Below are 56,310 nucleotides of genomic sequence, written 5' to 3' on the forward strand. Positions count from 1 at the left end.
GAGCGTCTCCGCAGCTTCCACCGCGTCCCAGCACCTCAGCAGCGCCGGTGAAGGGCGTTCTAAGTATATCGCCCAAAAGCCGCAAGTGGAAAAATCAAAAAAACGCAAAAAAACGCAAAAGCAGAATTTTATATTACTAAAACAAATGGTTACGAAGAGCATCCAGCCATTCAACCCGGAAGTCGCGGACACAGACCATCGCAAATCAGCGCCATGGATATGTTATTCACACTGTTACCCACAGACTCGCCTGCGAGTCAGGCTGAATCGGCTTGCCTAAACCGGATCAGGAATGATGTTACCGGCAGGCGCATGACCAGAAGGCCCAGAATAATAGCCAGGTAGACCAATGGCTCGATCTGAAACCCCTTCGCCAGCATCACATAATGAAGCGCGCCCAGAATTGCTGCTGGATAGACCAGACGATGCAATTTGCGCCAACGAGGCCCCAAACGGCGAACCGCCCAGTTGTTGGACGTGATTGCAAGCGGCAGTAACAGTACAAAGGCAGCCATGCCCACCGTGATATAGGGCCGCTTGATAATGTCCGCCCAGATTTGGCTGGGAATCTGAACATCCAGAACCAGCCAGATCAACAGGTGCAATGCGACATAGGAAAATGTCAGTACACCTATCGCGCGGCGGAACTTCATCAGATTTAGGCCAGCGAAGCGACGCAAGGGCGAAATCGCGAGACCCAAAATCAGAAGCTGTAGCGCCAGTTCGCCAAACTCGTGCTCGAGCGCCTCGATCGGCTCGACCCCGAGACCGCCGGTCATGCCCTGATAAAACAACCAGGGCGCAGGCAGCGCGCCCAGCAGATAAACAGCCCAATTGGGAAGCCGTCGCAAGAGGTCGTTGAGCCGCCGCATCATCTCAGTAGTTCTTCGCCAGATCCATGCCTTCGTAAAGGCTGGCGACCTCATCTTCATATCCGTTGAACATCAGCGTCGGGATTCGCTTGGCAAACAGACCTCCGCCGATTTGACGTTCCGAGGCCTGCGACCATCGGGGGTGATCCACATTGGGGTTCACATTGCTGTAGAACCCATATTCCCTAGGACCTGCCATGTTCCAACTTGTCGGAGGCTGGGTATCCGTCAAGGTAATCCGCACGATCGATTTGATCGATTTGAAGCCGTATTTCCACGGTACCACCAATCGCAAAGGCGCGCCGTTCTGGTTCGGGATGTCCCTGCCGTAGATCCCAGTAGCCATAATGGTCAGCGGATGCATCGCCTCATCCAAACGCAGCCCTTCGCGATATGGCCAGTCTAGTACCGGATACGCCACACCCGGCATCTCATCGGGACGATAGGCGGTCTCAAACGCCACGTATTTCGCGCCGTCCTGAACACCAGCCATGCCGAGTAGATCTGCCAGTTCAAACCCGTTCCATGGTATCACCATCGACCAGGCCTCAACACAGCGGAACCGATAGATTCGCTCCTCAATAGTCATTTCAGACATGATGTCGTTGAAATCATAATCACCAGGGCGGTCGACCAGACCGTCGATGGTGACACTCCAGGGCTCGGTCACCAGTGTGTGTGCATATTTCGCCGGATCATCCTTGCGAGTCCCGAACTCATAATAATTGTTGTAGGAAGTAATCTCTTCCCATGTATTCGGTTCAAGCGCCTCGGCCGCCGCTGGCCTCGCCAGACCCGCCAGCCCGACACCCGCCAAACCGGCCATGACCTGTCGCCGGTTCAGAAACGCCGCCCTTGGGGTGACGTCCGCATGCGTCAGTTTGTTGGTCCAGCGATGCGCCATTTGGTTCTCCGTTATCCATTAACCTCGAAACTGAGGTAAGGTCTGATAGCACAGAGCCAAGGAAACAGGCGTCACGATTGAGCGAACAGATTGTAACGAAAATTAGGTACGCTTGGGCGCGAGGATAACGGCCACCCGATGTTCAAGCCGACAACACGGTTTATTTCGCACCCAAGATTGACCGCCTGATAGGTCGGAAAGGGCAGCCGGGCCGAAGTTTCGATATCGCGCCGAACCCAGTCCTGCTCCTCTAATTGCTTGAGCGAGGATGACAATGCGCGATCAGTGATCACCTGAAGATCCGACCTGAGCCTTGAAAAGCGCCGCGGTTGGCGGGTCAGCGCCAGAATAGGAACCGTCCAGCTGCGGCGCAGTAGCTTCAATTCAGTATCATCCGGCACCAAGGCCATGATTTCTGCCGCTACTGCCGCCGCCTGAACCCCAGCTTTGGTCAAACGGAACTCAGGTCTTAAAGGGTGGCCGTGGCCCGGATTCCGTTCAAGCAAGCCAAGGCTTGCCAGATGCTCCAGACTTGCCGCAAACGCCGTCCGGCTTGCCCCCGTCGCGGCGAGCAAGGGGGCCTGCCTGCCCGGAACCCCCTGGTGCAGCTGCGCAAGAATGTTCAGCGACCAGGCCCGAGAGGTGAGCTTGACAAGTGCCTTAATGTCCATAAAGTATAGTTACTTTACTTTAGGACAAAAGGAAAGTTCCATGGCCCTCGTTTCCTTAGAAAACACCATCACTCTTGCCATTTCGGTCAAAGATCGCCACGCCAGTGCGCGCTGGTATAATGACAAGCTCGGGTTTGAGTTGATCCATCATATTGATGAGGCGGGTTGGAGCGAGATGCTCACCAAAACCGAAGGCGTGACCCTTGGTTTGGGCGAGCAGGCAGAACCCGCGCCCGGAAACACCGTTCCGGTCTTTGGTGTTGCTGATATCGCAAGCGCACGCGGTGCTCTGGAAGGGTCCGGCGTTCGGTTTGACGGCGAAACCGAGACGATCGAGGGGATGGTCAGCACCGCCACATTTTACGACCCGGACGGCAATGCAATGATGCTGGCGCAGGATCTGACCGGGCAGGTCTGAACGCTCTTAGTCGCAATACAAGCCACCAAAAAAAGACCCGCCTGGATGGCGGGTCTCTTCATTACCTGAGACTTAATGCACGACTGCATCATCCGGGCGCGGACGCTCGGACGTTCCCAGCCGGTCGCCGATGATCAAACCATCGGTTCCGGCGGTCACCGGAACGGTCTCACCATCCCTTATCTCACCGGCCAGCAGTGCTTCGGCCAACGGGTTCTGCAGGGCGCGTTGGATCACGCGTTTCAATGGGCGGGCACCGAAGACCGGATCATAGCCTTCATTGGCCAGCCATTCCTTCGCGCCATCGTCCAGTGCCAGCTCGATCTTGCGGGCAGCCAGACGTTTCTGCAGACGTGCCATCTGGATATCGACGATGCCATCCATATCGGCCCGCTTGAGGCGGTCAAAGATGATGGTTTCGTCCAGACGGTTCAGGAACTCGGGCCGGAAATGCGCCCGGACCGCATCCATCACGTCGCGCCGCGCCTGCGCGCTGTCCGCTCCTTCGGGCAACTGGCTGAGTGCCTGAGACCCAAGGTTCGACGTCAGGATGATCAGCGTCTGCTTGAAATCGACGGTACGACCCTGACCATCGGTCAGGACGCCATCGTCCAGGACCTGCAGCAGCACGTTGAACACATCCGGGTGTGCCTTTTCGACCTCGTCAAACAGCACGACCTGATAGGGTCTGCGCCGCACGGCTTCGGTCAGCACACCACCTTCGTCATAGCCGACATAGCCCGGAGGGGCACCGATCAGACGGGCGACCGCGTGTTTCTCCATGAACTCGGACATGTCGATGCGCACCATCGCGTTGTCGTCGTCGAACAGGAAGTTCGCCACGGCCTTGGTCAGCTCGGTCTTGCCCACGCCGGTCGGGCCGAGGAACAGGAACGAGCCCAATGGGCGGTTCTCGTCATTCAGACCGGCACGCGCACGGCGCACGGCGTTGGCAACAGCAGTGACCGCCGCATCCTGACCGATCACGCGGGAATGCAGATCGTCTTCCATCCGCAGCAGTTTCTCGCGCTCGCCTTCCAGCATTTTCGAGGTCGGGATACCGGTCCAGCGTTCGACCACCGAAGCGATCTGTTCCGGGCGCACCGTTTCCTCGGCCATCATGGCGTTGCTTTCGGCGTTTTCAGCCTCGGTCAGCTTTTTCTCAAGCTCAGGGATGACGCCATAGGACAGCTCACCCGCCTTGGCGAGGTTGCCCTCACGCTTGGCGATCTCCAGATCAGCGCGCGCTTTGTCGAGTTGTTCCTTCAGATCACGCGCGCCAGCAAGCTTGTCGCGTTCTGCCTGCCACTGAGCAGTCATCTCGGCGGATTTCTCCTGCAGATCAGCCAGATCCTTTTGCAAGGTTTCCAGACGATCTTTTGATGCCGCATCATCCTCAAGCTTCAGCGCCTCTTCCTCGATCTGCATCTGCAAGATCTGACGATCCAGTTGATCGAGTTCCTCGGGCTTGGAATCCACCTCCATCCGCAAACGCGAAGCCGCTTCATCGACAAGGTCGATGGCTTTGTCAGGCAGGAAGCGGTCGGTGATGTAGCGATGCGACAGGGTCGCCGCCGACACGAGCGCCGAGTCCGAGATGCGCACACCGTGGTGCAGCTCGTACTTTTCCTTGATACCGCGAAGGATGCTGATCGTGTCCTCAACTGTCGGCTCAGTGACCATCACCGGCTGGAACCGCCGCGCAAGCGCCGCGTCTTTTTCGACGTATTTGCGGTACTCATCCAGCGTCGTCGCGCCGATACAATGCAGCTCACCCCGGGCAAGCGCAGGCTTGATCAGGTTGGCGGCATCCATCGCACCGTCGGATTTACCTGCACCTACCAGCGTGTGCATCTCGTCGATGAACAGTATGATCTCACCGGCGGCTTCGGTCACTTCGGTCAGAACAGCCTTCAGTCGTTCTTCGAACTCACCGCGATATTTAGCACCGGCGATCAGCGCACCCATGTCGAGCGCGAGAAGCTTCTTGTCCTTCAATGATTCCGGCACATCACCATTGACTATGCGCAGGGCCATGCCCTCGGCAATCGCGGTCTTACCGACGCCGGGTTCACCAATCAGTACCGGATTGTTCTTGGTGCGGCGCGACAGAACCTGCATCGAACGGCGGATTTCCTCATCCCGCCCGATGATCGGGTCGATCTTGCCTTCGGCTGCAGCCTCGGTCAGGTCGCGCGCATATTTCTTAAGCGCGTCGTAGCCTTCTTCCGCCGATGCGGTGTCAGCAGTGCGGCCCTTGCGGATATCGTTGATCGCTTCGTTCAGTTTCTGGGCCGATACAGCACCGGCCTCCAAAGCCTCTTTGGCTTTGGATTTCACCATACACAGCGCCATCAGAACGCGTTCGACCGGCACAAAGCTGTCGCCCGCCTTGGTGGCGAGCTTCTCTGCCTCGTCCAAAACCTTGGCGGTCTGGCCGTCCATATAGATCTGGCTGGCGTCGCCGCTGACCTTAGGGATTTTGCCCATGGCCGCGTCCAACGCCTCAACCACGCGGTTCGGTGCGCCGCCAGCGCGTGTGATCAGGTTGCTGGCCAGCCCCTGATCGTCGTCCATCAATGCTTTCAAGATATGTGTGGGCTCCAGCCTTTGGTGCCCCTCGCGCAGCGCAATGGTCTGCGCGGCTTGCACGAAACCCCGTGCCCGCTCGGTGAACTTGTTCAAGTCCATAGCATTCTCCTTTTCTTAAGCGCCCCGTATTGATGCGCCCGCTTGGCGGCACGCGTCGGTCTGGGCCTCACATTCAATTTGGGAAATGTCTTTTCCCATTCAAGGGGCTAGAGCATATAAATCGGCGTCATCCGCGCGGAATCGAGTAGACGGAATAACCGCCAGTTTCTCCCATCAATTCAGCGTTGTACATTTCGACCAAAGACTGCTCGGCACTGCTGCCTGTGGGGCATGAAACCAGATCTGCTGTATGATCGAGGAAGTTGCCGGTATAGGCTGTTTCCCCGGTCAATTGACACCAGTCGTCTTCCGATCGGTACCCACGCACTAACAGAAGATTGTCATTGGTTGGAGCCGGCGCGACACCGGTTTCGGGCGGATCACTTTGAGGCGCGTCTTCGCATGCGGCCAACATCAGTGCCGCGCCAAGTACAATTACCTTTTTCATCGTTTCTATCCCTGTTCTGAACGTCGGCACTTTAGCACATTGCGCAAAATAGTGAGTGAACTGCGTCACCTCGGGCTTCACACATGGACAGATCGCCCTGAACCCGTTAGGACGCAAACGTTTGCCAAAAAGGAGCGCCCCATGTCCGATGACCGCCTTATCGTAGCCCTCGACGTCCCAAACGCCCTGCAGGGTCTAGCCATGGCCGAGCGGCTGGGCGACTCGGTTTCGTTCTATAAGATCGGGCTGGGTATGTTGACTGGCGGCGGTCTGGCATTGGCCAACGAGTTGAAACAGGATCACGGAAAGCGCATTTTCTTGGACATGAAGCTGTTCGATATCGGCAACACTGTAGAAAATGCAGTGCGTGGGTTGGCTCAGTTCGATCTGGACTTCTTGACGGTGCATGGTGATCCGCATGTCGTACGCGCCGCAAAGGAGGGCGCTGCAGGCAAGGACATGAAAATTCTGGCGGTAACAGTCCTAACATCACTGAACAGGGACGATCTGGATGCAAGCCTTCTGAAAGCGGGTGACCTACAGGACCTCGTTGTAGAACGCGCGGCCAAGGCTTTCGAGGCCGGAGCTGATGGCGTCATCGCCAGCCCTCAGGAAGCCGCACTAATCCGCGCCCTGCCCCAATCCGAAGGTCGTTTGATTGTAACCCCTGGGGTACGCCCTGCTGGTGCAGCTTTGGGCGACCAAAAGCGGGTCGCAACCCCGGCCAGTGCAATCGGCGATGGGGCCGATCATATCGTCGTGGGCCGCCCGATTTATCAGGCGGATGACCCCAAAGCCGCCGCACAAGCAGTTTTGAGCGAGTTAAATTCATTGACTCACCATTAGGCGAAAAGCCAAAAATTGCGGAAGGAACGGTGCTCAAGCAATTGACGTTAGGTCAATTTTTCGCGCCGCCGCGCCAAATCGTCCCTGTGCCCGAAAACACACATGAAAAACATGAGTTTTATGGCGTTCGGCTTGTGGCTATCGAAAAACGCCATTTTCGGCGATTCTACACACAAGACACTCCCCAACGGGCCATCTCTTCCTGAGGCTCGTTACCTCCCCCCGCAGGCGCGGGGGGTTTTCTTTCGAAGTCCCGTTCAAAGCTGCGCCGTTTCCGACAAATAATCCCGAAGGCGATCTGCAAAATTTGGAATGGCCAACGGATTCGACAGATAATCCTGCGGACAAATCAGCCTCCACCCCTGCCCTTCGTCCCCAAAACGGATCAGGCCAACATCTTCCGGCGGGCGCAGGGCGACGTAGAACCAGCTTTGACCATATTGCCGTGACCAGACAAGATCGGTTGCGCACAGGCGCAGTCCAACCTCTTCATCTGTTTCACGCAACGCGCATTCGATCGGTGTTTCACCTGGCTCTTTCCCGCCGCCTGGAAAATCGAGATGACCTGGAAACGGAATATCTGATCGATCATCTCTTAGAATGACCAGCAGCTTGTGCCCCAGAAACAACGCTATTTTTGCCCCGGCGAAGTCCATCGGTCCTCTTTTTATCCTTATCCATTCGCGATACTTATTAACCTATCGAATGTCTTGATCAATCCGCCGCTGGCCGGAAAGAAACTACATCATGCCCGCCATCTGTCGCGACTGCCTGAAGGAAATTAAGCAAGGGCCGCGCTGCCCAACTTGCAGCAGCCCGAGGGTCAAATCGCACCCAGAGCTGTTTGACCTGACGATCGCGCATATGGATTGCGATGCTTTTTATGCTTCGGTCGAAAAGCGCGACAATCCCGAACTTGCCGACAAGCCTGTGATCATTGGCGGCGGCAAGCGCGGGGTGGTATCAACTGCATGTTACGTGGCCCGCGTTCGCGGGGTACGTTCAGCCATGCCAATGTTCAAGGCGCTTCAACTATGCCCCGAAGCGGTGGTGATCAAACCGCGTATGTCGCTCTATGCCAGCGTCTCGCGCGAGATACGCACCATGATGGACGAGTTGACACCTGATGTTGAACCACTGTCGCTGGATGAGGCGTTCATGGACCTATCCGGCACCGAGCGGCTGCATAGTGCACCGCCAGCGGTCATGCTTGCGCGTCTGGTCAAGAGGATGAAAGATGAGCTGGGCCTGACGGGATCGATTGGCTTGAGCCATAACAAGTTTCTGGCCAAGGTGGCCTCGGATCTCGACAAGCCTCGGGGTTTTTCAGTGATCGGCAAGGCCGAGACGGCTGATTTCCTGCATGACCGGCCGGTGCGATTAATCTGGGGAATTGGTCCGGCGGCGCAGGAATCTCTGGATCGCGCGGGGATTCGCACATTTGCTGATCTTCTGCGCTGGGATCAGGAGACGCTGACCGCGCGGTTCGGATCAATGGGCTACCGTCTGTGGCATCTGGCGCGAGGGCAGGACAAACGGCGCGTATCGGCCCATGAGCCGATGAAGTCGATCAGTAATGAGACCACTTTTTTCGAGGATACCGCCAGTCTTGAAATTCTGGACGGGCATCTGTGGCGTATGTCTGAAAAGGTAGCCGACCGGGCCAAAGCCAAGGGATTGGCTGGGCGAGTGGTGACGCTGAAGCTTAAACAGGCCAACCACAAGATCATCACCCGGCGGATATCACTACGCGATGCGACTCAGATAGCGGATCGGATTTATCGCACCGCTCGTGGGCTATTTGATCAGGTTGGCGATCAGGGTCCCTATCGCCTTTTGGGATGCGGCCTGTCTGACCTATGCTCTGAGGATCAGGCCGATATCTCGGGCGACCTTCTGGATCCCGGTGCAGAACGCCGATCACAGGCCGAACGTGCGACGGACGAAATCCGGCGCCGTTTCGGCAGTGATGCAATCGTAAAAGGTCGTGCGCTGCGCTAGGTCTATTCGGCGGCAAGTGACATTGGATCGGACCCGATACTGGTGATCTGCGCGGTGACCTGCCGCAACACATCACGCAACGCCTCAAAGTTGCCGTTCGGCTGGATCGTTTCCTCGTTCATATAAAGTGAACGATCGATCTCGATTTGAACCGCATGCTGATGGCGGGCAGGTCGACCATAGGTCTGGGTGACGTAGGCCCCTGCAAAAGGCGTGTTGCGCGCCACATTCAGACCCGCGTCGGCAAAAGCGGCCTCGATCTGATCAACGATCACACCGGAAGCGGCCGCACCGAACCGATCGCCCAAAACGATTTCCGGTCGGGCCCGGCGCGAGCCGCCGGCCAGCGCCACCGCCTCGTGCGGCATCGAGTGGCAATCAATCAGAATGGCCTGCCCAAACAACTGATGCGATTCCGCCAGCAGAGATTTCAGACGAGTATGGTATGGACGCCAATAGGTATCGATCCGCAGGCGCGCCTCATCCATAGTCAGCTTGCCGCTGTAGATCGCCCTGCCGTTGGCGACCACGCGGGGAATCACCCCGAGGCCCGAGGTAACCCGCGGATTATGTCCGTGACGACGCGCACCCTGTATCAAAGCGGGGTCCAATTCATCCGAATTGCGATTCAGGTCCAGATAGGCGCGCGGCATGGCCGCGGCGAGCAGCGGTGCACCGAATTCAGCGACTGAGGAAAAAAGCTGATCGACATACGCATCCTCGGAGGACCGAATCATATTGCGGTTCAAAACAGACCGCTTCAACAAAGACTCGGGATAGGTCCGACCGCTATGGGGCGAGGCAAATACCACGCAGGACGTACGCGTTGCGGGCATATCCAGAATATAGGCTGCATTGGTGGCGGCGTCGGGCATGGGCTCTCCGTTGTTCGCACTCAACATAGACCGTAAAATAGTTCTGCCAAACCCCTTGATCCCCCCAACGACTCCTTTTATAGACCCCGCTACCGGCGCGGGGTTCCGCGCCCCATTTCGTTATGGGGCAGGTCACGCAACGGTTTCATGGGCGGTTAGCTCAGCGGTAGAGCACTTCGTTGACATCGAAGGGGTCACAAGTTCGATCCTTGTACCGCCCACCATGAATTCATTGCTCTGGTCTTTCCGGGGCACCCGATTAACCCAGGCGCTGGCCACGTCTTTGATGAAGGCGCCGCAGATTGGAGACAGACCCATGAAGGTCAAGAACTCGCTCCGCTCGCTCAAGAACCGGCACCGTGATTGCCGGGTTGTGCGTCGCAAAGGCCGCGTCTACGTGATCAACAAGACGCAGCGCAAGTTCAAAGCTCGCCAGGGCTAAGGGCTACACGAACTTAATTCAAAAACCGCGCTTTCGAGCGCGGTTTTTTTATGCCCTGCTTCTAGCGCCCTTTCGTGTCGGCGGAAGTGCCGGAAATCGCTCCGAAAGTCCGGTTCTGAGATTTAGTATTGTTATGAGACGGTCTCGTGCTACGCTTTCCCTGTTTTTTATGACGGGAGGTCGGGTTGGCCAACGATGATCTGGATACGCTATTAGGAACAACCCTGACCGAGATGGTGGCCGATATAGGCCGAAGCGTGGCCCAAGCCGCCGAACAGCTTAGCCTGGATCAGTTGAACGCGCTGAAGAACTATCCTCAGGAACTGCGCGAGATGGGCATTCCGCCAGTCTTTTACCACATGCAGGATGTCGATGTAGAATTGAAGGTCGTCATGGAGATGACCAGCACCACAGAAGAAGGCAAACGCGGGATCATTGGCGCGTTTCTGTGTGGGCCAAAACTGACGCAAACAGATACGCTCGATGCGAGCAGCGCGTCGACCATGCGGATGCGGTTCGCGCCGGGACCGGTGGATGAAGGTGGTTCCGGTGGAGGGGTCGATGGCGACTAAAAAGGACAAGACCCCCAAAAAACATCCTATAGATGTGCGCATCACCGAACTGCCCGAGGCGTTCACCACACTGCTTCAGTCATTGGAAAACCGCCTGACCGCGCTGGAGGCGCGCGAGGTCGTGTTGCTGGAGACTATCCAAGACCTGCAAGACCAGATCGACGATCTGGAAGAAGGAGGCAGTGGCATGCTGATGGGCTCGGGTTCTCCGGTGGTGAACCCAATGGCCGGAGGCCAGAGCGGAATAGAGGTTGAAGACAAAGATACGCAGATCGTGGATGCGCAGGTTTTTTCGCAGGCCCTGGGCGAACAGATCCTTGCAGGATCCGACGGCAGCGACGATTTCACCATCGACAATGTCCAGGTCGAAGCCTTTGTTGGGCTTGGTCGGGATGGCGACAAAGCCCAGTTCGCTACAAACGCGAAGAAACAGGCGGTCAGCCAGAACGCAGCGAAGGTCTCGTTCTCGGTCAAAAGACGGTCCGCAACGAAGATTATTGATAGAGACTGAATTCACAAAGGAGATTGGAAATGAGTATCGGGCAGGAACTGCTAAACGTCCCTTTCGCGGAAATGGTTCAGAAACTGGCGATTTCCGTGGCAGAGTCGCAAACTGAATTGGATAGACATTCGACTGATATCGCCAAATACATGGCGGATCAGAAGATCCAGCTTCCCGACCTATCCAACCCCGATGGTCCCCCAAAGGAATTCAGCCTCGTGTCGATGGGTTTCCTGCCCGCGTTCTATGCGGTGCAAGAGGCCGAGATCGAGGTAAAGATGGCGATCTCGATGACCAAACAGACCGAGAAATCAGGCAGCGCATCGGTCAAAGGTGGCTGGGGACCCGTGGCGGCGCAGGTCAACGCAAGTTATTCCTCGCGCTATGCCTATAATCAGGAAGGCGCAAGCAGGCTATCAATCAAACTGGCCCCAGCCGATCCGCCGGTCATGCTGCAGAAATACATGGAAGCAGTAACACAGGCGATGCTGACCAAAGAACCGGTGCTCAGCGACGATCCGGACCCCGAGCCGGCACCGTCACCCGTCCCACCGCAACCCGAAAGAAAACAAAGTAGGCGGCGTCAATCCTGAAGGGGCCGTCCGGCAAGGTAAGTTCAGCGACGATTTGACCAACTAATTTTGTCGGATTTCCTTGCATCCCACCGAGAATCGTTTAATTGACCAAATCAGTCGGGTTAATTCCCGTCACGATTTTCAATGTTGGGACAAATGATGCTGAAATCCTCTACCTGCTTTGCCGCCACCCTGACGGCCCTGATCGCCACCTCTGCCGCAGCCGAGGGCGAGCTGAACCTGTATTCCTCGCGCCACTACGACACCGACGAACGCCTGTATTCCGACTTCGAAGAGGCCACCGGCATCACCATCAACCGTATCGAAGGCAAGGCCGACGAACTGATCGCACGGATGAAAGCAGAAGGCGCGAATTCGCCCGCTGATGTCCTGCTGACGGTCGACAGCTCGCGCCTGGCCCGTGCCAAGAGCGAAGGCATCCTGCAGCCGGTCGAGAGCGCAATATTAGAGGAGCGTATTCCGGCAAACCTTCAGGACGAAGACAATCAGTGGTACGGCTTTTCTCAGCGCGCACGGATCATCTTCTTTGACAAGGCTGATGTCGCCAACCCACCCGCAACCTATCTGGATCTGGCAAAACCGGAGTATAAAGGGCAGATCTGCATTCGCTCGTCCGGCAATATCTATAACCAGACACTATTGTCATCGATCATTGCAAATCACGGCGCGGAAGAAGCCAGAAAATGGGCTGAAGGTGTCGCCGCCAACATGGCACGCGAACCTCAGGGCGGTGACACAGACCAGCTGCGCGGCATCGTGTCAGGCGAGTGCGAGATTGCGGTTGCCAACACATACTATATGGCCCGCGCTATGCGCAAAGACGTCAAGGGTCTAAGCGCGGATATCGAGATGATCGGCGTGCAGTTCCCGGCACAGGAAGCCGAAGGTGCACATATGAACCTGTCGGGTGCGGGTGTTGCAGCAAACGCGCCGAACAAAGAAAACGCGATTAAGTTCCTTGAGTATCTCGCAAGCGATCAGGCGCAGGTCTACTTCTCGAACGGAAACGATGAATACCCCGCTGTCGAAGGCGTTGCGCTGGCTGAGAACGTGGCCGCTCTGGGGGAGTTCAAAGCAGATGAGGTGAACCTCTCAGAGGCCGCCAAAAACATCCCCGAGGCACAGAAAATCTATAACGAAGTTGGCTGGAAGTAATCCAGTCCGATACCCGAGCAGCAAAAGGGCGCAGATTTCTGCGCCCTTTTTCTATTGTGTTTGAAGTAAAGCAAGGCAATAATCCCATATTCGTAACTGATTCCCATATATGAGCCATGCTCGACACACTATCAAACCGCCTCGCTAAGCGTCTGAACGAGCTGCGCCAGGGTCATGGCTGGTCGCTTGAGCAGCTGGCAGACCAAAGTGGGGTCAGCCGGGCGACACTGTCGCGAATGGAAAACGGTGATGTCAGCCCTACCGCTGAAACGCTTGGCCGTTTATGCGCAGCATACGGCCTGCCCATGTCACGCCTGCTGATGATGGTCGAAGACAGTTTCGATCCCAAAGTACCTTTCGAGAAGCAGCCTGAATGGCATGACCCCGAAAGCGGGTTTACCCGCCGTTCGGTTTCACCACCGGCGACTGGCCTCAGTGGGGAAGTAATGGAAGGTCATTTGCCCCCAGGTACTGTCATCACCTACGATACTCCGCCCAAGCCGGGACAGGAGCACCACCTGATCCTACTTGATGGAGGGCTAACGTTGACAGTGGACGGGATTGCCCATGCGCTCAGCGGCGGCGACTGCCTTCGCTATCACCTGTCGGGGCCAACGCAGTTCGAAACCGGACCCAAACGCGGTGCGCGCTATCTGTTGGTGCTGATATGATTACGCGATTGCCACAGGAATATTTCGACGAAGCGCTTGAGGATCTGACCGATATCCTGCACCGCTGTGTCCATACCGGTGCCAGTATCGGGTTCATCCTTCCTTTTTCGCGGGACGATGCCCGCGCCTATTGGCGGGACAGGGTGCAGCCCGAACTCCGCGCGGAGACACTCGATCTGTTTGTCGCATATGGTGACGGACGCATTCTGGGCACGGTGCAACTGATCCCCGCCGCAATGCCAAACCAGCCACATCGCGCGGATGTGGCAAAGCTGCTGGTTCATCCGCAGGCTCGCCGTCGCGGTTTGGGTCGGTCGCTGATGGAGGCACTGCATGAGCGTGCTCGGGAATTGAAACGCACGATGCTGGTGCTGGACACCCGTAGCAGCGATCCTTCACGCTTGCTGTATCAGTCGATGGGTTTTCAGATTGCCGGAGAGATCCCGAACTATTGCCGAAACCCGTTTGAGGATCGGCTGGAGCCGACCACTTACATGTTCAAGGACGTCACCTAGCTGTCCGTCGCGCGCACATTCGCGACAGAGCATTCGGCGATCCCCGAAGGTCCCGACATAGGTCGGCACCAATGGCCTACAGCCGCGCGCCATCGACAGCAAAGGGCGCTCGTTGACCAAAGAATTTGATACCTCAAGCGCATCGGGATCAATCTAGAATCGAAGGAACTCCAGAGCTTCTCCGGCTGGCAGCTTCTCAGTTTCTGCCGGAATAATTACCAGACCATCGGCCTGTGCAAGAAGGGCAACGCGCCCGCTGTAAGACTCGGCCATCAGGCGCAATCGCGGTGCGCCATTCGGTGTACATCCGTCGATGCTTACCGGGCGGTACTCACGCCGCCCCGCGCGGCGTTGAAGAGGTTCTGCCAAAACCGCCTGCTCCGGGGTGCGTTCGTTCCGATGCAGACCGGCACGGCGTTCCATCATCCGCGCACCAATGATCTGCCACGTCACAAAGGCCGAAACCGGATTTCCCGGCAAGCCCACATAAAGCGCATCACCCCGACAACCGAACATGATCGGCTTGCCGGGTTTCATCGCCACTTTCATCACCTCGGTTTCGCCACCGATTTCACTGAACAGGCGCGGCATGTGGTCTTCGTCCCCGACCGAAACACCGCCCGTGGTGATGATCAGGTCCGAGCTATTACAGGCATCCCTCAAGACCTGCTTCAGCAGCACCGGATCATCTTCGACCGGGCCTCGGTCGGCTAGTTCGATCCAGGGTTTATCCAGCAAAGCCAAAAGCATGTAGCGGTTCGAGTTGTAGATCTGTCCGGGGCCAAGCGCTTCACCCGGCTGGCGCAGCTCGCTGCCGGTCGAGAAGATCGTGACCTTGAGCTTGCGAAAAACCTTCACCTCGCCATAACCAGCCGAGGCCAACGCGGCGGCCTCACGCGCGGAAATTTCACACCCGCGCCGCAGGATCGGGGCACCAGCTTTCAAATCCTCGCCCGCGCGACGGATATGCTGACCGGATTTTGGACGGCGGTTGAACCGGATGCGATCGGACTGAAACTCACAGTCTTCCTGCATTAATACCGCATCGAACTCGGACGGCACCGGCGCTCCTGTGAATATACGCAAGGCACTGCCATCCGGCGCATCGTGTGCGCCGCTATCGCCGGCGGCTATGCGACCGCCAACTAGCAGTTCGAACACAGGCCCCTCGCCCAGATCGGCGCTGCGAACGGCATAGCCGTCCATGGCCGAATTATCGAAGGCGGGCATGTCTACATTGCTAGCGCAATCCTCGGCCAATATCCGGCCAATGGCCTGCACCAGCGGCAGTGTTTCGATATCCGTGATGGGGTTGGCCACGGACAAACCGCGCCTTAGGGCGTCATCTACGGTCAGGTACATATGAGCATGGTGGTCGCAGGCACATCCATCAGCCATTTTGGGCCTCCATATACGCAAAGAGCTCTTCGAAACCGACCCGCTCGGCCTCTCCAAGTTTAGGTAGATAGGCCTTGGCTTCTTCGAGATTCGAGCTTGGATCACCAACTACCAGCAGCATGACCATTCCGTGACGCCCATGAACGCGGCAACGGATGCCGTAGACTCCCTCTTTCTCGAAAGTCAGATCCAGTTCGGGTTTGCCCCGAATCTCGAAGACGCGCGCGCCCACGGGTATCATTCGAGGAATGGCAGTGACCGTGTGCCGCCCGGTCGAGCCTTTGAAACGCACAGTCGCCCCAGCGGGAACCTGCAGGAATTTGGGTTCGAACCGAAATGCATGCGCCGGAGTGTCGGCGTTCAGGTCGATGACCTGATGAACTACGGCAACCTCGGGGATCTCCTCGGCCAGTGCGACACTACCAAAAGCCATTGCCCCCGTTAGAATCGCCGCGCCTAGTTTCAGCGAAATCGCCATCTATCCCTCCGGTTTCAGACCGCCCGGTAGGGGTCTCCCAACAGGTCGGCCAAAGCGCTGATCAACACCGGCCACTGGGCGCGGCGGTTCTCGTCGCGCAATCCGGCCAACAATTCGCGCCCAATGGACACCAAGGCAGGGGTGCTGTCATTGACATAGGTCACGATCCGTTGCTCAGGATTGGCCAGAAGGAAGGGTACGATGGCCGCACCAGCCTGATCCGGGGCCGTTTCAGACAAAAGCCGCATCGCCGCCTGCCGTACCGGGGCCGAGACATCGTCCAGCAAGCTGCGCGCCACATCGGCCGTCCCGTCCCAGCGGGTCAAAATCTGCATGGCGTCGATACGAAAGGCAGTATCTCCGGTTTTCAGCATAGCCCGCAATTTGCCCCGCAGCGCATCCTGCGGTGGCAGGTCAGCCTGTTGCAGCAGGTTCAGCGCCTGCAGGGACAGATTGGCATCGGTATGCGAAAGCCCCTGTGTGATCAGCTCGATCAAATGCGACTGGTTCAGTTCGGACCCGTTGCGCGCGACCGACAAGCCCAGTGCCGCCAGCGCCTGCGCAGCGATCTCGGTCTCGGGGTCCTGCGCGATCTGCGCCAGCATGATCTGCATACCTGTGACGTCGCCCAGCAGGCGGATGGCCGAAATGCGGGTCTCACGCTCCAAGGCTTCGGCATTGTCATCCAACGCCACGCGGCGGCGTTTGGGATGGCGGGTGGCCTTGACCAACAATGCCTGCTCGCGTGGCGTCAAGGGGTGCAGGTCATCATCCTCGGCCTCTTTCTTCATCTCTGCCGCGATAGCGTCATGGCCAAGGATCGCGCCGAGACTGGAGGTAGGGCCGTTTTCACCACCGTCGGATACATCCAGCCCTGCCTCTTCCAGCGCGGCGATGTCGGTTTGCGGGGCCTCTTCCTCGTGCGCGTCTTCGACCACGCTCATCGGGACGAGCGCGAAGGACAGCAGCAATTCGCGGCCCTGCTGCTGGTTCACATGCGGGCGGTGGGTGTCAGTAACAATCATCGCCACTGACGCAACTGCTTTCAGCCGCACCGACCGAAAAGGCGAGCGGCAGGCGCGCTGCAACCACTCTGCCGCCTCGAGCAAGGGCGAGGTCGCCAGCGCGTCTACGATCGCCCATTGCAGACGCTCGGCCTTGAGGTCATCGGCATCGACCGAAAACAGCGCGTTCAGCCGATCTGCCACCAGTTGCGGGGCCAACGCCGCCAGCAGGCCCAGCGCCTGCGCCGAGACCTCGGGCTGTTGTCCGGTTGCGAGGAAATCCAGCACCTGCCAGCGCAGGTCGTCTTGATCAACGATAGGCCGGCTGCGGTCTAACCGGTCAATCAGCGCCAGTTGCACCTTGGCGCCGGGGTCGCGCATCATGCGGTCCAGCAGTTCGGGTTCCGAGAAGCCCGAGAGGTTCAGCGCCGCGATACGAATATCCTCGATTGCGTCGGTCAGCGCCTGTTCGACCAATGCGGGGTCGCTTGGCATCAGCGCCTCATAGGCGATCAGACGCACGGCCCCGTCCTTGTCGGTGACAGCCTTGCGCAAAATGGCTTCGGCCTCGGGTCCTCCGATGGTGGCCAGCGTGCGCAGAGCGCGGTGACGCAGACGGCGGTTCGAGGATTGAGCGAACACACCCAAGGTCGGCACGGACGGCGTACCGATCTGGCCCAGCGCTTCGCAGGCCACATCCCCCAGTTCTTGCCCGTCTTCGTCCATCAGGGCCATGACAATGGGTTCAATCGCAGCCGCATCGCCCATGCGACCTAACGCTTTGATCGCCGCGATCTGAGTATCCAGCCAGTCGTCCCATTCATCCTGATGCAGCTCGTCCTCGTCCCACGTGATATCCTCGCCGCGTCCAGTGACGAGGGTGCGCAAGTACGGCGTGGCGTCCTTGGCGTTCAGCTGTGCAAAGGCGGTGACGCAGGCCAGTTTCACCTCACCGCAGGGATCATGGATCAAGTTTTCCAGCAGTTGCGGCGCGGCCTCCGTTACGCCCAGCGCGCCCAGCGCTTGGGCTGCGTCTTGACGGACGTCCTCGTCATCATCCAGCAACGCCTCGACCAAGGCCGGGCTGTTGCTGGCTCCAATGGCGGTCAGGGCCTGAATAGCGCGCAGGCGGATCACGTCATAATCGGATTTTGCGTAGTCGGAGAACAGGCTGGTGGCCTCGTCACGCAGGGCGGTATCGGAATGCATGTTCATATCAGGTCTGCCATGTTTTGCGTTGGGACGGGTTGGGTGAATGTGGGAGACAGGTTTCCCAACCGAAGCCTGCCTTCCAGGTGGTCCCTTCTGCAGCGGGACCGGACCCGAGGGGCGGCATGGCGTCCGCCCCCCGGAAAAGCGTCAGGCGATGTCGCGCGGCGCGAAGGACATCGTGCGAAACGAGGTCTTGTAGGGGCTCGGACCCAGCTTGCGGACCTTGGCAACGCCCATCTTGTAGTTGTAGTTGCCGCTGATCCAGTCGACGATCCGGCCCTCAAGCGCGTTGGCGGGCTGCTGCATGTGCAGGAAGTCCATGTAAACGACGCTTTTCTTTATGGCGGGCGTAACCATGGCCACGGCGGTGATCGCCGCTTTGGTCAGTTCGATATGCCCATTCTCCATCAGTTTCGAGAACTGGAAGTCGTCGCCTTCCACACCCAGCAAAGTGTGCTTGTTGCCCGGAACACGTTCGGAGTAAACCATCACGTAATCACCGTTTTCGATGCCACGCTCGGCCGCATCGTCGGGGTGAATCTCGACCCAGTTTTCCGGCCAGCGCTGCACGATATAGGGGCGGCGGCGGTCGTCGAAACCAGACTGCCAGCGTTCGTTGATCCGACCGGATGTGGCCCACAACTCGCCTTCGTCCTTGTTGGGTTTCAACCATTCCCAGTAATCCGAGAACAGGCCCCACGGCGATTTCTGGATGTTGCACTTGCCGGTCTGGCTGTTGAAGTGCGTCAGCTTCTTGTTGAATACATCCGCACCAGCTGCACCGGTATCAGGCAGCGTGCGGGTTGTGTCATGCAGACGCTTGGTTTCAATCAGCGTGACACCGTCGGCATCCAGCATGACCGGGCATTGCACACCATCGGTGCCGAATTCTCGGACCTTCTGGTGCAGACCCTTGCCCTCTTTCTTGGCTAGACGGAAGACCGCGTGGAAGTCCTTGCGCGACCCGCGCGTAAAGCGCACGGCCTCTTCGGCAACCTCGTTCGAGTTCTGCCAGTCGAACCCGTCAAAGCCCATCCGCTGTGCCAGTTGCGCAATGATCCACCAGTCGGGCTTGGCCGCACCGGGCGCATCATAGAACTTCTGGTACAGGCGCAGGCGGCGTTCGCCGTTGGCGCGCAGAAAGTCCTCTTCGCCCCAGGTCGCTGCGGGGAACACGATGTCGGCATAGCGGTTGCCGATCGGATCCTGCAGATAGATGTCCTGGTTGATGACCACCATACCGCCGCTGTCGGCGCGGGCCTTCAGCGTGTCGATCATTTCTTGCTTGTCGAAAGACGCAATCTGATGCGGGTTGCGGACGGTCAGTTCCTCGAACTTGTCAGCTAACTGTTGCGAACCACACATCGCCTGAATCCATGTGGTGCCGATCACATGGGCCATACGGGTATGACCTGCAATCAGATACCGGTCCGTATCCATGGCGCGGCGACGGCGACCCGGCAGTTTCTCGGGCGACTTGTTGCGCGGGTATTTCCCGCCCTTCACGCCGCCCCGCTGGTGACCACCGGCCCGGCCAATCACCTGACCCGGACGACCGCCACAGCCACAGATGATGCCCAGCGCGGATATCGCCTGTGTGTTGCCGGTGTTGTTCGACCAGTAGAACCCTTTCTCGATCATGACCGAGGTCTTGGGCCGGGTGCCATCCGCCTTGGGTTTGGCCAGCCATTCAGCAGCCGTATAGATCTTCTGCACGTCGATCTCGGCCATAGCGGCGGCGGTCTCAGGCGCGAATTCGTCCTGCGACAGCAGCCATTCTTTCCAATCCTCGAAGCCTTTGGTCTGGAACTTGCCCCACGTAGTGCGCCACTGCCATGGCGTGTTCCGGGTGCCCTGACCGAAGCCCGACGAGCTTTCCCACTTGTTGTTGACCCATTTCTTGATCCAGTCGCTGTCTTCCCAGCCATTTTCCACGATGACGCGGGCGATGGCGTTGACGACCAGCAGGTCGGTACCGGGCAGAACGTCGATATGCAGGCCACCCATCTTTTCAGCATGGGCCACACCGGCAGACCGGCGCGGAATCAGATAGATCTCTTTCTGACCGTTCTGCATCCCCTTCATCATCCACTGGGTATATAGGATAGTCTTGGTCTCATACGGGTCGGTGCCGCAGACCAGAAGGGTTTCCGCATCGCGCCAATCTTCGTACGACGGGCCGAAATTGTCGAAACCCGCATCCCGGAAACCGGGGGTCGAGGTGACATCGGACGGCGTGTCGTGGAAGGTAAAGTTCGCGGTGTTGATATGGCGCAGCGCGTATTTCGAGATCGCATAGGTGTTCTCGATATACTGATAGCTGAATGTTTTTACGCCATAGGCATTGGTACCGTGCTTGGCGATCACGTGGTTGCCCACCTCAGCCGCAACATCCAGCGCCAGATCCCACGGAACCGGCATCAGCGTGCCATAGATTCGCATCAGCGGCGTCTTCAGACGGTCACGCGTCGGGGTCTGTGGGTTATAGCATTTCTGCGCGATACACCCGCCGCGCAAGGAACTATCGCCGTCGGTGTTGACTGTCTGATTGTCCTTGTCGGGGATGATCACCACGTGGTGCGGCTGACCTTTGTGCAGCACGATATTGTGCTGGTTCGGAGCCACCCATGCACCCAAGGGAGCCACAGGAAAGTCTTCACCAAATGCGTTTTCATCCGCGCCGGGTCCGCCAGACTTGGCCGCTACGGGCCAGCGATAGACTTTGTAACCACAGGCCACGATGCAATAGTCGCAGGCGGTCGAGATGACCTCGGCCCCTTTGGGCGGCAGCGGGACGTTGGTTTCGGGTACGTAATACGGGGTTGCCATGATTCCGCTTCCCTTATGCAATGAGGTTGTCGTAACGGCCGTAGATCAGGCCGAACATGCCAACGGCGTAGATATCGTCACCATCCAGTTCCAAAAGGACCTGTGGCAACGATTGGTAGGCCTGCCCCGAGACGAGGATGCCGTGCCGTGTCACGTCATAGGTGGACAGGTGCAACGGGCACGGGCCCAGCACCTTATGTTCAGGCTTGTAGCTGTCATACATCGACCCGCCCTGATGGGTGCAGGTGAGGTTGAAGGCCACAACATCCTTTTGCGGACCAATGCCGCCGCCGCTTTCCACGCCGGTTTTCACAAGGATCGAGTCCGAATAGTCGCCCTCGTCCGGGTAGTAGAACTCGACCGGCACATCCTGTTCCAGTTCGGACAGTTTGCCGATCAGCTTGCGCGGATAGGTCGATACCAAAGCGGGCACCTGTTCCGCCTGGCCATGGCGGGTGGGCATGGTCACCATCACGGCAAAGGTGGTGGCACCCGAGGCGAACAGGAACTGGCGGCGGTTCACGGTGCAGGCCTTTTTGGCCTCGCCCGAACAGCTGCATCCGGTTGCGTTATGATCTTTCATGACGCTTACTCCTCTGCTGCCGCGGGAAGCGGCTGGTAATCCGGCAGATCAGGTTCTTCGACCAGAATCTCGTCACCGGACAGGGATTTCAGGAAGGCCACCAGATCCGCTTTTTCCTGATCATTCAGGCCAAGGGGTTGGATCAGCGGAGATTTATTGGCCGAGAACTCATTCTCGCCGCCGCCCTGGTTGTAGAACTCGACCACATCCTCAAGCGTCTCCAACATGCCGTTGTGCATGTAGGGTTCGGTATAGAGGGTATAGCGCAGGCTTGGCGTGCGGAACTTCCCCTTGTCGGCCTTTTCCTTGGTACGGAAATAGAAGCCGGGGTCGTCCTTGGTGTGGCGGTACATCTCTTCGGTCGAGCCTTTGGCATAAAGCTCATACCGGAAGGTGACTTGCGCCAGACCATCGTCCTGCCAACCGTCATAGGCGGGCACACCGGTGTTGTAGTATTTTTCATCCGACAGCAACGCACCGTTATGGCATTCGGAACACTGCGCCTTGCCGGTGAACAATTCCAGCCCGCGTTTCTGCTCGTCGGTCAGCGCCGCGTCATCCCCACGCAGATAATTGTCGAAGGGCGTGTCGGTCTGAACTATGGTCCGTTCAAACGCGGCGATGGCCCGCCATGCATTGCTGATACGCGGCCACTGATCGCCGAAGACATCGTTGAAGCGTTCGACATATTCGGGGACGAAGGCCAGGCGCGCCTCCATCATGTCGGCCTCACCGTTGCCGGCGACCGCACCGCCTGCGGCGGATTTGGCCTGGTTCTCAAGGCTTTTCGAGGAACCTGCCCAGAACAGCTTGCCGTAATAGGCCGAGTTCACGATGGTCTGGCTGTTGCGCCAGTGGGTCGTGCCCGGATAGCCGAACGAGATCGGTGCCTCGACGTCCCAGCCGACATCTGGCATGTGACAGGCCGAACAGGGCGTCGACGGATTCCCGCCAAGACGGGCATCAAAGAACAGCATCTTGCCCAGTTCGATCTTGGCGTCGGTTTGCGGGTTGTCCAGCGGGATCGGCGGCTCGCCCAGCGCCACCAGCGGTGAGTCTACATCGGGGTCTGCGCCACCGATGCCAGCCTCAATCTCCATGCTGGTTTCCGCAATCGCCTGTGCACCTAGGACGGCAAACAGGGCAGCGGTGGCGATTGTGCCTGAAAGGTAAGACTTTAGGTCTTTCATGGGTCCACTCCTCAGTTTGTCGCGTCTTGCCAGTTTTCGATCGGCGCATAATCCGTATCGATGTCCTCGGCGACGAAGTCCGGGCCGGTCAGCGGCTCACCAGACAGCGCCTTAAGGAAGGCCACCAGTTGTGCTTGTTCGGTCTCGTTGAGGCCAAGCGGCTTGATGCGCGGATCCTTGTTTTCATCTTCGCCACCACCGGCGTTGTAGAAGGCCACCACATCCTCGAGCGTCGCAATCGAGCCGTTATGCATATATGGCGCGGTATAGGTCAGCTCACGCAGCGTGGGGGTCATGAACGTGCCGAATGTATCGGCGGTGTGAGTGCGGATATACGCACCGGGGTCGGCGCGCAGGTTCATGTAATTCTCGACGCCGAGGAACTTCATCATGGTCACAAAGGTGATGTGACGTTCCGGGGTCGCCCAGATATCGGGGTTGTCGCCCACGCCGATATTGTGCGGCAGATCATCCGTGAACCGCTCGCCCGAGTGGCAGGAATTGCAGCCGCTGGCATTGAACAGCTCATAGCCCGCCTTGGCGTCTTCCGACATCTCGCCGGTATCGAACGGCGCGCCGCGCGAAATCAACGTTTTCAGATATTCCGGGATGGCGTTACGGACCCCGCCGTTCGACGGCTCGCCAAATCCGGCGGCTTCGAACATCTCGACATAAACCGGATCTTGCTTGATGCGTTCCTGCATCAAACGCATATCCATGTTCATCGAGTATGTCTCGGTGATGCTTTCGCGGGTCGCGTCGTTGAGGTTGGTGCCAATGCGCCCGTCATGGAACCACGCGGCGCGCTTGGCGCTGTTAATCAACGTCGGCACGTTGCGGAAATGCAGGCTGCCGGCATAGGCATCCGATAGGGCCTGCCCGTCGGTAAAGCCGTTTTCCGGCTGGTGGCAGCTGGCGCAGGACAGTTCGGTGTCGCCAGACAGGCGCGGGTCAAAAAACAAACGTTTGCCAAGTGCCGCCTTGGCTTGGTCGAACTCAATGGCTTCTACCGGGCCCGGCTGTTCCGCCTGGGCATGGTGAACCGGGAACGCAACACCCACCGACAGCAATGAAACTGTCGACAGTGCCGAGAACCACGTTCTGGCTTTGGTCATCATTTAAAAAGCCCTCATTATCCGCAAATCTGATCGCTCCGGTTAACCGGAGATCGACGAGGCGAATATTAGAGGGTCATGTATCGCGATGCCTTGATCGAGATTAAATCCGCAGAGAATTGGCGACGTAATCGTCGCTTATCTGAACCAAGGCCGCGACTGTCAGATGTCGATATCCAGAGCAAGCGCATGGATACGGGGGACTATATCCCCCAATGCCGTATGTACTGCGCGATGGCGGGCAACGCGGGATTGCCCCTCGAAAGCCGCCGAACGAATAAGGACGTTGAAATGACTCTCACCGCCCTCCTGATATCCAGCGTGACCACGATGGCTCTCGCTGTCGTCAACCACCTCCAGCTCACGCGGGTTAAATGCTGCCTGCAATCGTTCACGGATTTCGTCGGTCACGCTCATTTTTATGCTCAACGGCAAATAAATTGCCGTCCCCCTCTTCTACTTTCGGCTGCTTAGATTAAACTGCTGCCTCCGAGTCGAAAAGATGCCTTCGTGAGGTTGTGCAGATGGTAAAGTCAGATCCCTTCGGATTCGATATGTCCGTGTCGAGCGCTAAGAAAAAGAAGCCGCGCGGCCGTCGGGGTATGTCAGGTGCGTCCGAAACTTCGGTGCGAATCTGTGATCATGAGGGCTGTGAAGAACCCGGTAAGTTTCGCGCGCCCAAAGCTCCGGACGTGCTGGATGATTTTTTCTGGTTCTGCCAGCAACATGTGCGCGAATATAACCAGAAGTGGAATTTCTTCGACGGCACCACCGAGGCCGAACTGAACGCGCAGCGTTCGAAGGACAAAGTGTGGGAGCGTGAGACCAAACCGATGGGCGATCCTGAGGCCCGTGCCTGGGCACGTCTGGGGATCGAGGACCCGCATCAGGTTCTAGGCGAAAACGCCACCAAAAATCCCGGCCGCGCCAATTCCGGCGGTCGACGCCTGCCACCGACCGAGCGCCGCGCGATTGAGATCCTCGAAGCGCAAGATAGCTGGTCGAAGGCAGAGATTCGCAAAGCCTACAAGAAGCTGATCAAGGTGCTGCACCCGGATATGAACGGTGGTGACCGATCTCAGGAAGAGCAGTTGCAAGAGGTCGTCTGGGCCTGGGATCAGATCAAGGACAGCCGCAGCTTCAAGTAGTATCCAACGGATACGGGTCAGCAGCGTTCTGTCTCACGAATAGTGCTTGTTGCGGGACATCTTTCCGATTCCCGGGTTCATACTGTTCGTGGGATCGATCGACTTGTAGAAAGCTGCCAGATCGGGTTTGGCCGCATAGAGGTGGCCGACATTGTGTTCGGCCGGGTATTCAGCGCCGCGTTTGTCCAGCAACTTTAGCATTGCGGCCTTCAACGCGTTCGGGTCTGCGCCTTTCTTGACGATGTAATCCTGATGCAGAACATGACACATGAAGTGGCCATAGTAGAGTTTGCCGACCAGTTGATCCGCGATCTCAGCTGGCAAATCTTCGAACCAGTCGACATCATTGCGGCGCAGCGCGATATCAAGGGCGATGATATCTTCCACTTCGGCTGCATGAACCTTCATATAACGAATGGCTGCACCTGCGGCAGCAAAACGATGTAGCCCAGCGATCTTTGCCTCACGCAGGTCGCATTCAAAGAAATCCAGCTTGTCTTCGGCAGTCATGTCATTGAGTAGATCGCGCGCTTCATCGATACCGCCATCGCGCATTTTGAGTATCAGGTGATGCGGATACCGATCCCGATAGGCCCGCATCCGGCGCGGCAGGATATCGGGCCAAAGTCGCATCGCGAACTGCATGAAACGATCGGTAAAATTGCCGAGAACCGGTATGCCTTCCAAACGCGCGTCCACCGCGCCCTTCAGCGCAAAGAAAGTGGGCAAACGGTCGGTTCCCAACTTGTCAATCATCACCATGGTGTCTTTGCCATAGCGGTCAGAGATATCGAATACCTCCTCATGCATGTATTCAGCGCTGACCGGCAGGGTTTTGAAGTCGGACAGGATGCGACGGCGCAATTCCGTGAATGCCTCGGTGTCGTGCGCCCCGACGTAGAAAGTACGTTCTGCTTCGTTCTTGGCATATGTATCCAGCCGAACCGCAAAAACCGCCAGTTTACCCGCGCAGCCCGCTGCTTCGTATAGACGCGACTTATCAGCGTTAAAGCGTGCTGGCGTTTCAGCATCTACATTACGGACCCGACGGGCGTAATCGGTGTCAGAGGCTTTGCGATTGTCGGTCTCGATATCAGTTGCTGAGAAATCACCGTTCTGCAGTCGGGTCAGGATTTCTTCGGGTGTATCACCCAATTGCATGCCTAGATGATTGACCAACTCAAGCTCGCCGTCCTGAGTGATCCGCGCGTACAGTGACAGCTCGGTATAGGAGGGGCCGCGCTCGACCAGCGAACCGCCCGAGTTGTTGCACACCCCGCCAACGACTGAGGCACCGATGCACGAAGATCCGATCACCGAATGCGGCTGGCGGCCAATCGGGTCCAGCAGCTTTTCCAGCGCAAACAGTGTGCTGCCCGGAAAGCTGATGACCTGCTTGCCATCATTGATCAGATGCAGATCGTCCATCCGCCGCGTGTTGATCAACACTACATCACGATCGTAGCTACCCTTGGGCGTAGACCCTTCGGTCAGGCCGGTATTGGCGGCTTGCATGATGACAATTTTGTCAGCGGCAACACAGGCCTGCAGCACCTGCCATTGTTCCAGCAGCGTAGCGGGCTGAACCACCGCGAGCGCGTCCCCTTTACCCGATCTGAACCCCCGGCGAAAGCGGCGGGTGCTGCGCGACGAAGTCAAAACGCGCCGCCGCCCACAAATGGCCTGAAGACGCTTGATCAGATCGGCATCGTTCATCCCGCTACCCTCCGTTAATACGCGACCGAGGGCAACCACGTGGCCAGTTGCGGCCACAAGAAGACAAAGAACAGGCCGGTCAGCTGCAGGATCACGAATGGGATAATCCCTTTGTAGATGTCAGTCAGCTTGATCTCGGGCGGGCAGACCCCTTTCAGATAGAAAAGCGCAAATCCAACCGGAGGTGTCAGGAAAGAGGTCTGCAACGTCACCGCCACAAGGATTACGAACCACACCAGCGCAGGTTCATCGATGACACCGAAGCCGTCGATATCCAGACCCAGCCCGTTCACGATGGGGCGCATCAAGGGCAGAACGATGAGCGTGATCTCGATCCAGTCCAGCACGAAGCCCAGAAGGAAGACGATGAACAGGATCATGAAGACAGTGCCATTGGGGCCGAGCCCGGTACCGTGGATCATATCCTCGATCAGCGCGTCGCCGCCCAGTTCGCGCAAGACATAGGAGAACACTGTGGCACCCAGGAAGATCGCGAAGATATAGGCGGTGGTGTTGAACGTTGCTTTCAGCACATTCACCAGCTTGGCCAGCGTCAGCTTGCGATATCCCAGCGCCAGCAGAGTGGCTCCCAACGCGCCCACGCCCGAGGCTTCGGTCGGTGTGGTCAAACCCGCGAAGATCGAGCCCAGCACGGCGAGGATCAGGGCCAGCGTCGGCAAGACTGCAATCAGCACGTCCTTGACTGCGTTCCAGTCAGGACGGGTTGCGCCTTCGGGTACTGGGGCCACGTCGCGTTTGATCAGGGCGATGACAAAAATATAGGTCAGGTAGAGCGCGCCAATGATCACGCCGGGGAACACTGCAGCCATAAATAGGTCGCCGACCGATAGCGCCATCTGGTCCGCCATGATGACAAGCATGATCGACGGCGGGATGAGGATGCCCAGCGTGCCTGAAGCGCTGACCACACCGGCGGCCAATGAGGGGCTGTATTTCTGCTCCATCATCGACGGCAGCGAAAGCACGCCCAACAGAACCACAGACGCCCCAATGATCCCGGTCGAGGCGGCCAGAATGATGCCGATCATCGTTACCGTGATCGCCAGCCCGCCGCGCACCGTACCGAACAGGCGCTGCATCGAGGACATCAAACGCTCGGCCACACCGGATTCGTCCAACATCAGGCCCATGAAGATGAACATTGGCAGCGCCACCAGAACCGCATTTGACATGGTGGCATAGACCCGGTTCACCACCGCGCCCAGCGTCAGATAGTCCAGACCGGTCAGCGTTTCCTCAAGCCCGGTCCAGTTCATCAGGCCGTTGTCGAACAGATAGGCCAGACCGCAATAGGCAACGCCAACCCCGGCCAGCGTCCACGCCACCGGGAACCCGGTGAACAGCAACGCGATGAAGGTCAGGAACATGGCGATGACCAGCTTTTCCTCGGTTGTCTCAACCAGGAAGGTCAGCGCTGTTGCGACCACTGCAAAGCCCAAAAGGGCCCAGATGATCAGGCGCAGGCCCTTGCCCTGACGCTCTTCATCCAAATTCATGAATAGCGCGTGCACGTCGTGAATCAGCCGCGCCGCTGCAGCCAATGCCAGCAATACAAAACTGGCCGGGATCACACCTTTCAAAGCCCAACGCGCGGGCAGGCCGGTGGGGCTGTCCGAGGATTCATTGACGCGCCAGCTTTCGTAAAAATAGTCATACCCCTGATCGATCATCAGATAGATGAACGGCACGAGCAGGGTGAAAATTCCGATGATCTCGATGATCCGGCGCGCGCGCTGGCTGAGCTGCATGTGCAGCAAGTCCACCCGCACATGACTGTCAGTAACCAAGGCATACGAGATACCGACCATCGTCACCAGACCATAGAAATGCCACTGAATCTCATCCAGCTTGGGATAGTTCTGGTTCAGCAGATAGCGCATCGCCACCTGTGAAACGATGGCCCCAACCAGCAACAGGTTGGCCCACATGACCACATGACCTACCGCTTTGACACCGTTGTCGATCGCTACTGCCAGCTTTTGACGGTCTGGCTCACCATGCTCAAGGATACTTTCATAGACTTCAATCGGGTCGTCCTGATGACGCTGTGTCTCGGCCATGGTCTCCTCCTCAAGAGTTTGGCAGTGGGGACGTGAATGCGCCCGGGTCGTTGGGGAAAATACAGAAAATCAGAAGGGTCCGAGGGCGGCGGAAGGAAGCCGCCCCCGGATAATCGCAAGTGGCAAATTTACTTGCGGGGGAGGAATGCGTTCTCTTTCCAGACCGCATAACCGTCACGGAATTCGTTCATGTCGGCCAGAACCTTGGCAAAGAATTCGTCGTTGGCGGCCTGTTCTGCGGCAACCTCTTCCCAGGTCGCGCGGAAGGTCGACAGCATCTCGTCGTTCCACTGCTTGATCTGAACACCATTGTTTTCAACGTTGTCCAGCAGCGCAGCGTGTTGGATCGCCTCACCTTCGGCAAAGCTGTCAGCCATCGAAGCCTTACAGGCATTTTCGATGATCGCTTTGTGCTGATCGCTGGCTTCGTTCCAGACGTCCTTGTTGATCATCAGTTCAAACACTGTCGCTTGCTGGTGCCAGCCGGGGAAGTAGTTGTACTTGACCAACTTGTGGAAACCGAGGCGTGCGTCGATGGCAGGCATCGAGAATTCGGTCGCGTCGATCGCGCCTTTTTCCAGTGCCGGGAAGATTTCGCCGCCGGGCAGCAGTGACGTCGCCACACCCAGCTTCTGCATCACTTCACCGCCCAGACCGAAAAAGCGCATCTTCAGGCCGTTCAGGTCTTCGGGGCTGTTGATCTCATTCGCGAACCAGCCCGAGGTTTCGGGGGCGATGATTGCGCAGGGAATGACATGGACGTTGAAGCCTGCCTGATCATACATCTCCTGATACAGGTTCATGCCGTTGCCATAGTACAGCCACGCCATGTATTCGCCCGCCTCGGGGCCAAACGGAACGGCCGAGAACAACGGTGCAGCCGGGATCTTACCCGCCCAGTAGCCGGCGGTGGTATAGCCCGAATTGATCTTGCCTGAAGACACCGCATCCAGAATTTCAAACGGCGGGACCAGCTTGCCCGGTTCGTAAACCTTCATCTTCAGCGTGCCGCCGGACATCAGGTCCAGCTGTTCGGCCACGCGCGGGATCGGCGAGCCGAGGCCCGGTAGAGAGGTTGAAAACGCGATTGGGGTTTTTAGCAGCATCTTATCCGCCGCGTGGGCAACCGGGGCTGCCAGCAGCGAGGCCGCAACCGCAAGCGATGTCAGGGTGGTCTTCATGGGTTCTCCTCCAAGGTAAAGATCAGCCGGTGGTTTGGCTGTCACTCTCGCCGCGAGCACGGCTTAAGTGGTAAATATTGTTTACCTTGTCATTCAGTCAACAATTTTATTTACCAATTTGGCTACGCCGTGGTGATGTGGCTAATAACCAAGATTGACCTTTCATAACCCGGAATTTTCCAGTAGCTTTGCGACACTCAATAAAAACAAACGCTTATACGCGCAGCGAGCATCCGTATTTTTGGGTAGTTTTTCTTGCAATGTCGAAAGCTAGTGGTAAATATTATAAACAACTTCGACGATCTTTAATCTAACTACCGGACAGGAATTATGAGCACGAACAGCCTCTTTGATCCCGTTGGTCACGAATCAATTGCCGATGCGGTCGTCGCACAAGTCGAGACAATGATTGTTGATGGAATCCTGAAAGAGGGTCGCAAAATCCCGTCTGAACGGGAGCTTGCGGAAGCCCTAGGCGTTTCACGCCCCAAGCTGCGCGAAGCACTCCAAATCCTCGAAAATCGCGGCTTGGTGACCGTGCGACATGGCGAGGGCACCTTTATCGCCCCACTGACCGGTCGTGCCATGTCGCCCGCCCTTCTGTCGCTCTATGCCCGGCACGGCAGTGCTTTCTACGATTATCTTGAATACCGGCGCGAGCAAGAGGCCTTTGCCAGCCGCCTCGCCGCACAGCGCGCCACACAGTCCGACAAGGAACGGATCGCAGAAATCATCGATGAAATGCAGCGAGCCTGGGAGAATGACGATCAGGATGCCAGTGAAGAGGCTGATTTTCGACTGCACGCCGCCGTTGTCGATGCGAGCCAAAACACGACCCTTATCCACATGATGGCATCCATCTATGACCTCACGCGCCAAGGCGTGTTCTACAACCGCCGCTTCCTGCGCTCGATGGACGGCACGGGTGAAGCACTGCTTGATCAGCACAAGGCAATCGCGCAGGCCATCATCGATGGCGACCCGGACCGTGCAGAAACCGCCGCACGCACGCATATGGATTTCGTCGAGGATTCATTTCGCGTTGGTCAAGAACAACAAGCTCGCGAGATCCGCGCAGCAAAACGGCGGCAGTTTTCGGATTGAGGTCAAAAACAGAGGCGTATTTTTTGTACCACGGAAAAGTCTCCCGCACGACGTACTAAGTCTTGGCTTTGCCTTTCTCGACCGGTTCTCGCCTCAGGCACTTTTCCAGGTCTACTTCCAATGCACTGAGGTTTATGTCTCCAGCTCGCAGAGCGTCCACCTCATTGGCTCCTTGCCTCGTCAAACCAAGGTTTTTGAGCAACGTGTTCCAGTCCGGTACGTCCCGCTTCAATCCCGCGCGCAGCAAAACCTCAATTTTTCGAATGTACCAAAGGGTCAGAGAAGACACACGAATGTCTGGTGGAGTGTCAACAGGCACATGGGCGGCAATCGCAGTACTTGCGCATGCCATTGACTCGGATGCCACGTAGAAAGCCTGCGCCGCGCTGTTAGGGTTTACGTACTTGACGCCTTCATTGATCAAAGCTCCACCGGCCAAGACCAAGGCCAGGTCTTTCCCTGAGATCGAGGCCGCACTTCCAAGCGCGGCACCGCCTGCTACAGTGATCAGTGCCGCCGCTGTCAGATCCCGATTGCGCGCTGCTTCGTCGCCCAGCCTTTTGTAGGCATCTGAAAGTTGCAGCGCATAATACGACGTACGAATAGGACCGCGTTCAAGCAACAGGCTGGTGGACTGAAATGTTTTTGGTGCCGTTTCAAACGCACCCCCGATCCCTACAGTGTGCTCGATAACGTCTCCCGATGTATTCGACAACACGGTTTGCTCGGCATTAAAGGCCCTGTTCTCGTAGGCACAACCGGTGATCAAGGTCAGCGGCACCAAGGCCGGAATCAGGAGATTGAAAACGGACTTCATCAAATTTCCCCATGAAAACGCGCAATTGAATAAGTGAAACTATACAATTACAGGATGCTTCAGGCAAATTCGGCTGCACATGTCATCGCCAACTCACAATGCCACGACCGGCTTCAAACACCCGGCGCGACGCGCATGGATGGCTTATAAATCCCGAATCCAGAATTGAAGCGGCTTTTGGGTTTCGCAATCGTCACCTCGATCCTTCCACGAGAATTGCGCCACGACGCCAGGAAGCGGCGCATATCCCCGTGCGCGCCAGAAGGCATCCAACGGGCGGTAATGATCTGGTCGCATGGGGTGGTCGTCAGGGCGTACTACACTGCAGAAGGCGCTTTTGGTGAATCCCATCGCATGGGCGTGGGCTTCGCGCAGATCAAAGAACGTATGGCCTGCGCCCTGCCCGCGATACTCCGGCAGCAGAACCGATTCTGCGCAATAGAAGATGTCGCCCAGCGACAGGCCCGAGCCTTCGAACGCGGCCGCGAAATCGTCGGCGTGATCCGTCAAGGGTGCACCCGTCGAAGCACCCACCAAAGTATCACCGTCGAACGCTCCGACAACGATGGCCCTGGCGCTGTCGACGTAAGACTGCAGGTATTTCCGCTCATACTCCAGATCGCCATCATAGAGATATGGCCAAGCGTGAAATACGTCGATCCGCAGGCGCGCGACGTCATCCAACGCGTCGACCAATGTCGATCCGGTCATTGCGCGGACCTGCGAAATTTCAGCCATTCGAGACCTGTTTGGTCCAGTCCGCAAGGTTGTAAAACGTGGTCACGCGGGTGATCTTCCCGTCGTTAAGGTCAAAAAAAGAACCCGCAGGCAAGCGGTAAGTCTGCCCATACGCTTCTGGCAAACCTTCATCAGTTTCCAGATAGGTTCCGTTGACGATGAACTCAGCCGCAGCACGGGTGCCGCCTTCGGCCTCGAAGATCACGATATCCGTCAGGTTCTCGCGGTAACAGCGGTTCATATGCGCGCAGAAGGCGGCAAATTTCTCTTTGCCGACGCGAATCTGACCTTCGTTGACATGATGGGCCACGTCATCCGACAGGCAGGCCAACATGCCATCTACATCACCGGCATTGAAGGCATCAAAATAAGTTTTCACGGTCGGGTTCATGGTCACTCCGTCGGTTCACCCCAGCGGTCTTTCAGATGCGCGATGATCTGATCTCGGGTTTGTCGATAATGACGTAGCTTGTCCTCGCGGGTTTCACCTAGTCCGGTAGGGTCCATAATTGGCCAATAATCGACATCGAGGTGAAAAAAACGCGTCAGTTCCAGCGCTTTTCGCTGGCTGGCGGGTGACAGGGCCACGATCAGATCAAATGAACTGAGGTCATCGCCCCATTGCTCCATTTCGTCAAAAGAACGCGAGCGGTGACGGGACAGCTCAACGCCAATCTCCTGACAGGCTGCGATGCAGAACCCATCGATCTCAAGATCGTTATGCACACCGGCGGATTGCACATAGGTGCCGGTGCCGTAAAACTTCTTCATGATGCCTTCGGCCATGGGTGACCGAACCGAATTGTGGTCGCAACAGAACAGAATGGACTGCGGCAGAGGCGTCACCCGTTAGCCTCCAAAATGAAGGACGCAGATGAGCGTAAAAAGGCGGCGGGCAGTATCAGTATCAACCTCAGCTTTGCCTTCCAGCCTTTCCTGTAACACGCGGCTGCCTTCGTTGTGGATGCCGCGCCGAGCCATATCGATCGTTTCGATCTGGCTGGGCGGCAGTGTTTTCACCGCATCGAAATAGCTCTCGCAGATCTGAAAATAGTCTTTTACGACCTGCCGGAATGGACCAAGCGACAGATGAAACTCAGCCGCCTTCTCGCTGGCTTCGGTGGCGATATCGAAAACCAGTCGCTTGTCACGGATTGATAGCTGCACATGGTAGGGCCCGTCGGGGATCATCCGATCGTCGCGCGCTGGCAGCGTGAACGAGTTATCTTCAAGCAAATCATATATGGCGACCTTCCGCTCCTGCTCGATCTCCGGTGTCGGCGGGGGCAGATTTCGGTCGTCCAGTTCGATATGCGAAATACGGGTCATCTTAACGGTCACAATCCTTGCGTCTGCACAGACCTATAACAACGATTTTCATTGAGCAACGTACAGAAGCGCCATGAGCGCCAAGTCATTGCGTCACTTCAGCCATTCAGCCGGTTAAGGCGCGCCGAAACGGACAGGCCATGCGCTTCGAGGCTTTCGGATTGCGCAAGCGTTTCAGCCGCCGGGCCGATGGCGCGCAAAGCTTCGGGTGTCATCTGGCTGAGCGTTGTGCGTTTGAGAAAATCCATCACGCTAAGGCCAGACGAAAAGCGCGCCGAACGCGCTGTGGGCAGCACGTGATTGGGGCCGCCGACATAATCGCCAATGGCTTCGGGCGTGTACTGGCCAAGGAAAATGGCACCGGCATGGATCGTTTGCTGGCTTAACGCCACCGGGTCGGCCACGCAGAGTTCCAGATGTTCGGGCGCGATGCGGTTGGACAACGCGGCAGCCTCGTCCAGATCGCGCACAGTGATTACGGCACCAAAGTCGCGCCAGCTGGCCCGGGCGATGGCGCGGCGTTGCAGGGTCTCAAGACGTTTTTCCACCGCTTGCGTCACGGCTTGACCAAATTCTGCGTCATCCGTGATCAAAATGGACTGGGCGCTTTCGTCATGCTCGGCCTGGCTGAGCAGGTCCAGCGCGATCCAGTCGGGGTCATTATCCTTGTCGGCGATTACCAGAATCTCCGAGGGGCCCGCGATCATATCGATGCCGACTTTGCCAAAAACCCGACGTTTGGCAGCGGCGACAAAAGCATTGCCCGGCCCGGTGATCTTGTCCACCGGCGCAATCGTATCGGTGCCATAGGCCAAAGCGGCCACAGCTTGCGCGCCGCCGATGCGATAAATCTCATCCACGCCCGACAGTTGTGCCGCCAGCAGGACCAGCGGGTTTGCCTGACCCTCAGGTGTGGGGACGACTATGGCCAACCGGTCTACGCCCGCCACCTTCGCAGGTATTGCGTTCATAAGAACCGACGACGGGTATGAAGCCAATCCGCCCGGCACATAAAGCCCCGCAGCCGACACCGCCGACCAGCGCCAGCCGAGTGTTGCGCCTGCCTCATCGGTCCACTGATGATCCTCGGGCATCTGCTTTTCGTGATATGCACGAATGCGTTCTGCTGCCAGTTCCAACGCGGCGCGGTCCTGGGGCGTGACCTGCGCGACGGCCTCGGCGATCTCATTGGATGAAAAGGCCATGGTCTCGGGCGTCAGCTCCAGCCGGTCGAATTTCGCGGTAAGTTCGATCACCGAAGCATCACCACGGGTCCGCACATCATCGATGATCTGCGCCACAACCGCATCCACGTCGGGGCTGTCCTCGCGCTTGGCGGACAACAGCGCCTGAAATGCAGGTTCGAAATCGGCGGAGGTCGTATCGAGGAAAACGGGCATGTGAGAGACTCCGGAAGCGTTTCAACGGGTCTTATCGCCCGGGCCGGGTGGCCTCAACCCTTAGGCCGCTGGTTGCAGCGATTTGCGCATCGGGAATTGGGGGATGCCGTGCCATTCCGTCGGGTCGCCGACATCTTGCCAGCCGTGCGCCAGATAGAACGGATGTGCCGTTTTGGTCGCGTGCAGATGCGCCTCAGAGGCGCCACGTGTCTGCAGTTCCTCTTCCAACCGATGCAGCAGCGCTGCTCCGAGCCCGCGCCCTGCGTGATCGGGATCGACATAGAGCAGAGATATCTCACCCTCGCCACTTAAACCGCCCACTGCAGTAACCACTCCCACTTGCGTAGCGACCCAAAGGATTGCTCCACTATCGATCCAGTTTCGGACCGAAGCCGGATCCTTATTGGCAGACCAGCGGGAAAGGTTTTCGGGATTATCCAGATGATCCGCCCGACAGAGGTCACGGATCGATCGGATCAGAACACGGCTGATGTCGAATACATCAAACACGGTTGCCCGCCGCACCGCGATGCCGCGTGGCGGATTCGGGAAGGCCTGAGCGATGCCACGTTTATTCTTCACTCGGGGTGATGGGGCGCTTGTCCAGAAGGCGCCTTGTAGGGACGCGTCACATCCTTGAGCGTTGCATCGATGGCCTCAACCGACAGGCGGATCGCGCCGTCGCCTGCCAAGGTCAACAGGATTTGTCCCGCACCATCCTCGCTTGACTCGAATTCGACCGAGAGCAGAGACAGGATCATGTCCTTGTCGCTGCGGTCGATGCCCTGACTGGCTACCGACAGAACCGAGCCGAACATCAAAACGGCCTGCACCCGCTCGTAGGCGCGACCGCGCCGGGCAGCGGCATCCTTGTCTTCCCAACGAAAGCGATTTAGCAACAGCGCAAAGCGGCGCTGGCCGGGTTGCCATGTCATCTCGGTCACCGGGAAAACCGCATCCTGCGTCAGGGTCGCAATCACCTGGAGATCATCCGCATCCTCGGCTCCAAGGTTCAGCGGTGCCTCGCGGCCATCTTTGAAACTTGCGTCTGTCATTGACCCTTAATCCGTTCGATCTTTGCGCCCACGCCTTCCAGCTTGCGCACCACATGTTCATATCCGCGGTCCAAATGATAGACCCGACTGACAACCGTCTCACCTTCCGCCGCCATTCCGGCAAGGATCAGCGAGACCGAGGCCCTCAGGTCTGTCGCCATCACCGGAGCACCTTTCAATCGTTCGACCCCGGTTACGGTGGCCGTGCCGCCATGTACCTCGATATTCGCGCCCATGCGCACCAGTTCGGGCGCATGCATAAAGCGATTCTCGAAAATACGCTCTTCAAGCACGGACACACCCTCGGCAGTGCACATCAGCGCCATCATCTGCGCCTGCAGATCGGTCGGGAAACCTGGAAAGGGTTCGGTGACCACATCGACCGAGGTCACACGCCCGTTCTTACGAGAAACTTTCAGCCCCTTGTCGGTTTCAGAAACACTGATCCCCGCCGCATCCAGCTTGGCAGCGAAGGATTCGACCAGCGACATGCGCCCGCCCAGCAGCTCAACCTCGCCCCCGCAGATCGCCGGGGCCAGCATATAGGTGCCAAGTTCAATCCGGTCGGTCACCACCTGATGGGTCGCGCCGTGCAGACGATCGACACCCTGAATTTCGATGGTCGAGGTCCCCTCACCCGAAATCTGAGCGCCCATCTTGCGCAAGCATTCGACCAGATCGACAATCTCGGGCTCGCGCGCGGCGTTTTTCAGCACCGTGGTGCCCTTGGCCAGCGTGGCGGCCATGACGATGTTCTCGGTCGCGCCAACCGAGGCAAAGCGCATCTCATGCACAGCACCTTTCAGCCCGCCCGACGCCTTCGCGTGCAGATAGCCATCTTTAAGCTCGATCTCGGCGCCCAGCGCCTCAAGCCCTTCGACATGCAAATCCATCGGGCGCGCGCCAATTGCACATCCACCAGGTAGCGACACCACGGCCTGCCCCAGCCGCGCCAGCATCGGCCCCAACACCAGGTTCGAAGCGCGCATTTTTCGCACGATGTCATAATCCGCCGTGTGGCTGTTCAGGTCATGGCTGGACATCGCAATGACCTGACCATCCTGCAGCGAAGACACCTCGGCACCCAGCGACCGCAGCAGCGCCGTCATGGTCTTGATGTCACTCAAACGCGGCGCATTGGTCAACGTCAGCGGTTCTTCGCTGAGCAAGGTCGCGGGCATCAGCGTCAGACACGCATTCTTGGCCCCCGCAATGGGAATCTGCCCGTTCAGCGGGCCATTGCCCGTTACCAGAATCGAATCCATTTGCTCTTATCCCTCGTCCTTGCCGGCTTTGTCCCCGGAGGTGGCTCGCGCCTTGGCCTGAGCCTTGCGTCGCGCCATATTCGCTTTTAGCGCCGCCTTTAGACGGTCTTCGCGCGTTTCCCCGGACTTGCCGTGTTTTTTAGGTGAATTTTTGTCTGCCATTGCCTTTCTCTACAGGAGTAGAAAAAAACCGTCCAGACACCCTTGCGCCGCGTTTCGTTTGAGTCTAATCACCCGCCCACAGCGCTGCTGTAGCTCAGAGGTAGAGCACTCCCTTGGTAAGGGAGAGGTCGAGAGTTCAATTCTCTCCAGCAGCACCATCTTCACGTCCGACATAATGCTTCGAGTGGTGTACGATCACGTGGCGTCTCTGCCACTGGCATTTTCATTGAATTGAGTTGAAGTTGACGCGCGCGCAAGCGCCTGATGACAGCGGGCGGTTGCATCACAACCGCCCGTGCCTAGATTTATTCCGCAGGTGCTGTGGTCTGCTTTTGCCTCAGGCCATCGCGATAAAGCGCCTTGGCGAGCGCTATGCACATCAGGCCCATGACCATCGTAAAGGGTAGCGCACCGATGATCATCGCATTTCGCAAGGCGTCCATCGGATTGTTTTCACCCGCAGCGAGGATCAGAGCACCAATCACCGCTGTCAGGATAAGGCCCCAGACGATCTTGTGCTTGTTGCCGATGTTCTGATCTCCGCCAGACATGATGGTGTTCATCACCAGAATGCCCGAGTCCGCCGAGGTGACCAGGAAGGTCATGATCAGGACGACGCACATCACGGTGATGCCAGACAACAGCCCACCGGTGATCATCTCTTGCAAGGTGACAAACAGCTTGGCGGTGTTCGACGCCCCGATGATCGCGCCTTCGGCGGTGCCATTCAGTTCTAGATCGATCGCGGTGCCACCCAGAATGGTCATCCACGCAAAGCAGACCAGCGCAGGGGCAAAGACACAACCGATGATGAACTCACGCACAGAGCGTCCCTTGGAAATGCGCGCCAGGAACAGGCCGACGAACGGCGAAAACGCGATCCACCAGGCCCAGTAGAACGTGGTCCAGCCCGCTTGCCAGCCAAACTGCCGACCCGGATCACCTGCGGCGTAGACCGAAGCCAGAACAGATTCCGGCAGCGCGGCGGCGTCGCCTTCCAGGCCAGATTTAAACCCGTCAAACGATCCCCAAGGATTGGTCGCACCGGCATAAAGCGCATCGGCAAACGGCGCTGCTTCACTCGGCAGGGCAGCATCAAACGCCGCCGCCGATTGCGGATTGAAAGCACCAAAGCTGAGCGAAATGAAGTGCAGGATGTAATCGACAAATGCAGTTGCGTAAGTCGTCATCGCGAACAGGAACGACCCAAAGACAACAAAGACCAGCAACAGGATCAGCGACAACACCAGGTTCAGGTTAGACAGGTACTTGACGCCACGACCAACACCAGAGACAGCCGAGATGATCGAAAGGCCCATGATCACAATGAGGCCAGCCAGCAGACCAACAGTGCTGGGGGCTGGTGCGTCACCGGTCAGATCCATCATCCATTCCATACCCGAAATGGCGTATAGGCCGTCGATGAACTGCGAAACCCCGTACCCGATGGTAACTGAAACACCCAAAATGGTTGCCACCACGCCCAGTACATCCACGACGTGGCCCAGGAAGCCGTTCATCAGCTTGCCGAACAGAGGTGTCAGCGCGGTGCGAATAGTCAGGGGCATGTTGCGCGTGTAGGCGTAATACGCCAGCGACAGGCCGGTCACCACATAGATCGCCCAGGCGTGAAACCCGTAATGCAGGAAAGTGTAGCGATATCCCGACTGCAATGCGTTTTCGCTATTGCCGACGACATCGCCCGCGATGACAACCGGGTTCGATCCCCACAGCCCTAAAGGCTCAGCGGTAGCGAACACCATGAGACCGACGCCCAAGCCCGCGCCAAACATCATCGAAAACCATGAGAAATCCGAGAATTCTGGTTTTTCGCCCTCTGGGCCCATAAGCCGCTTACCGGTTTGCGGCAGCGCCGCCACGACAAACAGGAAAAAGACAAAAAAGCCGACAATAATGATATAGAAGGCGTTGAAATCTTCCAGCAGACGCGAGTTCAGGCTTCCAAGAACTCCGTTTGCATTTGCGGGCCAGACAAGCGCCCAGATAACCAGCGCGACCATGATTGACTTGCTCAGCAAGGCAATCTCAACACTGTGCCCTTCATAAAACCCGCCCGAAGATCGCTTGATCTCCAGATCGGTAAAAGGTTCCTTCATAGACATGTGTTTCCTCCCTATTCGCACGTGTCCTGATTTCCAGAAAGATCTTCATGAGCGTCCCGGAGCTTCGCCATCGAGCCCTACGTCAGCAGAGCTTCTATTTTTTCGAGGGTCGCTACACTGACAGCCACACCATCGTTCTTGGCCACCAAACGCTTTGCCTGGCGGCCGTCACCGGGCAAATGTGCGCCGTTCTGAGATCGGATCGCTTCGACAAGATCGACAATTCTGGAAGAAAATGCGTCATCCGCAGTCGCAGAAGCGTCAATTGCAATAAAGAACTGGCCTGTTTTCGGAGGCCCACCGGCGGTTCCCGAAAAAGGTGAGGCGTGTATCCCAAGCGTGGCACCGGTCAGCGCTGCAGCCAAAACCTCGGTCATCAGGGCAACGCCAACCCCCTTGTACCCACCCGATGGGGCCATGGAACCCTTAAGCCCAACATTCGGGTCGGTCGTAGGGTTGCCATCTGCGTCCAACGCCCAGCCAACCGGGATTGGTTTGCCTTCGCGCGCGTGTTTCATGACCTCGCTTTTGGCGATGGTGCTGGCACTTTGATCGATCAGTAATGCGGGTTGGCCGTCGTTTCCAGGGACCGCGATTGAGAACGGATTGGTCCCGACCACCGGTTTGGCACCACCGGACGGCGCGATGGAGGCGGGCGCGTTGGTGAACCCAAGTCCCACAAAACCAGCCTGTGCCAGCCGGTAGGTGTGATACCCCAGAACGCCGCAGTTATAGCTGTTGCGGATCGCTAGCACCGCAACGCCCTGCGTGCGCGCCGCAGCGATCAATGCCTCGAACCCCGCGTCGATCGCCGTGTGGGCGAACCCGGTTGCCGCGTCGACCGTCACTACGCCGGGGCGCGGCTGGGACAGCTGAGGGGTGGCCTGCCCATCTACCTTGCCGCACTGAACATGTTCGCAATAGATCGGGATATAGGCCAGACCATGGCTCGCTACCCCGTCCGCCTCGGTTGCGGCGGTTGCAATTGCCAATGGGCGCGCGTTTTCTTCGCTGGTGCCCGCGGACACCAACGCACGGAAAGAAAGATCCTCGATTTCAGCTAGGCTAAGGGTACGGGTTTCGATCATGTCGCTCTCTCATTCAGTCATTGTCGGACAGGCCAGCGCCGGCACCCAACAGTCGGGATTCATCGGTAGCAGGCGCGTAGGTGCGATGGGCAAATCGGTTGAGGGTGTCCCAGCAAACCGGGTCCGGGGTTGCGCGGGTCACGTGCGGTCGAGGGGTGGTAAGTTGGCCGCCCAGCGTGATCTGGGTGTGATCAGAAAACGATGGCCAATCCTGCCCCGCCTCCAGACGATCGCCATCCGTTGCGGCCCTGAACAGATCGCACGTATGCGTGATCACGTTATTCTGGGCGCGTGCCGCCGAGGCTACGAAGGGCAGCAGAAAAACAGGTACTGCGAGCTTCTGAATACGTATGGGACCTGCGTGCAGCAGGTCAGACCGATCAGACAGCAAAGCGCCCGTGATGATCGGGCAAAGCACGCCTTGCCCCGCCCAAGCCGACTGCATCTCAACCGGGCGGTGATTCTTGAGCGAGGCCGCCAGACCTTGCTCCAACAATTGCGCCAGGGATTTCGTGCCATCAATCCCGTGCGCGCATAGCCAACGTGTGGCTTTGCCCGCTTCTTCCGCCAGACCCCATGGATATCCGGCTCCGCGCGCGGCGCGTTTGGCCGTGGCTTCGACCTCATTCAGCGATACGTTCACGGTCCAAGCTCCGGATAGACCCACAGATCGGCAGTCTTGCTGCTTAACTCTTCGGGATAAGGCGCGCCAGCATACATGCAGATACGTACCCAGCGGTCTGAACGAGGATCGAAATGCGTGGCACCAAAGAACGAGAGTTTGGCACGCAGCATGTCGATCGGCAGAACATCCGCGCTGATCGTGTTGTCGCGAATTTCGCCGTAAGGCGCGACGCGGCTCATTTGCGCGCGACGGATCGTGTGGCGGTGTTCAGGGTGTTCAAGTAGGAACTCGGCGATGGGTGCACCATCCGCCCATTCCGAAAGCGCGCTTTCGGCCAGAGCCGCGTCGCGCGCCGGGGCAAGCGGCTGTTCGTAGTCTGCAATCGGTTCGTCAAACCGCTCACCCAGCCGGGGCTCGAGCTTTTCCTCGGACACATACCAAGCGCGCGCGCAGTGTTCGGGCGCGTTCCAGTCCAGACCCATTGCCCAGCCAAAGCTGGCGCGGATCAGGTCGCGCACCGCGCCAACGGTCATCGTGCCATCAATCACATGCGCCGCACTGTTGCTGTCTGCCATACAGCTGGTCAGCCCATCGACCAGTTCTCCGTAGGGTTCAAGGATCAGCGAGGCCAGCAACTCCTGCCCTTCTTCGCTGAGCGCAGCCTGAGACCACAATATCAAGCGGTCCCACGGCTGATTGCCCGTCAGATCGGTCTTGTCGAGATAGTCCGATATTGCGCACAAGTCAGCATTCAGCGCCGCAAGCTTTTCGATCTGGATTGGATGTTCGGACTTCCACCACGAGATCGACAATTTGCTACGGGCGAAGATGTTGCGAAACTTGGCCGCTTCTGCCTCTGTTGCGGTCTCAATGGACCGAACCCGCGAGATCGCCTCTTCCCGGACCATGATCCAGTTGTTGAACAGGATCGGGTGATTGACGATGAAAGGCGCCATACCTAGCCCGGTCGAATTGCCGATGCCCAGCCAACGCGCGATTTCCGGGTTCAACTCTGCGGTCTGGTCGCCACCCTTGGTGCGGGCCATATGTTGCACCAGATCGCGCACGAAGGTCCGCGTCAGGTAGACCGAAAGCATCTCGGCCTGAAATGGCGCGCTGACTTCGTCTCGGTCTGCAATCCTCTCACGATCCGCCGCGCCGAACTTGCCCGAGCCATAGACGGCGGTTGTCCGCATCAGGTAACCGACCTTGTAAATCTGTTCGAGGTCGGGCTGCTGACCGGTGGCAAGACGATCCACAACATGTGCCCACAGACGCACCGAGCGGTTGGCGCGTGACAAGGACAGCTCGCTTTCGCTTACGCGCCCGGCCTCTTGCAGAGGTACGTTTTGCGAAAGCCGCTCAATGTCTTCCGGGTCAGGAATTCCGTCAAACAACGCAAAGGTCGCGTCCCATGCCTCGGCGATCACACGATCCGAGCGTTGCTCGGGTGGCAGATCATGGGCAAACGCCACCAACGAATAAGCGCGTTCCGGACCTTGTGCAGTGTAGACCGCGTGACCGACGCCCTTTTCATCAATCTGGAAGACTGGGCGGGTGAACGTCCAGTTTTCGGCAGCCATCCGACGGGTCAATTGCCGCATGAAACTTAGACGGCATTGATGCGACGATCCTAGACGGGACAGGCGCATCACAGTGGCCTGGTCGCGGCGTGCGATATGCGGGTTTTGGTCCATCATGTGCCTTGTGGCCCAAAATTATCGGCAAAGAAGCGGTACCAGTTGCCGCCCATGATCCCCGCGACCTCGTCGGAGTTCATGCCAGTGGCGCGCAAGCCGGACTCGATGTTGCCGAAGTCGCGATTGTCCCGAAACCAGCCCGGCATTGGCGGGAAACCGGGGGCCGAGGCCGAACCCTCGCCATAGTCGATCTGTTTTGTCCAGCGCCCCACGCGCATCCATTCAACCACACTGTCGGGCTGATCTTGACACAGGTCGGTGCCAATCCCCAGATGCTGGGCACCGTATTTCTCAGCCGTTCGGGCGATCATCTCACAGAAACTCTCCAACGCGCAGTCGGACTTGTCCTTGAGGTGATGAGGATAGACCGAAAAGCCCAGCATCCCACCATTTTTCGTCACCGCCCGGATCACCGCATCGCGCTTGTTGCGTAAAGCGGGTGACCATTCGTGCGGATTGGCATGGGTGATGGCGATGGGGCGCTCGGACAATTCCGCCGCTTCGATGGTCGACCGATCCGCCGAATGGCTCATATCGACAACAAGGCCCACGCGGTTCATCTCTTTGATCACCTGCTTGCCCATGCGGGTGATGCCGGTGTCTTCGGCCTCGTAACAGCCGGTCGCCAGCAGCGACTGGTTGTTATAGGTCAGCTGCATGAAGCGAGCGCCCAGATCATGCAGAACCTCAACCAGACCGATATCGTCTTCGATCGGGGATGGGTTCTGAAACCCGAAGAATACAGCCGTCCGCCCCGTTTCGCGCGCGATGTCGATGTCGCTGGCCCAACGGCCTTTCATGATCAGGTCCGGGTATTGCTCGAACCAGCGATTCCACTTTTCAAAGTTCAGAACGGTTTCGCGGAAATTCTCATGATAAGCGATGGTGACGTGGATCGCATCCACGCCGCCTTCGCGCAGTTGGCGGAAAATCTTCTCCGACCAGTTGGCATATTGCAGCGCGTCGATACGCATCAGACGGGGCCTGCGCTGATATAGGCGGTCTTGACGGTGGTATAGAACTCTGCCGCTGCTTTGCCTTGTTCGCGCGGCCCGTACGAGCTGTCGCCGCGACCGCCAAAGGGTACGTGATAATCGGTGCCTGCTGTAGGCAAATTCACCGTCACCACACCAGTTCGCGCATTGCGGCGGAAATGGGTGGCACGGGCCAGCGATTTAGTCACGATGCCCGAGGTCAGGCCGAAATTGGTGTCGTTCACCACACTCAGCGCCTCGTCATAGCTGCCGACCTTGATCACGCTGGTCAGCGGCGCGAACATTTCCTCGCGGTTGATGCGCATGTCGTTGGTAGTGTTCAGGAAAACGCCGGGCGACATGTAGAAGCCGTCATGCGGCATTTCCAGACGTTGACCACCACAGGCCAGTTCGGCCCCTTCGGACTTACCCAGATCGACATAGGCCAGGTTTTCGTTCAATTGCTGCTGGCTGACGACGGGACCCATCTGAATGCCCTGCTCCAGCGCGTGACCAACCTTCATCGCCTGCGCACCTGCGACGAGCTTTTCGACAAAGGCATCATGGATGCCCGCGTGAACCACCAGCCGCGACGAGGCGGTGCATTTTTGACCGGTGCCGCCGAATGCACCACCCAGCGCCAGCGTCACCGCCAGATCCAGATCGGCGTCGTCCATCACGGCCAGCGCGTTTTTCGACCCCATCTCCATCTGTACCTTGGTCAGGTTCTGGATCGCCGCCGCCGCGATGCCCTTGCCGACCGGAACCGAACCGGTGAAGGAAATCGCGTTGACCTTGGGGCTTTCGACCATACGTTGGCCAATCGAACGGCCCGAGCCCATCACCAGGCTGAACAGACCCTTGGGAATGTCCTGACGTTCGATGATCTCGGTCAGGGCCACAGCCGAGGCAGGCGTGATGTTGGCCGGTTTCCACACAACAGCGTTGCCATAGCACAGCGCGGGCGCAATCTTCCACGAAGCGGTCGCGGTGGGAAAGTTCCACGGGCTGATAATGGCGACAACACCCACCGCTTCGCGGCGCACGTCAATCTCGATGTCGGGGCGAACGGAGTCGGCGTTTTCCCCAATCTGACGAAGACATTCAGCGGCGTAGTAGGTAAAGAACTGACCCGCTCGATAGACCTCACCCTTACCCTCGGCCAGCGGTTTGCCCTCTTCCCGGCTGAGCAACGTGCCCAGTTCCTCGGCGCGGGTCATCAGCTCGTTACCGATGGCGTTCAGAACTGCCTGCTTACGTTCCAGCCCATAGGCAGCCCATTCAGCTTGCGCGACACGTGCCTGATCCAGCGTCGCTTCAAGTTGGTCGCTGCTGGCTTGCGCGAACATACCAACCAGGTCAGTCAGATCAGAAGGGTTGCGGTTTTCGATTTCGCTTTCGCCTGCCAGCCATTCGCCAGCGATCAGGTTCAGTTTGGTCACAATGCGCCCCAGAGTCAGAATTCGTTTGTCACAGGATGGATTTTCTGATGCACATCAGTCAAACTCAAATAACTTAAATAAACTTCAAGGAATCTGAAGTTGGCAATTAAGATTGAGATGCTGCGTTGCTTTTGCACGGTAGCCCAGACCGGGAACCTGTCCGAGGCCGCCGACCGCCTTGGTCGAACGCAATCAGCCGTCTCGATGACATTGAAGCAGCTCGAAGACCATCTGGGCAAAAAGCTGTTCGAAGGCGAGCGCAAGAACCAGCTTTCCCCGCTGGGTGAGCAGGTACTCGATCTGGGCTTGCGGCAAGTGCGCCAATTCGATCAGACCGTCCAGAATATCGAGGCCGCCGCGCTGGCTGAACAGGGATTGATCCGGATCGTATCCGTCCCGTCGGTTGGCGCGTTGATCTTTCCACCACTATTGCACCACATGAGCAGCGAATCCCCCGGGGTGAAGATCGAGCTGCGCGACACCGACACGCAGCAGGTATTGGATGCCATCGCTCAGGATCAGGCAGATATCGGAATCGCATCCGGGTATCACGCCCTGAACGGCATCCAAACCATTCCGCTATTTCAGGACTCCTTTGGATTGGTCGCAGCCTCGGATCATCCTCTGATCACACGCGCAGAACCGCTGAATATCTCCGACATCGCCACCGCGCCCTTTGTCCGAAACACGTTGTGCGATCTGATTCAAACGCCAGCTTTCCATACGGCAATCAAAAACGCCGAGATTACAATTCACAACACGCATTCATTGATCACGCTGGTGCGATCGGGCGAGTGGATCACAGTGCTTCCTCAAACCGTTGCCGAATTCTTGCCGGAGGCGGTGTCTTACCGCCCGATCACGGACCTTCACGACAAAAGGCAAGTGTATCTCTATGTCCGCGAGCGTTCGCGCTTCCAAGATCTGACCGAGCAGTGTTGCGCGTTCATCCTGTCCCGTGATTTCGCGTGAGGGAGGGGGTCGATTAGACCTTTCGCCTTCAACCGCCCCTGAGACGCTGCATCAGATAAACCTCGGCACCTTCCGGAATCGGCTCGGACAGTCCGGTCGCGATGATGCGCCCGTCCAACGCCACCGAGACCCCAGCATCGATCGGTGCCTGCAGCCGGGGATGTATACGCACCAGTTCCTGCAGCAATTCGCCCGTGGTGGCGGCCTCAACCTCGACCACCTCGCGACCCCCGGTCAAAGACCGGAGGCTGGACCAGAGGTGGACCTCAACCATTGTCCTTGAGCGCGGCAAGAATGCGCGGCGGGGACATTGGCAGTTGCTTCAAGCGTACACCGGCCGCGTTGGAGACCGCGTTGGCGATGGCGGCCAAGGGCGGCACGATGCCGGTCTCTCCCACGCCGCGTACACCGAACGGGTGGCCGGGGTTGGGCACTTCGACGATCACCGTGTCGATCATCGGCAGGTCGCTGGCGACCGGGATGCGGTAATCGAGGAAGATCGAATTCTGCAGACGACCGTCGTCGCCATAGATGTATTCCTCGTTCAGCGCCCAGCCAATGCCCTGCGCAGCTCCGCCCTGATACTGGCCTTCGACATAGGTCGGGTGGATCGCCTTGCCCGCGTCCTGAATGACCGTGTAGCGGGTGATGCTGGTCTTGCCGGTTTCCGGGTCGACCTCGGCATCCACGATATGGGTGCCAAAGGATACACCCGCGCCTTCCGGCGTAGCCTCGAAATGGCCCGAGATCGGGCCGCCGGTCGCGCCCATATGGGCGGTGATATCGGCCAGCGGGCGCGGATCGAAGTCACCGGCATTGGGGCCTGAGGGCACGGCACAACCGTTCTCCCATTTCACCGCATCAACCGGAATTCCCCAACTGGCCGCTGCGCGGGCACATAGCTGCTCGACCGCATGGCGCGCCGCCTTGATTGTCGCCAGACCCGAGGCATAGGTCACGCGACTGCCATGGCTTACGTCATTGTAACCCAGCGTTGCCGTATCGGCGACGGTCACGCGGATATTCTCGTAGGGGATACCCAGAACTTCAGCTGCCATCAGAGCCATCGACGCACGTGATCCGCCGATGTCCGGTGTACCGACCATGACTTGGGCCGAGCCGTCCTCGGACAGCGCTAGAGATACCGAGGTCTCACCACCATGGTTGAACCAGAACCCACAGGAAATCCCGCGCCCTTGCCCCGGCTTCAACGGGGCCGAGTAATGCGGATGCGCCTTGGCGGCCTCAAGCGTTTCGACAAGACCTATACGCTCATAGGTCGGGCCATAGCTGGCTTTGGTGCCTTCATGCGCGGCGTTTCTTAGGCGCACATCCACCGGGTCGAGGCCGAGTTGATTGCACAGCTCATCCAACACAGATTCGACCGCAAACGCACCCATCGGAGCGCCCGGCGCGCGATAGGCGGCCTGTTTCGGGCGGTTGGCCATCACGTCATAGCCGACCTGACGTACATTGGTCAGGTTGTAGGGCGCAAAGGCACACATGGCAGTCATGTCGCCCGGCGCACCCGGGAAGGCACCGCCCTGCAGGCGGAAGATGCCCTGGGCTGCTGTGATGGTGCCGTCCTTCTTCATACCGATCTTGATATCCATCGACGCCGATGAGGTCGGGCCGGTCGCACGGAACACCTCGGACCGGGTCATCACGATCTTTACGGGGCGGTTGGCCTTGCGGCTGAGCGCCAACGCAACCGGTTCGATGAACACAGTGGTCTTACCACCAAAGCCGCCGCCGATCTCAGACGCGGTCACACGCAGTTGTGAGGTTTCGATGCCCAGCAACGCCGCGCAGGTTTTCTGTGCGATCCAATGGCCCTGGGTGGTGCACCAAAGCTCACCTTTGCCGTCAGTACCCAGAGACCCCATGCAGGCATGAGGTTCAATGTAACCCTGATGGGTTGCCTCGGTAACGAAGCTGTCCTCAATTACCAGATCCGCCTCGGCAAATCCGGCTTCGACATCTCCGTGGCCGCTTTCGTGATAGCGCACTACGTTGGGGTGCATCCCCTCGGGCACCGAGTAGTCCGCCGCGCCTTCGCGGATGACAGGCGCGTCCGGTGCCATCGCCTTGTCCACATCTGTGACGTGGGGCAAAACTTCATATTCAACCTCGATCAGCTTCAGCGCATCGCGCGCCGCCAAGGCTGATGTCGCTGCAACTGCTGCTACCGCGTGGCCGTCATATAGAGCCTTTTCGCCCGCCATGACATTTTCCAGCACGTTCCAGAATTCGCCTTCCAGCCCCGGCTTGAACGGAACATCGGCGAAATCGGCGCGGGTCACGACGGCTTTGACGTCTTTGTGGGCCTCAGCCTTTGAAGCATCAATCTTGACGATCCGCGCATGGGCATGGGGTGAACGCAGGATGGCGCCATGCAACATGCCGGGGGCTGAGATATCCGCACCGAACTTGGCGCGGCCCGTCACCTTGTCCAGACCGTCAGGGCGATCGGGTCGGGTGCCGACAAAGGTGAAGTCAGATTTGCGATCGTCCAGTGCCATTACGAAGCCTCCCGCATCTCAGCCGCCGTATCCATCACGGCGCGAATGATTTTGTCATAGCCGGTGCAGCGGCAGAGGTTGCCCGCCAGCCAGTACCGGGTTTCCTCTTCGGTGGGATTGGGGTTCTTTTCCAGCAGCGACTTGGCCGCCACCAGAATGCCCGGGGTACAGATGCCGCATTGCAGGGCGGCATACTCAATCATCTTCTTTTGCAGCGGATGCAGGACGTCGCCGTCCGCGATCCCTTCAACCGTTTCGATCTGCTTGCCTTCAGCCTCGACGCCCAACATCAGGCATGAACACACAAGACGGCCATCGACGCTGACCGAACAAGCACCGCAATCGCCGGTGCCGCAGCCCTCTTTCGCGCCCGTCAGGTTCAGCTTGTCGCGCAGACAGTCCAGCAGGGTTTCGCGTGGGTCGCAGAGGTATTCAACCGCGTCCCCATTTACGGTGGTGGATACGTGGAACTTACTCATACGTCTTCTCCCTTTGCGCGGGCATAGGCGATTTTTGCGGCGCGCTTGGCCAGAACGCCAGCAACTTCGGTGCGGAATGCAATAGTGCCGCGTTTGTCATCAATGGGGTTGCAGGCAGCCGAGGCCGCTGCAGCGAGCGCGTCCAGCGCCGCGTCATCCAACGCGCTGCCAATCAGCGCTTTGGCGCAGTCTTCAACTAGCAAGACGGTTGGTGCGACAGCCCCCAGTGAGACGCGCGCCTCGGTGATGGTATCGCCATCCAGTCGTAAGTTTACGCCCACACCAACCACCGCGATATCCATCTCGGTGCGCGGGATAAAGCGCAGATAGGCGTCACCGGCGTTGTCGCCACGCGCTGGAATGTTGACCGCCGAGATCAGTTCGCCTTTGGCCAGTGAGGTCTTGCCGGGTCCCGTCGGGATGTCTTCGACCGCCACCTCTCGTGTGCCGTCCGGGCCCGTCACGGTGACTGTAACGCCTGCCGCAACCATCGCTGGCACCGAGTCCGCCGCCGGAGAGCCATTGCACAGATTCCCGGTCAGCGTCGCACGCCCCTGTACCTGAGTCGATCCAATCAGATCCATCGCCTCGACCACACCCGGCCAATCGCGGCCCAACGCGGCGTGCTCGCTCATCTCGGCGCCGGTCGCGGCGACGCCCAGCGTCCAGCTGCCATCGGCATTGCGGGTAATTTCGCTAACGCCATCGATCTTCTTGATGTCGATCAGCGTATCGGGCGTCACCAATTCCGAGCGCAACTGCACCAGCACATCGGTGCCGCCTGCCAGAAACCGAGTGATGCCCGTTGCATTTGCGGCCAGAGCCGACGCCTCGGCAAAGCTGGCGGGGCTGTGATAATCCATGAAAGTACCTCGCACCTGTTGATCAGGATAGACTGGGGTTCGCCGGGGACGTTAGTGCAGCAAGTCGGCGGCGTCCATGGCTGGAACGACCAATTTTTGGGATTCAAAATGTCGTTTTATCGAGAGCAATCACAGATCGATCTCGATCACCCCGTCTGCCCGGGCCGCCCGGCTTTGGCACAGTATGATCGCACCTTCGCGTTGTTTGTTGGACAAAACGAAATCGCGGTGTTCGATCTCACCTGAAATCACGTCACATTTGCAGACCCCGCAGATCCCATCAGCGCATTTCACATCCACGTGAAAGCCCGCCTCATTAAGTACCTGCGCCGCATCTTTGTCAGCGGGTACAGTCAACTCCCGACCCGATTTCGCCAATTTCAGAGTGAACGGATGGTTCTCATATTCGGGCTGTTCCGGCACCGAGAAATATTCGAGATGCCGTGCACCTTCCGGAAACCCCTGCCGTTCGGCTGCGTGAATGACGCCGTCCATATAGCGGTCAGGGCCGCAGGTATAAACGTGCCATCCGTCCTGATATCCGCCCAGAACAGCCTCCAGATCGGCCCGTGTGCCCTCGTCCGAGAAGTGATAGTGCACGTGATCGGCCCATGGCACAGCCGCCAGATCATCCAGATATCCGGCACCTGCTCGTGTGCTGGCGGAATAGTGTAACTCGAACGGTTTGCCCATCGCATACAGTCGGTGGGCAAAAGCAATCATCGGCGTGATGCCAATACCACCGCCCATCAGGAAGGTTTTGGTTGCAGTCTCGTCCAGATCAAAATGGTTTATCGGCTTTGAGATGAAGACCTTGCGCCCTTCGTTGAAGATGCGATGCAGCAAGGCCGAGCCGCCGCGCCCCTCATCCTCGCGCAGCACGCCGATCTGATAAGTGTTGCGGTCGGAGGGATCGCCCGACATCGAGTACTGCCGCAGGAATTCGGGCGAAACCAGCACGTCCAGATGCGCGCCCGCAGTCCATTTCGGCAAGGGCGCACCGTCGAGGGTTGAGAACTCGTACTTGGTGACATCCGAGGTCATCTTGTCGACCTTGGTTAGTTCCACCCGCATCACCGGGGCGTCCCCTGCGACCTGATAACGGTGGATCACAGACATATCGCCTGCCGTTTTGCGCGCTTTGTAGTCTTCAGCTGTGACCATCGCCTCATAGGCGGCAATTCCGGCTTCCCGGTCCATGTTGAAGGGATAGGGCCATGGGTGCGGAGCGAGCGGAGCGGGGTAGACCGCAAGCGTCTGATCCTCGTACTTCAAATCGAGGTCTTTTTGTAGGTCCCGCCGGTTCAATGGGTGCTGCGACGGGCGATAGGCCCCGTCAGGTTCCAGCTCGATATCCCACCACCATTTCTTGATGTTATTTAGACCACCATTGCCGACCGCATCATCCAGTTTGGCCAATGCAGGCGCGGCCTGCGGAATATTCATCGCGGCCCATCGGAACGGGCGTTCCTTGAATATACCTTCGAGATTCCATGGGCAGGTCTTCATGCATCGTCCGCACATCGCCCCCCCGGGCGTGGTGATACGGTAAGTGGCGCATTTCTGGCTGTCGGATTTCCAGATTTCATAGCCGTTGAACATCAGCTTTGGCCCGGCAGTGATCGCGCCCGAAGGGCATTCCCGAGCGCATTTGTTGCAGCTTTCGCAAAACGTCTGAAGGCCGAAATCGATGGGTTTGTCATGCGTCATCGGCATGTCGGTTGTCACGACACCGGATTTCAGGCGCGGGCCAAGATAGGGGTTCAGGATCACCTCACCGATCCGGCTGACCTCCCCCAACCCCGACAACAGCAGCAGCGGCGGTTGCAGCACCTCGCCATCCATCACCGTATGCGCCTTGGCCTTGTAGCCGAGATTTCGGATTTGCTGCGCGATCACGCCCCCCAGCAGTGAAAACCGCAGATAGGCGCGCATAGATTGGGCCACGCTGATCCAGTCATCCCCGCTGGCGCCTTCCATCGTCTCATAGCCCTGGTCGATGATCATGCTGATAGCTTGATCGTGAGGCGGAACGATTTCTTCTCCGGTGGCGTCATGGGAATACCAGCTCCACTCGGGGCACCGGCTGAGCCCGACCGCATCGACCCCAAGGAAATAGGTTGCAGCCTTGATATTCGCGGCATTTCTTTCGGTATCTGTGGGTTGTACAGCCTCGGCGCTGTCACCGTCCTGCAGCAAAACAAACGCGCCCAGCGCGCGGCGTTGGGCAAAGCTGGGGGCGGATTTGCGCACGTAATGCCCGCCCTTGGTCGCGTCCTGCAGCGATTTTCCCATGTCGCCGAACTGAGCCCGCGCAAACATGTCTGCGCGTTTGGGCACCCGGGCTACGTTTTGCTCGTCGATATAGGTGGTCGGTGTTTCGACTCGTTTGAGGTTTTCAAAAGGATGTGCCCCGTCCACATAGCGCCGCTTGGCATAGGCATCCCGGTTCAGAGCGTTCTTGGCGAAGCCTGCACCCAGCCACCATGCAGGTCCTTGCGTGCGGAACCACGGTTGTTCGGCCAGCGGTTGCAAGGGTCGGTCATGCGCGATCTCCATTTCGGTGGTCACAGCGGCCAATCCGAACCGCTTACCCAACCAGGGCACCACAACCGCACCATCCTCAACCGAGGCCAGACCCGCAGCAACTGCCAGCTTGCCCAGATCAACCTCAGAGGACATCGCCGTATGCGCCCGCGCATCGAAACCCAGGAGGCGGATGTAGTTGGCAATGACCACTGCATTCTCGGTGGCAAGCAAACAGGCGCGGTGATCCTGCGCATCCATGATCCAATCGGACCCGGGCTCCGAGGGGTCCGGATCGCGGTTGAACTCATAGAGAAACACGAGCGTATGGCGATGACAGTCCATCGGGCGTGGCGCGGCCTCCATGCTTTCTTTTAGATCCGCCATGATCACATCGATGCCTGAGGCCAGCGTTTTGGTTTGCCGTGTCCTTAGCGCATGTGCCAGCCGGTCGATATCCGGGTTACGCCGAGGCTCAGCCAGCATCGCCTCCGCGGGTAGCGGCCCGCAGCCCATCATCGACGCATCGTTGAAATAGCCAAACGCTTTCAGATGATTGGCACGATCTGCTGGGTTGGCAGGAATTTCCGATGCTACGGGGTTCACAAATCCATCCCGAATTGCGTCCATCATCGCCTGAAACTCGCCCATCGCATTCACGATGCTTTCGGGCTGCTCGGGCCTGCGAAAGCTAAGCGCACACATCGGTTCGACCTGCGCCAGATCAGGCATCCGACCCTGCCGCGCCAGCCGTTCCAGCGGGAACGGACCCATGTGAACAGGTCTGTTCTTGTCCGAGAAAAAGCGGATCCCCATCGCGCGCCTCCAGTTAGCTGCCCTTTCCCCTACTCCGGCATGGACACCAAATCCATTCATGAATAATCATAAATGATATGAGCAGAATTGATTTCACAGATCTGGACGGCAAGGTCCTACGGGTGTTCCTGACGATACTCGAAGAAAGCTCGGTGTCGAAAGCTGCCGACCGGTTAGGGGTGACGCAATCGGCCATCAGCCATACGCTGGGCAAGTTGCGGCAAGTGCTGGGCGATCCACTATTTGTCCGATCCGGACAGGGGCTGACCCCGACCGAACGCGCTTTGTCGTTGAAAGAGCCGGTGCAACAGGTGCTGGATAACATGCGCGCCCTGACCGAAGGTCGCCCGTTTGATCCGCTGTCCGAACAGATGGACATTCAGATCGCCACCAACGACATGCCGCGTGAGTTGATCTTTCCCGAACTTCTGCGGGCGACACGCGCCGAAGGCGTCAGGTTGCGGCTGGAGTTCATCCCGTCGGGTGTTCCCGACCCGGACTTGCTGCGCAGCGACCGGTGTCAATTGATGCTCACCCCGCTGCCACCGGACGGGCCGGATATCTTTCAGAAGCGGCTGATCACCAGCCCGTTGTTGGTATTCTATGATGCCGCTCACCGTGATCCGCCTGAGGATTGGCGGTCCTATTGCAATAGCGATCATGTCGAGGTGCGATTTGCCGACGGGCGCAACGCCCGTGCCGTGATGCGTGGCGTGGATCAAAGCCAGATCAGACCGCCCGTCGTAACCCTGCCGCATTTCAACGCAATCCCGCCTTTCGTGAAAGGCAGCGACCTGATCTCGACCGACACGGCGCTGATGAAACGCGGGCCGCTTGCCACGCTGGACAGCGCACCACTGCCGTTCAAATGCGAAGCAGTGTCAATCTATATGGTCTGGCACCAACGCACGGCCAACGACCCGGCACATCGTTGGTTACGCGACCGGATCGACGCGATTGTGGCTTCGCTTCAGACCTGAGAAAGCAACCAGTCGCGCATTTGTTTCACCAGCTCCGGTTGGCGCGGTTTCTGCGGGGTGACAATGAAAAAGCTCAGATCATCAACCAGCACCTCAGAGAGCGGCTGCACCAACCGACCCGAAGTCAGTTCCGCAGACACAAGTGGCGCATTGGCCAGTGCAAAGCCTTGCCCCGAGACAGCGGCGTCTATCGCCAGACTTGTCTGGCTGAAACTCATCATCCGGGGCCTTCCCTCGACCCCGGCGCGTTCAAGAAACAAAGGCCACAGACCATGGGAATCGCTGAGCAGAACGTGTTGCATCAGGTCGTCTGGACCAGAAATTTGTGATGCGAGGTCCGGACTGCCCACGACAACGAATTCGGTCGAGAACAAAGGTGTCGCTTGCAGACCGCGCGCAACCGGTGAACGACTTTGGCGTACCGCGATATCAATTCCATCAGACTGGAAATCCGCCAACCGCTCGCGCGCGTCAACCTGCACCGAGATATCGGGGTAGCGGGTCACAAAATCGTTCAGACGCGGAACCAGCCATTTTGAGGCAAAGCTGGGCGTGACCGAGATCGTGATCTGCTTTTGGTCGGTCAGATCATTTACAGCCTCTTCGATCAGCCGAAATGCCCGGCGCAGCGGCGCGTGGAACCGACGCCCCGCTTCGGTCAGGCGCAACCCACGCGGAAGGCGTTCGAACAGCGCCGTCCCTAGCCGCGCTTCCAAGCCGCGCACCTGTTGCGCAACGGCCCCTTGGGTTACGCCGATTTCTTCCGCAGCAAGACGAAAATTCAGATGGCGTGCCGAGGCCTCGAAGGCGCGCATCGCGTTGAGAGGTGGAAGAGCGGGCATAGCTAAACTGTAGATTTTCTACTGTCGCTGCGCAACAGAACTGATTGGTCAAATCGAGGTTGCTGCGCCATCTTCTTGCGAAACAATGCATAGGAGCGTGAAGATGGAAAAAGTAGCTTTGATCACCGCAGGCGGCAGCGGTATGGGCGCGGATTCCGCGCGCAGACTGGCGGCTGATGGCTTCAAAATCGGCATCCTGTCCTCGTCGGGCAAGGGCGAGGCGCTGGCACATGAATTGGGTGGTGTGGGCATCACCGGCTCGAACCAGTCAAATGATGACCTGCAAGAACTGGTTGATGCAGCAATGTCCCATTGGGGGCGGATCGATGTACTGGTGAACTCAGCCGGGCACGGACCCCGCGCAGCGGTGCTTG

56 protein-coding genes and 2 tRNA genes (1 of these 58 only partly in view) are annotated in these 56,310 nt (G+C 58.2%); 18 read left to right on the forward strand and 40 right to left on the reverse strand.

Annotated features, from left to right (window positions below; genetic code table 11):
- On the forward strand, positions 1-280 hold a 280-nt coding region (locus AC2TEM_RS16775; protein ID WP_480856325.1), incomplete at its 5' end, for a hypothetical protein.
- Here AC2TEM_RS16775 and msrQ read toward each other — a convergent pair.
- The 3 genes from msrQ to AC2TEM_RS16790 form a co-directional block, all read right to left on the reverse strand.
- Positions 258-872 carry a protein-methionine-sulfoxide reductase heme-binding subunit MsrQ gene (gene msrQ / locus AC2TEM_RS16780; RefSeq protein ID WP_170425736.1) on the reverse strand — a complete coding sequence of 205 codons (615 nt, stop codon included), beginning with the start codon at positions 870-872 and terminating at the stop codon, positions 258-260. The genes AC2TEM_RS16775 and msrQ overlap by 23 nt on opposite strands.
- A 4-nt stretch (positions 873-876) precedes the next feature.
- Positions 877-1,776, reverse strand: a complete 900-nt coding sequence (gene msrP / locus AC2TEM_RS16785; protein WP_170425728.1) for a protein-methionine-sulfoxide reductase catalytic subunit MsrP — start codon at positions 1,774-1,776, stop codon at positions 877-879.
- 71 nt (positions 1,777-1,847) lie between these two features.
- Positions 1,848-2,447, reverse strand: a complete 600-nt coding sequence (locus AC2TEM_RS16790) for a winged helix-turn-helix transcriptional regulator (protein ID WP_170425726.1) — start codon at positions 2,445-2,447, stop codon at positions 1,848-1,850.
- A gap of 40 nt (positions 2,448-2,487) precedes the next feature.
- Between AC2TEM_RS16790 and AC2TEM_RS16795 the strand changes: the two genes are divergently transcribed.
- Positions 2,488-2,865 carry a VOC family protein gene (locus tag AC2TEM_RS16795; RefSeq protein WP_170425724.1) on the forward strand — a complete coding sequence of 126 codons (378 nt, stop codon included), beginning with the start codon at positions 2,488-2,490 and terminating at the stop codon, positions 2,863-2,865.
- Between the two features lie 72 nt (positions 2,866-2,937).
- Here the strand turns inward: AC2TEM_RS16795 and clpB are convergent, their stop codons facing one another.
- Both clpB and AC2TEM_RS16805 read right to left on the reverse strand, forming a co-directional pair.
- Complete coding sequence (gene clpB, locus AC2TEM_RS16800) at positions 2,938-5,556, reverse strand: ATP-dependent chaperone ClpB (protein ID WP_170425722.1); 2,619 nt, start codon at positions 5,554-5,556, stop codon at positions 2,938-2,940.
- Between the two features lie 127 nt (positions 5,557-5,683).
- On the reverse strand, positions 5,684-6,004 hold the full coding sequence (locus AC2TEM_RS16805) for a hypothetical protein (protein ID WP_170398514.1): 321 nt from the start codon (positions 6,002-6,004) through the stop codon (positions 5,684-5,686).
- A 141-nt stretch (positions 6,005-6,145) separates the two neighbouring features.
- On the opposite strand from AC2TEM_RS16805, the gene pyrF reads away from it, so the two are divergent.
- Positions 6,146-6,850, forward strand: coding sequence for an orotidine-5'-phosphate decarboxylase (gene pyrF, locus AC2TEM_RS16810; RefSeq protein WP_170425720.1), 705 nt, complete (start codon positions 6,146-6,148; stop codon positions 6,848-6,850).
- A gap of 257 nt (positions 6,851-7,107) precedes the next feature.
- Here the strand turns inward: pyrF and AC2TEM_RS16815 are convergent, their stop codons facing one another.
- Positions 7,108-7,506 carry an NUDIX hydrolase gene (locus tag AC2TEM_RS16815; RefSeq protein ID WP_170425718.1) on the reverse strand — a complete coding sequence of 133 codons (399 nt, stop codon included), beginning with the start codon at positions 7,504-7,506 and terminating at the stop codon, positions 7,108-7,110.
- A gap of 91 nt (positions 7,507-7,597) precedes the next feature.
- Between AC2TEM_RS16815 and AC2TEM_RS16820 the strand changes: the two genes are divergently transcribed.
- Entirely contained in the window at positions 7,598-8,851 is a 1,254-nt protein-coding gene (locus AC2TEM_RS16820; RefSeq protein ID WP_170425716.1) for a DNA polymerase IV, read from the forward strand.
- 2 nt (positions 8,852-8,853) lie between these two features.
- Here AC2TEM_RS16820 and AC2TEM_RS16825 read toward each other — a convergent pair whose 3' ends face one another.
- Positions 8,854-9,726: an N-formylglutamate amidohydrolase gene (locus AC2TEM_RS16825; RefSeq protein ID WP_170425714.1), complete on the reverse strand. Its 873-nt coding sequence runs from the start codon at positions 9,724-9,726 to the stop codon at positions 8,854-8,856.
- Positions 9,727-9,875: 149 nt separating this feature from the next.
- Here AC2TEM_RS16825 and AC2TEM_RS16830 point away from each other — a divergent pair.
- From AC2TEM_RS16830 to AC2TEM_RS16865, 8 genes are all read left to right on the forward strand, one after another.
- Positions 9,876-9,950 (forward strand) — tRNA-Val (locus tag AC2TEM_RS16830).
- Positions 9,951-10,042: 92 nt separating this feature from the next.
- Positions 10,043-10,168 carry a type B 50S ribosomal protein L36 gene (gene ykgO / locus AC2TEM_RS16835; protein ID WP_005648635.1) on the forward strand — a complete coding sequence of 42 codons (126 nt, stop codon included), beginning with the start codon at positions 10,043-10,045 and terminating at the stop codon, positions 10,166-10,168.
- 185 nt (positions 10,169-10,353) lie between these two features.
- Positions 10,354-10,740, forward strand: a complete 387-nt coding sequence (locus AC2TEM_RS16840; RefSeq protein WP_170398504.1) for a hypothetical protein — start codon at positions 10,354-10,356, stop codon at positions 10,738-10,740.
- Positions 10,730-11,251, forward strand: coding sequence for a hypothetical protein (locus AC2TEM_RS16845; protein ID WP_170425712.1), 522 nt, complete (start codon positions 10,730-10,732; stop codon positions 11,249-11,251). The genes AC2TEM_RS16840 and AC2TEM_RS16845 overlap by 11 nt, the downstream gene beginning before the upstream one ends.
- Before the next feature lie 20 nt (positions 11,252-11,271).
- Positions 11,272-11,835 carry a hypothetical protein gene (locus AC2TEM_RS16850; RefSeq protein ID WP_170398500.1) on the forward strand — a complete coding sequence of 188 codons (564 nt, stop codon included), beginning with the start codon at positions 11,272-11,274 and terminating at the stop codon, positions 11,833-11,835.
- Between the two features lie 141 nt (positions 11,836-11,976).
- Positions 11,977-12,993 carry a Fe(3+) ABC transporter substrate-binding protein gene (locus AC2TEM_RS16855; RefSeq protein WP_170425710.1) on the forward strand — a complete coding sequence of 339 codons (1,017 nt, stop codon included), beginning with the start codon at positions 11,977-11,979 and terminating at the stop codon, positions 12,991-12,993.
- 116 nt (positions 12,994-13,109) lie between these two features.
- Positions 13,110-13,664 (forward strand): helix-turn-helix transcriptional regulator, encoded by a 555-nt coding sequence (locus AC2TEM_RS16860; protein ID WP_170408235.1) that lies wholly within the window; start codon positions 13,110-13,112, stop codon positions 13,662-13,664.
- Positions 13,661-14,179, forward strand: a complete 519-nt coding sequence (locus tag AC2TEM_RS16865) for a GNAT family N-acetyltransferase (RefSeq protein ID WP_170425708.1) — start codon at positions 13,661-13,663, stop codon at positions 14,177-14,179. The genes AC2TEM_RS16860 and AC2TEM_RS16865 overlap by 4 nt, the downstream gene beginning before the upstream one ends.
- Positions 14,180-14,332: 153 nt before the next feature.
- On the opposite strand, the gene AC2TEM_RS16870 is transcribed toward AC2TEM_RS16865, so the two are convergent.
- From AC2TEM_RS16870 to AC2TEM_RS16905, 8 genes are all read right to left on the reverse strand, one after another.
- On the reverse strand, positions 14,333-15,577 hold the full coding sequence (locus AC2TEM_RS16870; RefSeq protein WP_170425706.1) for a molybdopterin molybdotransferase MoeA: 1,245 nt from the start codon (positions 15,575-15,577) through the stop codon (positions 14,333-14,335).
- The gene (locus AC2TEM_RS16875) at positions 15,570-16,055 is read right to left on the reverse strand and encodes a plastocyanin/azurin family copper-binding protein (RefSeq protein WP_170408233.1); all 486 of its coding nucleotides are present in this window, start codon (positions 16,053-16,055) and stop codon (positions 15,570-15,572) included. Before AC2TEM_RS16875 ends, AC2TEM_RS16870 begins: the two co-directional genes overlap by 8 nt.
- A 14-nt stretch (positions 16,056-16,069) precedes the next feature.
- Positions 16,070-18,274 (reverse strand): HEAT repeat domain-containing protein, encoded by a 2,205-nt coding sequence (locus AC2TEM_RS16880; protein WP_170425705.1) that lies wholly within the window; start codon positions 18,272-18,274, stop codon positions 16,070-16,072.
- 144 nt (positions 18,275-18,418) lie between these two features.
- Positions 18,419-21,100 (reverse strand): arsenate reductase (azurin) large subunit, encoded by a 2,682-nt coding sequence (locus AC2TEM_RS16885; protein WP_170425702.1) that lies wholly within the window; start codon positions 21,098-21,100, stop codon positions 18,419-18,421.
- 13 nt (positions 21,101-21,113) lie between these two features.
- Positions 21,114-21,683: an arsenate reductase (azurin) small subunit gene (locus AC2TEM_RS16890; protein WP_170425700.1), complete on the reverse strand. Its 570-nt coding sequence runs from the start codon at positions 21,681-21,683 to the stop codon at positions 21,114-21,116.
- 5 nt (positions 21,684-21,688) lie between these two features.
- Positions 21,689-22,873 carry a cytochrome-c peroxidase gene (locus AC2TEM_RS16895; RefSeq protein WP_480439567.1) on the reverse strand — a complete coding sequence of 395 codons (1,185 nt, stop codon included), beginning with the start codon at positions 22,871-22,873 and terminating at the stop codon, positions 21,689-21,691.
- Between the two features lie 11 nt (positions 22,874-22,884).
- Entirely contained in the window at positions 22,885-23,988 is a 1,104-nt protein-coding gene (locus AC2TEM_RS16900; RefSeq protein ID WP_170425699.1) for a cytochrome-c peroxidase, read from the reverse strand.
- A 162-nt stretch (positions 23,989-24,150) separates the two neighbouring features.
- Positions 24,151-24,405 carry a BolA family protein gene (locus tag AC2TEM_RS16905; protein ID WP_170425697.1) on the reverse strand — a complete coding sequence of 85 codons (255 nt, stop codon included), beginning with the start codon at positions 24,403-24,405 and terminating at the stop codon, positions 24,151-24,153.
- 107 nt (positions 24,406-24,512) lie between these two features.
- Here AC2TEM_RS16905 and AC2TEM_RS16910 point away from each other — a divergent pair, with 107 nt between their 5' ends.
- Positions 24,513-25,136 carry a DnaJ domain-containing protein gene (locus AC2TEM_RS16910; RefSeq protein WP_170398478.1) on the forward strand — a complete coding sequence of 208 codons (624 nt, stop codon included), beginning with the start codon at positions 24,513-24,515 and terminating at the stop codon, positions 25,134-25,136.
- 33 nt (positions 25,137-25,169) lie between these two features.
- Here the strand turns inward: AC2TEM_RS16910 and dld are convergent, their stop codons facing one another.
- The 3 genes from dld to AC2TEM_RS16925 all read right to left on the reverse strand — a co-directional run bounded on the left by dld (position 25,170) and on the right by AC2TEM_RS16925 (position 30,114).
- Positions 25,170-26,852: a D-lactate dehydrogenase gene (gene dld, locus AC2TEM_RS16915; protein WP_170425695.1), complete on the reverse strand. Its 1,683-nt coding sequence runs from the start codon at positions 26,850-26,852 to the stop codon at positions 25,170-25,172.
- Positions 26,853-26,866: 14 nt separating this feature from the next.
- Complete coding sequence (locus AC2TEM_RS16920) at positions 26,867-28,933, reverse strand: TRAP transporter large permease subunit (RefSeq protein WP_170425693.1); 2,067 nt, start codon at positions 28,931-28,933, stop codon at positions 26,867-26,869.
- 128 nt (positions 28,934-29,061) lie between these two features.
- On the reverse strand, positions 29,062-30,114 hold the full coding sequence (locus tag AC2TEM_RS16925) for a TRAP transporter substrate-binding protein (RefSeq protein WP_170425691.1): 1,053 nt from the start codon (positions 30,112-30,114) through the stop codon (positions 29,062-29,064).
- Between the two features lie 330 nt (positions 30,115-30,444).
- On the opposite strand from AC2TEM_RS16925, the gene AC2TEM_RS16930 reads away from it, so the two are divergent.
- Positions 30,445-31,218 (forward strand): FadR/GntR family transcriptional regulator, encoded by a 774-nt coding sequence (locus AC2TEM_RS16930; RefSeq protein WP_480856326.1) that lies wholly within the window; start codon positions 30,445-30,447, stop codon positions 31,216-31,218.
- Positions 31,219-31,273: 55 nt separating this feature from the next.
- Here AC2TEM_RS16930 and AC2TEM_RS16935 read toward each other — a convergent pair whose 3' ends face one another.
- The 10 genes from AC2TEM_RS16935 to AC2TEM_RS16980 form a co-directional block, all read right to left on the reverse strand.
- A complete protein-coding gene (locus AC2TEM_RS16935; RefSeq protein WP_480856327.1) occupies positions 31,274-32,035 on the reverse strand; it encodes a hypothetical protein in 762 nt (253 codons plus the stop codon).
- Positions 32,036-32,179: 144 nt separating this feature from the next.
- A complete protein-coding gene (locus AC2TEM_RS16940; RefSeq protein WP_480856328.1) occupies positions 32,180-32,773 on the reverse strand; it encodes a GNAT family N-acetyltransferase in 594 nt (197 codons plus the stop codon).
- Positions 32,766-33,164 (reverse strand): ketosteroid isomerase-related protein, encoded by a 399-nt coding sequence (locus AC2TEM_RS16945; protein WP_170398462.1) that lies wholly within the window; start codon positions 33,162-33,164, stop codon positions 32,766-32,768. Before AC2TEM_RS16945 ends, AC2TEM_RS16940 begins: the two co-directional genes overlap by 8 nt.
- 2 nt (positions 33,165-33,166) lie before the next feature.
- Complete coding sequence (locus AC2TEM_RS16950) at positions 33,167-33,619, reverse strand: arsenate-mycothiol transferase ArsC (RefSeq protein WP_170398460.1); 453 nt, start codon at positions 33,617-33,619, stop codon at positions 33,167-33,169.
- A 3-nt stretch (positions 33,620-33,622) separates the two neighbouring features.
- On the reverse strand, positions 33,623-34,102 hold the full coding sequence (locus AC2TEM_RS16955) for a UPF0262 family protein (protein WP_170398457.1): 480 nt from the start codon (positions 34,100-34,102) through the stop codon (positions 33,623-33,625).
- Between the two features lie 98 nt (positions 34,103-34,200).
- The gene (gene hisD, locus AC2TEM_RS16960) at positions 34,201-35,502 is read right to left on the reverse strand and encodes a histidinol dehydrogenase (RefSeq protein WP_170425685.1); all 1,302 of its coding nucleotides are present in this window, start codon (positions 35,500-35,502) and stop codon (positions 34,201-34,203) included.
- A 60-nt stretch (positions 35,503-35,562) separates the two neighbouring features.
- Positions 35,563-36,084, reverse strand: a complete 522-nt coding sequence (locus AC2TEM_RS16965; RefSeq protein ID WP_170425683.1) for a GNAT family N-acetyltransferase — start codon at positions 36,082-36,084, stop codon at positions 35,563-35,565.
- The gene (locus AC2TEM_RS16970; RefSeq protein ID WP_170425681.1) at positions 36,081-36,557 is read right to left on the reverse strand and encodes a DUF2948 family protein; all 477 of its coding nucleotides are present in this window, start codon (positions 36,555-36,557) and stop codon (positions 36,081-36,083) included. Before AC2TEM_RS16970 ends, AC2TEM_RS16965 begins: the two co-directional genes overlap by 4 nt.
- Positions 36,554-37,822, reverse strand: a complete 1,269-nt coding sequence (gene murA / locus AC2TEM_RS16975) for a UDP-N-acetylglucosamine 1-carboxyvinyltransferase (RefSeq protein ID WP_170398447.1) — start codon at positions 37,820-37,822, stop codon at positions 36,554-36,556. Before murA ends, AC2TEM_RS16970 begins: the two co-directional genes overlap by 4 nt.
- A gap of 6 nt (positions 37,823-37,828) precedes the next feature.
- Positions 37,829-37,984 (reverse strand): hypothetical protein, encoded by a 156-nt coding sequence (locus AC2TEM_RS16980; RefSeq protein ID WP_170425679.1) that lies wholly within the window; start codon positions 37,982-37,984, stop codon positions 37,829-37,831.
- A gap of 83 nt (positions 37,985-38,067) precedes the next feature.
- Between AC2TEM_RS16980 and AC2TEM_RS16985 the strand changes: the two genes are divergently transcribed.
- Positions 38,068-38,142, forward strand: a tRNA-Thr gene (locus AC2TEM_RS16985).
- Between the two features lie 147 nt (positions 38,143-38,289).
- Here AC2TEM_RS16985 and AC2TEM_RS16990 read toward each other — a convergent pair.
- From AC2TEM_RS16990 to AC2TEM_RS17015, 6 genes are all read right to left on the reverse strand, one after another.
- A complete protein-coding gene (locus tag AC2TEM_RS16990; RefSeq protein WP_170425677.1) occupies positions 38,290-40,107 on the reverse strand; it encodes a BCCT family transporter in 1,818 nt (605 codons plus the stop codon).
- A 77-nt stretch (positions 40,108-40,184) separates the two neighbouring features.
- Positions 40,185-41,195, reverse strand: a complete 1,011-nt coding sequence (locus AC2TEM_RS16995) for an Ldh family oxidoreductase (protein ID WP_170398430.1) — start codon at positions 41,193-41,195, stop codon at positions 40,185-40,187.
- Between the two features lie 13 nt (positions 41,196-41,208).
- Entirely contained in the window at positions 41,209-41,838 is a 630-nt protein-coding gene (locus AC2TEM_RS17000; RefSeq protein ID WP_170425675.1) for a DUF3726 domain-containing protein, read from the reverse strand.
- Positions 41,835-43,517, reverse strand: coding sequence for a hypothetical protein (locus AC2TEM_RS17005; protein ID WP_480790614.1), 1,683 nt, complete (start codon positions 43,515-43,517; stop codon positions 41,835-41,837). Before AC2TEM_RS17005 ends, AC2TEM_RS17000 begins: the two co-directional genes overlap by 4 nt.
- On the reverse strand, positions 43,517-44,494 hold the full coding sequence (locus AC2TEM_RS17010; protein ID WP_170425671.1) for a membrane dipeptidase: 978 nt from the start codon (positions 44,492-44,494) through the stop codon (positions 43,517-43,519). The genes AC2TEM_RS17005 and AC2TEM_RS17010 overlap by 1 nt, the downstream gene beginning before the upstream one ends.
- On the reverse strand, positions 44,494-45,936 hold the full coding sequence (locus tag AC2TEM_RS17015) for an aldehyde dehydrogenase family protein (protein WP_170425669.1): 1,443 nt from the start codon (positions 45,934-45,936) through the stop codon (positions 44,494-44,496). Before AC2TEM_RS17015 ends, AC2TEM_RS17010 begins: the two co-directional genes overlap by 1 nt.
- A gap of 99 nt (positions 45,937-46,035) precedes the next feature.
- Here AC2TEM_RS17015 and AC2TEM_RS17020 point away from each other — a divergent pair, with 99 nt between their 5' ends.
- Entirely contained in the window at positions 46,036-46,908 is an 873-nt protein-coding gene (locus tag AC2TEM_RS17020; RefSeq protein WP_170425667.1) for a LysR family transcriptional regulator, read from the forward strand.
- A 28-nt stretch (positions 46,909-46,936) separates the two neighbouring features.
- Here the strand turns inward: AC2TEM_RS17020 and AC2TEM_RS17025 are convergent, their stop codons facing one another.
- The 5 genes from AC2TEM_RS17025 to AC2TEM_RS17045 form a co-directional block, all read right to left on the reverse strand.
- On the reverse strand, positions 46,937-47,182 hold the full coding sequence (locus tag AC2TEM_RS17025; RefSeq protein WP_170408213.1) for a MoaD/ThiS family protein: 246 nt from the start codon (positions 47,180-47,182) through the stop codon (positions 46,937-46,939).
- Positions 47,175-49,430, reverse strand: coding sequence for a xanthine dehydrogenase family protein molybdopterin-binding subunit (locus tag AC2TEM_RS17030; RefSeq protein ID WP_480856329.1), 2,256 nt, complete (start codon positions 49,428-49,430; stop codon positions 47,175-47,177). Before AC2TEM_RS17030 ends, AC2TEM_RS17025 begins: the two co-directional genes overlap by 8 nt.
- On the reverse strand, positions 49,430-49,909 hold the full coding sequence (locus tag AC2TEM_RS17035) for a (2Fe-2S)-binding protein (protein ID WP_170408211.1): 480 nt from the start codon (positions 49,907-49,909) through the stop codon (positions 49,430-49,432). Before AC2TEM_RS17035 ends, AC2TEM_RS17030 begins: the two co-directional genes overlap by 1 nt.
- Positions 49,906-50,772: an FAD binding domain-containing protein gene (locus AC2TEM_RS17040; protein WP_170398402.1), complete on the reverse strand. Its 867-nt coding sequence runs from the start codon at positions 50,770-50,772 to the stop codon at positions 49,906-49,908. The genes AC2TEM_RS17035 and AC2TEM_RS17040 overlap by 4 nt, the downstream gene beginning before the upstream one ends.
- Before the next feature lie 129 nt (positions 50,773-50,901).
- The gene (locus AC2TEM_RS17045; protein WP_170425663.1) at positions 50,902-54,114 is read right to left on the reverse strand and encodes a reductive dehalogenase; all 3,213 of its coding nucleotides are present in this window, start codon (positions 54,112-54,114) and stop codon (positions 50,902-50,904) included.
- A 77-nt stretch (positions 54,115-54,191) separates the two neighbouring features.
- On the opposite strand from AC2TEM_RS17045, the gene AC2TEM_RS17050 reads away from it, so the two are divergent.
- On the forward strand, positions 54,192-55,094 hold the full coding sequence (locus tag AC2TEM_RS17050) for a LysR family transcriptional regulator (RefSeq protein WP_170425661.1): 903 nt from the start codon (positions 54,192-54,194) through the stop codon (positions 55,092-55,094).
- Here AC2TEM_RS17050 and AC2TEM_RS17055 read toward each other — a convergent pair.
- Entirely contained in the window at positions 55,085-55,936 is an 852-nt protein-coding gene (locus tag AC2TEM_RS17055) for a LysR substrate-binding domain-containing protein (RefSeq protein WP_170425659.1), read from the reverse strand. The two genes, AC2TEM_RS17050 and AC2TEM_RS17055, sit on opposite strands and share 10 nt — an antisense overlap.
- A 103-nt stretch (positions 55,937-56,039) precedes the next feature.
- On the opposite strand from AC2TEM_RS17055, the gene AC2TEM_RS17060 reads away from it, so the two are divergent.
- Positions 56,040-56,310: the 5' end (the start) of an SDR family oxidoreductase gene (locus tag AC2TEM_RS17060; protein ID WP_480772143.1), read on the forward strand. The gene runs 431 nt beyond the window's last position; 271 of the gene's 702 nt are visible here — the first part of the coding sequence; its start codon is at positions 56,040-56,042; the stop codon falls past the right edge of the window.

It is taken from the genome of Ruegeria sp. HKCCD3925, assembly GCF_057221175.1.

Excerpts from the sequence above, each read along its gene's own strand:
- msrQ (WP_170425736.1), bottom strand. The coding sequence starts at position 872 with ATGCGGCGGCTCAACGACCTCTTGCGACGGCTTCCCAATTGGGCTGTT.
- msrP (WP_170425728.1), bottom strand. The coding sequence starts at position 1,776 with ATGGCGCATCGCTGGACCAACAAACTGACGCATGCGGACGTCACCCCA.
- AC2TEM_RS16790 (WP_170425726.1), bottom strand. The coding sequence starts at position 2,447 with ATGGACATTAAGGCACTTGTCAAGCTCACCTCTCGGGCCTGGTCGCTG.
- AC2TEM_RS16795 (WP_170425724.1), top strand. The coding sequence starts at position 2,488 with ATGGCCCTCGTTTCCTTAGAAAACACCATCACTCTTGCCATTTCGGTC.
- clpB (WP_170425722.1), bottom strand. The coding sequence starts at position 5,556 with ATGGACTTGAACAAGTTCACCGAGCGGGCACGGGGTTTCGTGCAAGCC.
- AC2TEM_RS16805 (WP_170398514.1), bottom strand. The coding sequence starts at position 6,004 with ATGAAAAAGGTAATTGTACTTGGCGCGGCACTGATGTTGGCCGCATGC.
- pyrF (WP_170425720.1), top strand. The coding sequence starts at position 6,146 with ATGTCCGATGACCGCCTTATCGTAGCCCTCGACGTCCCAAACGCCCTG.
- AC2TEM_RS16815 (WP_170425718.1), bottom strand. The coding sequence starts at position 7,506 with ATGGACTTCGCCGGGGCAAAAATAGCGTTGTTTCTGGGGCACAAGCTG.
- AC2TEM_RS16820 (WP_170425716.1), top strand. The coding sequence starts at position 7,598 with ATGCCCGCCATCTGTCGCGACTGCCTGAAGGAAATTAAGCAAGGGCCG.
- AC2TEM_RS16825 (WP_170425714.1), bottom strand. The coding sequence starts at position 9,726 with ATGCCCGACGCCGCCACCAATGCAGCCTATATTCTGGATATGCCCGCA.
- ykgO (WP_005648635.1), top strand. The coding sequence starts at position 10,043 with ATGAAGGTCAAGAACTCGCTCCGCTCGCTCAAGAACCGGCACCGTGAT.
- AC2TEM_RS16845 (WP_170425712.1), top strand. The coding sequence starts at position 10,730 with ATGGCGACTAAAAAGGACAAGACCCCCAAAAAACATCCTATAGATGTG.
- AC2TEM_RS16850 (WP_170398500.1), top strand. The coding sequence starts at position 11,272 with ATGAGTATCGGGCAGGAACTGCTAAACGTCCCTTTCGCGGAAATGGTT.
- AC2TEM_RS16855 (WP_170425710.1), top strand. The coding sequence starts at position 11,977 with ATGCTGAAATCCTCTACCTGCTTTGCCGCCACCCTGACGGCCCTGATC.
- AC2TEM_RS16860 (WP_170408235.1), top strand. The coding sequence starts at position 13,110 with ATGCTCGACACACTATCAAACCGCCTCGCTAAGCGTCTGAACGAGCTG.
- AC2TEM_RS16865 (WP_170425708.1), top strand. The coding sequence starts at position 13,661 with ATGATTACGCGATTGCCACAGGAATATTTCGACGAAGCGCTTGAGGAT.
- AC2TEM_RS16870 (WP_170425706.1), bottom strand. The coding sequence starts at position 15,577 with ATGGCTGATGGATGTGCCTGCGACCACCATGCTCATATGTACCTGACC.
- AC2TEM_RS16875 (WP_170408233.1), bottom strand. The coding sequence starts at position 16,055 with ATGGCGATTTCGCTGAAACTAGGCGCGGCGATTCTAACGGGGGCAATG.
- AC2TEM_RS16880 (WP_170425705.1), bottom strand. The coding sequence starts at position 18,274 with ATGAACATGCATTCCGATACCGCCCTGCGTGACGAGGCCACCAGCCTG.
- AC2TEM_RS16885 (WP_170425702.1), bottom strand. The coding sequence starts at position 21,100 with ATGGCAACCCCGTATTACGTACCCGAAACCAACGTCCCGCTGCCGCCC.
- AC2TEM_RS16890 (WP_170425700.1), bottom strand. The coding sequence starts at position 21,683 with ATGAAAGATCATAACGCAACCGGATGCAGCTGTTCGGGCGAGGCCAAA.
- AC2TEM_RS16895 (WP_480439567.1), bottom strand. The coding sequence starts at position 22,873 with ATGAAAGACCTAAAGTCTTACCTTTCAGGCACAATCGCCACCGCTGCC.
- AC2TEM_RS16900 (WP_170425699.1), bottom strand. The coding sequence starts at position 23,988 with ATGACCAAAGCCAGAACGTGGTTCTCGGCACTGTCGACAGTTTCATTG.
- AC2TEM_RS16905 (WP_170425697.1), bottom strand. The coding sequence starts at position 24,405 with ATGAGCGTGACCGACGAAATCCGTGAACGATTGCAGGCAGCATTTAAC.
- AC2TEM_RS16910 (WP_170398478.1), top strand. The coding sequence starts at position 24,513 with ATGGTAAAGTCAGATCCCTTCGGATTCGATATGTCCGTGTCGAGCGCT.
- dld (WP_170425695.1), bottom strand. The coding sequence starts at position 26,852 with ATGAACGATGCCGATCTGATCAAGCGTCTTCAGGCCATTTGTGGGCGG.
- AC2TEM_RS16920 (WP_170425693.1), bottom strand. The coding sequence starts at position 28,933 with ATGGCCGAGACACAGCGTCATCAGGACGACCCGATTGAAGTCTATGAA.
- AC2TEM_RS16925 (WP_170425691.1), bottom strand. The coding sequence starts at position 30,114 with ATGAAGACCACCCTGACATCGCTTGCGGTTGCGGCCTCGCTGCTGGCA.
- AC2TEM_RS16930 (WP_480856326.1), top strand. The coding sequence starts at position 30,445 with ATGAGCACGAACAGCCTCTTTGATCCCGTTGGTCACGAATCAATTGCC.
- AC2TEM_RS16935 (WP_480856327.1), bottom strand. The coding sequence starts at position 32,035 with ATGAAGTCCGTTTTCAATCTCCTGATTCCGGCCTTGGTGCCGCTGACC.
- AC2TEM_RS16940 (WP_480856328.1), bottom strand. The coding sequence starts at position 32,773 with ATGGCTGAAATTTCGCAGGTCCGCGCAATGACCGGATCGACATTGGTC.
- AC2TEM_RS16945 (WP_170398462.1), bottom strand. The coding sequence starts at position 33,164 with ATGAACCCGACCGTGAAAACTTATTTTGATGCCTTCAATGCCGGTGAT.
- AC2TEM_RS16955 (WP_170398457.1), bottom strand. The coding sequence starts at position 34,102 with ATGACCCGTATTTCGCATATCGAACTGGACGACCGAAATCTGCCCCCG.
- hisD (WP_170425685.1), bottom strand. The coding sequence starts at position 35,502 with ATGCCCGTTTTCCTCGATACGACCTCCGCCGATTTCGAACCTGCATTT.
- AC2TEM_RS16970 (WP_170425681.1), bottom strand. The coding sequence starts at position 36,557 with ATGACAGACGCAAGTTTCAAAGATGGCCGCGAGGCACCGCTGAACCTT.
- murA (WP_170398447.1), bottom strand. The coding sequence starts at position 37,822 with ATGGATTCGATTCTGGTAACGGGCAATGGCCCGCTGAACGGGCAGATT.
- AC2TEM_RS16980 (WP_170425679.1), bottom strand. The coding sequence starts at position 37,984 with ATGGCAGACAAAAATTCACCTAAAAAACACGGCAAGTCCGGGGAAACG.
- AC2TEM_RS16990 (WP_170425677.1), bottom strand. The coding sequence starts at position 40,107 with ATGTCTATGAAGGAACCTTTTACCGATCTGGAGATCAAGCGATCTTCG.
- AC2TEM_RS16995 (WP_170398430.1), bottom strand. The coding sequence starts at position 41,195 with ATGATCGAAACCCGTACCCTTAGCCTAGCTGAAATCGAGGATCTTTCT.
- AC2TEM_RS17005 (WP_480790614.1), bottom strand. The coding sequence starts at position 43,517 with ATGGACCAAAACCCGCATATCGCACGCCGCGACCAGGCCACTGTGATG.
- AC2TEM_RS17010 (WP_170425671.1), bottom strand. The coding sequence starts at position 44,494 with ATGCGTATCGACGCGCTGCAATATGCCAACTGGTCGGAGAAGATTTTC.
- AC2TEM_RS17025 (WP_170408213.1), bottom strand. The coding sequence starts at position 47,182 with ATGGTTGAGGTCCACCTCTGGTCCAGCCTCCGGTCTTTGACCGGGGGT.
- AC2TEM_RS17030 (WP_480856329.1), bottom strand. The coding sequence starts at position 49,430 with ATGGCACTGGACGATCGCAAATCTGACTTCACCTTTGTCGGCACCCGA.
- AC2TEM_RS17035 (WP_170408211.1), bottom strand. The coding sequence starts at position 49,909 with ATGAGTAAGTTCCACGTATCCACCACCGTAAATGGGGACGCGGTTGAA.
- AC2TEM_RS17040 (WP_170398402.1), bottom strand. The coding sequence starts at position 50,772 with ATGGATTATCACAGCCCCGCCAGCTTTGCCGAGGCGTCGGCTCTGGCC.
- AC2TEM_RS17045 (WP_170425663.1), bottom strand. The coding sequence starts at position 54,114 with ATGGGGATCCGCTTTTTCTCGGACAAGAACAGACCTGTTCACATGGGT.
- AC2TEM_RS17050 (WP_170425661.1), top strand. The coding sequence starts at position 54,192 with ATGAGCAGAATTGATTTCACAGATCTGGACGGCAAGGTCCTACGGGTG.
- AC2TEM_RS17055 (WP_170425659.1), bottom strand. The coding sequence starts at position 55,936 with ATGCCCGCTCTTCCACCTCTCAACGCGATGCGCGCCTTCGAGGCCTCG.